At 59.0% G+C, this 57,671-nt stretch carries 51 protein-coding genes (2 of these 51 cut by a window edge); 22 read left to right on the plus strand and 29 right to left on the minus strand.

Annotated elements, in window-relative coordinates:
• A protein-coding gene (locus ICA16_RS09015; RefSeq protein ID WP_210700415.1) for a spermidine synthase crosses the window boundary here: on the plus strand, nt 1-119 show its final stretch. Its footprint begins 637 nt before the window's first position; 119 of the gene's 756 nt are visible here — the last part of the coding sequence; the start codon falls outside the window, past its left edge; it ends in the stop codon at nt 117-119.
• 113 nt (nt 120-232) lie between these two features.
• Here ICA16_RS09015 and ICA16_RS09020 read toward each other — a convergent pair whose 3' ends face one another.
• Nucleotides 233-1,024 (minus strand): crotonase/enoyl-CoA hydratase family protein, encoded by a 792-nt coding sequence (locus tag ICA16_RS09020; protein WP_210700416.1) that lies wholly within the window; start codon nt 1,022-1,024, stop codon nt 233-235.
• Between the two features lie 422 nt (nt 1,025-1,446).
• On the opposite strand from ICA16_RS09020, the gene ICA16_RS09025 reads away from it, so the two are divergent.
• The gene (locus tag ICA16_RS09025; RefSeq protein WP_042560261.1) at nt 1,447-3,120 is read left to right on the plus strand and encodes a DEAD/DEAH box helicase; all 1,674 of its coding nucleotides are present in this window, start codon (nt 1,447-1,449) and stop codon (nt 3,118-3,120) included.
• Nucleotides 3,121-3,273: 153 nt separating this feature from the next.
• Here the strand turns inward: ICA16_RS09025 and ICA16_RS09030 are convergent, their stop codons facing one another.
• Nucleotides 3,274-4,041 (minus strand): DODA-type extradiol aromatic ring-opening family dioxygenase, encoded by a 768-nt coding sequence (locus ICA16_RS09030; RefSeq protein WP_210700417.1) that lies wholly within the window; start codon nt 4,039-4,041, stop codon nt 3,274-3,276.
• Nucleotides 4,042-4,142: 101 nt separating this feature from the next.
• Between ICA16_RS09030 and ICA16_RS09035 the strand changes: the two genes are divergently transcribed.
• Nucleotides 4,143-4,799, plus strand: coding sequence for a thiopurine S-methyltransferase (locus ICA16_RS09035; RefSeq protein ID WP_210700418.1), 657 nt, complete (start codon nt 4,143-4,145; stop codon nt 4,797-4,799).
• A 198-nt stretch (nt 4,800-4,997) separates the two neighbouring features.
• Here the strand turns inward: ICA16_RS09035 and htpX are convergent, their stop codons facing one another.
• Nucleotides 4,998-5,885 (minus strand): protease HtpX, encoded by an 888-nt coding sequence (htpX, locus tag ICA16_RS09040; protein ID WP_042560258.1) that lies wholly within the window; start codon nt 5,883-5,885, stop codon nt 4,998-5,000.
• Between the two features lie 304 nt (nt 5,886-6,189).
• Nucleotides 6,190-7,401, minus strand: coding sequence for a pyridoxal phosphate-dependent aminotransferase (locus ICA16_RS09045; protein WP_042560257.1), 1,212 nt, complete (start codon nt 7,399-7,401; stop codon nt 6,190-6,192).
• 225 nt (nt 7,402-7,626) lie between these two features.
• Here ICA16_RS09045 and msrB point away from each other — a divergent pair, with 225 nt between their 5' ends.
• The 3 genes from msrB to ICA16_RS09060 all read left to right on the plus strand — a co-directional run bounded on the left by msrB (nt 7,627) and on the right by ICA16_RS09060 (nt 9,163).
• A complete protein-coding gene (gene msrB / locus ICA16_RS09050) occupies nt 7,627-8,022 on the plus strand; it encodes a peptide-methionine (R)-S-oxide reductase MsrB (RefSeq protein WP_150615926.1) in 396 nt (131 codons plus the stop codon).
• Between the two features lie 197 nt (nt 8,023-8,219).
• Nucleotides 8,220-8,705, plus strand: a complete 486-nt coding sequence (locus ICA16_RS09055) for a glutathione peroxidase (protein WP_150603361.1) — start codon at nt 8,220-8,222, stop codon at nt 8,703-8,705.
• Nucleotides 8,702-9,163, plus strand: a complete 462-nt coding sequence (locus ICA16_RS09060) for a MarR family winged helix-turn-helix transcriptional regulator (protein WP_150615925.1) — start codon at nt 8,702-8,704, stop codon at nt 9,161-9,163. The genes ICA16_RS09055 and ICA16_RS09060 overlap by 4 nt, the downstream gene beginning before the upstream one ends.
• Here ICA16_RS09060 and ICA16_RS09065 read toward each other — a convergent pair.
• Nucleotides 9,147-11,468 carry a hybrid sensor histidine kinase/response regulator gene (locus ICA16_RS09065; protein WP_210700419.1) on the minus strand — a complete coding sequence of 774 codons (2,322 nt, stop codon included), beginning with the start codon at nt 11,466-11,468 and terminating at the stop codon, nt 9,147-9,149. The two genes, ICA16_RS09060 and ICA16_RS09065, sit on opposite strands and share 17 nt — an antisense overlap.
• 165 nt (nt 11,469-11,633) lie before the next feature.
• On the opposite strand from ICA16_RS09065, the gene ICA16_RS09070 reads away from it, so the two are divergent.
• Together ICA16_RS09070 and ICA16_RS09075 are read left to right on the plus strand one after the other, a co-directional pair.
• Nucleotides 11,634-12,524 carry an ATP-binding protein gene (locus tag ICA16_RS09070; protein ID WP_150593165.1) on the plus strand — a complete coding sequence of 297 codons (891 nt, stop codon included), beginning with the start codon at nt 11,634-11,636 and terminating at the stop codon, nt 12,522-12,524.
• Nucleotides 12,521-13,003 (plus strand): GAF domain-containing protein, encoded by a 483-nt coding sequence (locus ICA16_RS09075; RefSeq protein WP_210700420.1) that lies wholly within the window; start codon nt 12,521-12,523, stop codon nt 13,001-13,003. Before ICA16_RS09070 ends, ICA16_RS09075 begins: the two co-directional genes overlap by 4 nt.
• Here ICA16_RS09075 and ICA16_RS09080 read toward each other — a convergent pair whose 3' ends face one another.
• The 8 genes from ICA16_RS09080 to ICA16_RS09115 form a co-directional block, all read right to left on the minus strand.
• A complete protein-coding gene (locus ICA16_RS09080; RefSeq protein WP_210700421.1) occupies nt 13,004-15,949 on the minus strand; it encodes an HD domain-containing phosphohydrolase in 2,946 nt (981 codons plus the stop codon).
• Between the two features lie 48 nt (nt 15,950-15,997).
• Nucleotides 15,998-19,642 carry a transporter substrate-binding domain-containing protein gene (locus tag ICA16_RS09085; RefSeq protein WP_210700422.1) on the minus strand — a complete coding sequence of 1,215 codons (3,645 nt, stop codon included), beginning with the start codon at nt 19,640-19,642 and terminating at the stop codon, nt 15,998-16,000.
• An 8-nt stretch (nt 19,643-19,650) separates the two neighbouring features.
• Nucleotides 19,651-20,277, minus strand: coding sequence for a response regulator transcription factor (locus ICA16_RS09090; protein WP_103304761.1), 627 nt, complete (start codon nt 20,275-20,277; stop codon nt 19,651-19,653).
• Between the two features lie 375 nt (nt 20,278-20,652).
• The gene (locus ICA16_RS09095) at nt 20,653-21,981 is read right to left on the minus strand and encodes a deoxyguanosinetriphosphate triphosphohydrolase (RefSeq protein WP_042560247.1); all 1,329 of its coding nucleotides are present in this window, start codon (nt 21,979-21,981) and stop codon (nt 20,653-20,655) included.
• Nucleotides 21,982-22,051: 70 nt separating this feature from the next.
• Nucleotides 22,052-23,215: an EAL domain-containing protein gene (locus ICA16_RS09100; protein ID WP_210553944.1), complete on the minus strand. Its 1,164-nt coding sequence runs from the start codon at nt 23,213-23,215 to the stop codon at nt 22,052-22,054.
• A 123-nt stretch (nt 23,216-23,338) separates the two neighbouring features.
• Nucleotides 23,339-23,677: a hypothetical protein gene (locus ICA16_RS09105; protein WP_150603368.1), complete on the minus strand. Its 339-nt coding sequence runs from the start codon at nt 23,675-23,677 to the stop codon at nt 23,339-23,341.
• Nucleotides 23,674-24,060 (minus strand): phage holin family protein, encoded by a 387-nt coding sequence (locus tag ICA16_RS09110; protein WP_150603369.1) that lies wholly within the window; start codon nt 24,058-24,060, stop codon nt 23,674-23,676. The genes ICA16_RS09105 and ICA16_RS09110 overlap by 4 nt, the downstream gene beginning before the upstream one ends.
• A 2-nt stretch (nt 24,061-24,062) precedes the next feature.
• The gene (locus ICA16_RS09115; protein ID WP_042560243.1) at nt 24,063-24,377 is read right to left on the minus strand and encodes an ElaB/YgaM/YqjD family protein; all 315 of its coding nucleotides are present in this window, start codon (nt 24,375-24,377) and stop codon (nt 24,063-24,065) included.
• Between the two features lie 307 nt (nt 24,378-24,684).
• On the opposite strand from ICA16_RS09115, the gene ICA16_RS09120 reads away from it, so the two are divergent.
• On the plus strand, nt 24,685-25,893 hold the full coding sequence (locus tag ICA16_RS09120; protein ID WP_210700423.1) for an ammonium transporter: 1,209 nt from the start codon (nt 24,685-24,687) through the stop codon (nt 25,891-25,893).
• Here ICA16_RS09120 and ICA16_RS09125 read toward each other — a convergent pair.
• Entirely contained in the window at nt 25,890-27,602 is a 1,713-nt protein-coding gene (locus tag ICA16_RS09125; RefSeq protein ID WP_210553942.1) for a cation:proton antiporter, read from the minus strand. The two genes, ICA16_RS09120 and ICA16_RS09125, sit on opposite strands and share 4 nt — an antisense overlap.
• A gap of 207 nt (nt 27,603-27,809) precedes the next feature.
• Between ICA16_RS09125 and ICA16_RS09130 the strand changes: the two genes are divergently transcribed.
• The 3 genes from ICA16_RS09130 (at nt 27,810) to ICA16_RS09140 (ending at nt 29,438) form a co-directional block, all read left to right on the plus strand.
• Nucleotides 27,810-28,046: a glutaredoxin family protein gene (locus ICA16_RS09130; protein WP_150615918.1), complete on the plus strand. Its 237-nt coding sequence runs from the start codon at nt 27,810-27,812 to the stop codon at nt 28,044-28,046.
• 112 nt (nt 28,047-28,158) lie between these two features.
• Nucleotides 28,159-28,476 carry a transcriptional regulator gene (locus tag ICA16_RS09135; protein ID WP_042560239.1) on the plus strand — a complete coding sequence of 106 codons (318 nt, stop codon included), beginning with the start codon at nt 28,159-28,161 and terminating at the stop codon, nt 28,474-28,476.
• Between the two features lie 71 nt (nt 28,477-28,547).
• On the plus strand, nt 28,548-29,438 hold the full coding sequence (locus tag ICA16_RS09140) for a pseudouridine synthase (protein WP_150615917.1): 891 nt from the start codon (nt 28,548-28,550) through the stop codon (nt 29,436-29,438).
• An 80-nt stretch (nt 29,439-29,518) separates the two neighbouring features.
• Here ICA16_RS09140 and ICA16_RS09145 read toward each other — a convergent pair whose 3' ends face one another.
• Nucleotides 29,519-29,740, minus strand: a complete 222-nt coding sequence (locus ICA16_RS09145; RefSeq protein ID WP_016770600.1) for a YgdI/YgdR family lipoprotein — start codon at nt 29,738-29,740, stop codon at nt 29,519-29,521.
• A gap of 78 nt (nt 29,741-29,818) precedes the next feature.
• Nucleotides 29,819-30,421 (minus strand): molybdenum cofactor guanylyltransferase MobA, encoded by a 603-nt coding sequence (gene mobA / locus ICA16_RS09150; RefSeq protein ID WP_150615916.1) that lies wholly within the window; start codon nt 30,419-30,421, stop codon nt 29,819-29,821.
• Between the two features lie 81 nt (nt 30,422-30,502).
• Here mobA and moaB point away from each other — a divergent pair, with 81 nt between their 5' ends.
• Both moaB and ICA16_RS09160 read left to right on the plus strand, forming a co-directional pair.
• Nucleotides 30,503-31,042, plus strand: a complete 540-nt coding sequence (gene moaB, locus ICA16_RS09155; RefSeq protein ID WP_210700424.1) for a molybdenum cofactor biosynthesis protein B — start codon at nt 30,503-30,505, stop codon at nt 31,040-31,042.
• Nucleotides 31,026-32,252, plus strand: a complete 1,227-nt coding sequence (locus ICA16_RS09160; protein WP_210700425.1) for a molybdopterin molybdotransferase MoeA — start codon at nt 31,026-31,028, stop codon at nt 32,250-32,252. The genes moaB and ICA16_RS09160 overlap by 17 nt, the downstream gene beginning before the upstream one ends.
• Before the next feature lie 61 nt (nt 32,253-32,313).
• On the opposite strand, the gene ICA16_RS09165 is transcribed toward ICA16_RS09160, so the two are convergent.
• Nucleotides 32,314-32,613 carry a hypothetical protein gene (locus ICA16_RS09165; RefSeq protein WP_210554163.1) on the minus strand — a complete coding sequence of 100 codons (300 nt, stop codon included), beginning with the start codon at nt 32,611-32,613 and terminating at the stop codon, nt 32,314-32,316.
• Nucleotides 32,614-32,924: 311 nt separating this feature from the next.
• Here ICA16_RS09165 and yegS point away from each other — a divergent pair, with 311 nt between their 5' ends.
• Complete coding sequence (gene yegS / locus ICA16_RS09170; RefSeq protein ID WP_150603377.1) at nt 32,925-33,842, plus strand: lipid kinase YegS; 918 nt, start codon at nt 32,925-32,927, stop codon at nt 33,840-33,842.
• On the opposite strand, the gene ICA16_RS09175 is transcribed toward yegS, so the two are convergent.
• The 3 genes from ICA16_RS09175 to ICA16_RS09185 form a co-directional block, all read right to left on the minus strand.
• Nucleotides 33,826-34,482 (minus strand): response regulator, encoded by a 657-nt coding sequence (locus tag ICA16_RS09175; RefSeq protein ID WP_150603378.1) that lies wholly within the window; start codon nt 34,480-34,482, stop codon nt 33,826-33,828. The genes yegS and ICA16_RS09175 overlap by 17 nt on opposite strands.
• Nucleotides 34,479-35,372, minus strand: coding sequence for a sensor histidine kinase (locus ICA16_RS09180; RefSeq protein ID WP_210554162.1), 894 nt, complete (start codon nt 35,370-35,372; stop codon nt 34,479-34,481). The genes ICA16_RS09175 and ICA16_RS09180 overlap by 4 nt, the downstream gene beginning before the upstream one ends.
• Nucleotides 35,373-35,856: 484 nt before the next feature.
• The gene (locus ICA16_RS09185) at nt 35,857-36,327 is read right to left on the minus strand and encodes a hypothetical protein (protein ID WP_210700426.1); all 471 of its coding nucleotides are present in this window, start codon (nt 36,325-36,327) and stop codon (nt 35,857-35,859) included.
• Between the two features lie 453 nt (nt 36,328-36,780).
• On the opposite strand from ICA16_RS09185, the gene ICA16_RS09190 reads away from it, so the two are divergent.
• The gene (locus ICA16_RS09190) at nt 36,781-37,716 is read left to right on the plus strand and encodes a chemotaxis protein CheV (protein ID WP_150603380.1); all 936 of its coding nucleotides are present in this window, start codon (nt 36,781-36,783) and stop codon (nt 37,714-37,716) included.
• 192 nt (nt 37,717-37,908) lie between these two features.
• Complete coding sequence (locus ICA16_RS09195) at nt 37,909-38,715, plus strand: MOSC domain-containing protein (RefSeq protein WP_210700427.1); 807 nt, start codon at nt 37,909-37,911, stop codon at nt 38,713-38,715.
• A 72-nt stretch (nt 38,716-38,787) separates the two neighbouring features.
• Here the strand turns inward: ICA16_RS09195 and ppnP are convergent, their stop codons facing one another.
• From ppnP to ICA16_RS09235, 8 genes are all read right to left on the minus strand, one after another.
• A complete protein-coding gene (gene ppnP, locus ICA16_RS09200; protein ID WP_003183665.1) occupies nt 38,788-39,072 on the minus strand; it encodes a pyrimidine/purine nucleoside phosphorylase in 285 nt (94 codons plus the stop codon).
• A 103-nt stretch (nt 39,073-39,175) separates the two neighbouring features.
• Entirely contained in the window at nt 39,176-39,718 is a 543-nt protein-coding gene (locus tag ICA16_RS09205) for a 3'-5' exonuclease (RefSeq protein ID WP_210700428.1), read from the minus strand.
• Nucleotides 39,719-39,788: 70 nt separating this feature from the next.
• Nucleotides 39,789-41,750, minus strand: a complete 1,962-nt coding sequence (locus tag ICA16_RS09210; protein WP_210700429.1) for an acetyl/propionyl/methylcrotonyl-CoA carboxylase subunit alpha — start codon at nt 41,748-41,750, stop codon at nt 39,789-39,791.
• Between the two features lie 68 nt (nt 41,751-41,818).
• Entirely contained in the window at nt 41,819-42,616 is a 798-nt protein-coding gene (locus tag ICA16_RS09215) for an enoyl-CoA hydratase/isomerase family protein (RefSeq protein ID WP_210700430.1), read from the minus strand.
• Nucleotides 42,613-43,770, minus strand: a complete 1,158-nt coding sequence (gene atuD, locus ICA16_RS09220; RefSeq protein ID WP_210700431.1) for an acyl-CoA dehydrogenase family protein — start codon at nt 43,768-43,770, stop codon at nt 42,613-42,615. Before atuD ends, ICA16_RS09215 begins: the two co-directional genes overlap by 4 nt.
• Nucleotides 43,771-43,800: 30 nt before the next feature.
• Nucleotides 43,801-45,417 (minus strand): acyl-CoA carboxylase subunit beta, encoded by a 1,617-nt coding sequence (gene atuC / locus ICA16_RS09225; protein ID WP_210700432.1) that lies wholly within the window; start codon nt 45,415-45,417, stop codon nt 43,801-43,803.
• A gap of 3 nt (nt 45,418-45,420) precedes the next feature.
• Nucleotides 45,421-46,290, minus strand: a complete 870-nt coding sequence (locus ICA16_RS09230) for an SDR family oxidoreductase (RefSeq protein WP_210700433.1) — start codon at nt 46,288-46,290, stop codon at nt 45,421-45,423.
• Between the two features lie 12 nt (nt 46,291-46,302).
• Nucleotides 46,303-48,093 (minus strand): acyclic terpene utilization AtuA family protein, encoded by a 1,791-nt coding sequence (locus tag ICA16_RS09235; RefSeq protein WP_210700434.1) that lies wholly within the window; start codon nt 48,091-48,093, stop codon nt 46,303-46,305.
• A 183-nt stretch (nt 48,094-48,276) separates the two neighbouring features.
• Here ICA16_RS09235 and ICA16_RS09240 point away from each other — a divergent pair, with 183 nt between their 5' ends.
• The 4 genes from ICA16_RS09240 (at nt 48,277) to ICA16_RS09255 (ending at nt 52,232) form a co-directional block, all read left to right on the plus strand.
• On the plus strand, nt 48,277-48,900 hold the full coding sequence (locus tag ICA16_RS09240; RefSeq protein ID WP_150603388.1) for a TetR/AcrR family transcriptional regulator: 624 nt from the start codon (nt 48,277-48,279) through the stop codon (nt 48,898-48,900).
• Between the two features lie 92 nt (nt 48,901-48,992).
• Nucleotides 48,993-49,790, plus strand: a complete 798-nt coding sequence (locus ICA16_RS09245; protein ID WP_210700435.1) for a substrate-binding periplasmic protein — start codon at nt 48,993-48,995, stop codon at nt 49,788-49,790.
• Nucleotides 49,791-49,947: 157 nt separating this feature from the next.
• Entirely contained in the window at nt 49,948-51,135 is a 1,188-nt protein-coding gene (locus tag ICA16_RS09250) for a hypothetical protein (RefSeq protein ID WP_210553934.1), read from the plus strand.
• A gap of 83 nt (nt 51,136-51,218) precedes the next feature.
• Nucleotides 51,219-52,232 (plus strand): GNAT family N-acetyltransferase, encoded by a 1,014-nt coding sequence (locus ICA16_RS09255; protein WP_210700436.1) that lies wholly within the window; start codon nt 51,219-51,221, stop codon nt 52,230-52,232.
• Nucleotides 52,233-52,343: 111 nt separating this feature from the next.
• Here ICA16_RS09255 and ICA16_RS09260 read toward each other — a convergent pair whose 3' ends face one another.
• Nucleotides 52,344-52,898 (minus strand): RNA polymerase factor sigma-70, encoded by a 555-nt coding sequence (locus tag ICA16_RS09260; RefSeq protein ID WP_150603391.1) that lies wholly within the window; start codon nt 52,896-52,898, stop codon nt 52,344-52,346.
• A 366-nt stretch (nt 52,899-53,264) separates the two neighbouring features.
• On the opposite strand from ICA16_RS09260, the gene ICA16_RS09265 reads away from it, so the two are divergent.
• Nucleotides 53,265-57,671 carry the 5' portion of a non-ribosomal peptide synthetase gene (locus ICA16_RS09265; RefSeq protein WP_210700437.1) on the plus strand. The gene runs 8,592 nt beyond the window's last position, so 4,407 of the gene's 12,999 nt are visible here — the first part of the coding sequence; its start codon is at nt 53,265-53,267; the stop codon falls past the right edge of the window.

Raw genomic sequence — 57,671 nt, forward strand, 5'->3', positions numbered from 1 at the left:
CGGCGGATCTCGATCAGGAGTTGGATATGGAAGCGCTCGCCGCCCGGGCTGAGGCGTTGGCGCCGAGTTTGGGGTATTCGTTACAGTCGCTGATCAAGGCGATTCGCCCGGCGACATAAATGGCGATTGAGCCCCTGTAGGAGCTGCCGCAGGCTGCGATCTTTTGACTTTGATTTTTCAAGATCAAAAGATCGCAGCCTGCGGCAGCTCCTACAAGGGTTTGGGCAATGGCTCAGAGCCCTTTGAAGCTCCCGGGCCGTCGCTCCACCAGCGACCGCACACCTTCCTTGGCATCCTCACTGGCCAGCAACTTCTTCACCAGCGGCGGCAAGCCCTGTGCCGCCGCTGTCTCGCCTTCATATAGCGCCTGTCGCGCCGACAGCAACGTCGCCTGCACCCCCAACGGCGCTTGCCGCGCAATCCGCTCAGCCAGTTCAATCGCGCGCGGCAGCAGATCTTCGCTGGCCATCACTTCCTGCACCAATCCCAGGCGCAACGCATCGTGCGCATCGAACTCGTCCCCGGTCAGCAACCAGCGCATCGCGTTGCCCCAGCCGGCCACCTGATGAAAACGTAAAGTCGCGCCACCAAAAGGAAAAATCCCACGCTGTACTTCCATTTGCGCGAAGCGGGTATTGCTCGCGCAGAGGTTGATGTCGGCGGCCAGCATCAATTCGATGCCGATGGTCAGGCAGTAACCCTGTGCCGCGACAATCACCGGCTTGCTGACCCTCGGCCCGACAAAAACACCCCATGGATCGCAACCGCCGGTCGGCACCTGCCAGCCTTGGGCGAGGGCGGAGCTTGCATTCACCAGATCCAGACCGGCGGTAAAATGCTCGCCATGGCCGAACACCACCGCCACCCGCGCCTCGCTGTCAGCCTCGAATTCACCATAAGCCAGGCTCAGTTCATTGAGCAGGTCGAGGTCGAAGGCATTGCGCTTGGCCGCTCGATCCAGGCCGATCATATGCAGGTGACCACGGCGCTCCCGGCTGACGCGGCCAGGACAGGACTGATTCATGGGAATTTCCTCGAGCGGGGAGGGAGGGGGCCGCGACCACATGCCGCACATCGGTGAAGCGTTTAAGCAGTATCTTCAGCAGGGCCGGGCCCTTGGAAAATAGACCTTCGCACGATTATCCGCAAAACCCCGTTACACAACGGTGACGGACGGATTCAGGCGATAAAAAAAGCTCCCTTTTTCGGTAATTTCCGGTATAGTGCGCGCCGGCCTTTAGCCAGGCCGCGTCAAGGTAGCGCAATTCCCCGAAGTCAGCTTCGGCTGCATGTCCGCACTGCGGGCTCTTCCTGGACGTTTCTTTTTTTCTTTCATTCGTTTTCGCAAATCCCCGCCGACAAAGCTGCCAGGGCGACTCTTGAGTCTTACACGGCATGCGCAGCTTTGGAGCATGGGTCTTTGCGGATGCACTTAGAGGCAGACCCATGACCCAGGAAACCGGCGGATTCGCCGCTTTTAATCTTAATCCGAACATTCTTGCAGCCGTCATCGCGACTGGCTACGAAGAGCCTTCGGCTATCCAGCAGCAATCGATCCCGATCATCATGGCCGGCCAGGACATGATCGGTCAGGCGCAAACCGGTACGGGTAAAACCGCCGCGTTCGCTCTGCCAATTCTTCATTGCATCGATCCTGCCAAGCGCGAACCGCAAGCCCTGATCCTGGCGCCAACCCGTGAGTTGGCGCTGCAAGTTGCAACCGCTTTCGAAACCTACGCCAAGCAAATGCCGGGCGTTACCGTTGTGGCCGTTTACGGCGGCGCGCCTATGGGCCCACAACTGAAAGCAATCCGTAATGGCGCACAGATCGTTGTCGCCACTCCGGGTCGTCTGTGCGACCACCTGCGTCGTGACGAAAAAGTACTGTCGACCGTGAACCACCTGGTTCTCGACGAAGCAGACGAAATGCTCAAACTGGGTTTCATGGACGACCTCGAAGTTATCTTCAAGGCTCTGCCAGCTACCCGTCAGACCGTTTTGTTCTCGGCGACCCTGCCGCAGTCGATCCGCGCCATTGCCGAACGCCATCTGCGCGATCCGCAACACGTGAAGATCCAGACCAAGACCCAGACCGTTACCGCGATCGAACAGGCTCACCTGTTGGTTCACGCTGACCAGAAGACTTCGGCCGTTCTCAGCTTGCTGGAAGTGGAAGATTTCGACGCTCTGATCATGTTCGTGCGTACCAAGCAAGCGACCCTGGATCTGGCAAGCGCCCTCGACGCAAAAGGCTACAAAGCCGCTGCGCTGAACGGTGACATCGCCCAGAACCAGCGTGAGCGCGTAATCGACTCGCTCAAAGATGGCCGTCTGGACATCGTTGTGGCGACCGACGTTGCTGCTCGCGGTCTCGACGTTCCGCGTATCACTCACGTGTTCAACGTTGACATGCCGTACGATCCAGAGTCCTACGTGCACCGTATCGGCCGTACTGGCCGTGCCGGTCGCGAAGGTCGTGCACTGCTGCTGGTGACTCCACGTGAGCGCCGCATGCTGCAAGTGATCGAGCGTGTAACCGGTCAGAAAGTTGCCGAGGTTCGCCTGCCGGACGCTCAGGCAGTTCTCGATGCGCGCATCAAGAAACTGACCAACAGCCTGGCGCCGCTGGTTGCCGATGCTGAATCGACTCACGGTGAGCTGCTCGATCGTCTGACTGCAGACATCGGTTGCACGCCGCGTGCTCTGGCTGCTGCTCTGCTGCGCAAGGCCACCAATGGTCAAGCGCTGACTCTGGCTGCGATCGAGAAGGAACGTCCACTGGTGCCGAACAACGCACCGCGTGGCGACCGTCCTGAGCGTACCGGTGATCGTCCGGACCGTGGTGATCGCGAGCGTCGCGCGCCGATTCCTTTGGGCGAAGGCCGTGCTCGTTGCCGTACCGCGCTGGGTGCGCGTGACGGTATCGCCGCTAAAAACCTGCTGGGCGCCATCCTCAACGAAGGTGGTCTGGCCCGTGAAGCGATCGGTCGCATCCAGGTGCGTGACAGCTTCAGCCTCGTTGAGCTGCCGGAAGATGGTCTGGACAAGCTCCTGACCAAGCTGAAGGACACTCGCGTTGCTGGTAAGCAGCTGAAGCTGCGTCGCTATCGCGAAGATTGATCCGCCCTTGGGCTGATTGATCGAACATAAAAAATCCCCGACTGGTTCGGGGATTTTTTTTGCCTGCTTTTCAAGGGCAAAGAGCAAAGATCAAAAGATCGCAGCCTTCGGCAGCTCCTACAGTGGGGGAGTGCGATCTTTTGCTCTGGCTGTTTAACCGAACCGGTAAATATCCATACCCAATGCGCCCATGGTGAATCCCTTGTGCGCCACGCTGAACGCTCCTCCGGCACCTCGCGCGAAATACAGCGGCAATAAGTGCTCATCACTCGGATGGCTGCGCACCGCGTTCGGAGCCTGCTGGCGGTAGTCATGCAGCGCTGCCTCATCACCGGCCGCGAGTTTGTCTATCACCCAGTCACGGAAGTCCTGGGCCCACGGCTCAACGCTTTCCGGGCCTGCGTGCCAATCCAGTTCCCCCAGGTTGTGAGTGATGCTGCCTGAGCCGATCAACAGAATCCCTTGCTCGCGCAAGCCTGCCAACGCTCGACCGACGCGGGTTTGCAGCGCCGGACCGCCACGGCTCGGTAGCGAAACCTGCACCACGGGAATATCCGCCTGCGGGTACATCAGCGACAGTGGCACCCACACGCCATGGTCGAACGGTCGTTGCGGATCAAGACGCGCAGGCAGGTCGCTGGATGTAAGTAGGTCAGCGACTTCAGCAGCCAGTTGCGGATCGCCCGGCGCCGGGTACTGCACTTCAAACAACGCGCGGGGGAACCCGCCGAAGTCGTGCCAGGTTTCTGGCTTTGGATGGCTGCTGACCAGTAGCTCGTGACTCTCCCAATGAGCGGAGACAATCACGATGGCTTTGGGCCGGGGAAGTTCGGCGGCCAATCGTGTCAGCGCCGGGCCGCTGGCGCCGGGCTCCAAGGCAAGCATGGGAGAACCATGGGAAATAAACAGGCTGGGAAACATGATGGGTTCCTGAGCGGTAAGATGCCCCATCTTCAGACAGTCATTGATCTAAATCTAATATAAGTTTTAACGCTTTTTGATCGAATTATCGGGAGTCATTCATGCAGCCTGAGTTTTGGCACAAGAAGTGGGCGTCGCACCAGATCGGCTTTCATCTGCCGCAGGTGAACCCGCATTTACAACGGCACTGGCCGGATCTGAACATTCGCGCATCGGCGCGGGTACTGGTTCCGCTGTGTGGGAAAAGTCTGGATTTGCTGTGGCTGGTCGAGCGTGGTCATCAGGTGCTCGGGGTTGAGCTGTCACAGAAGGCTGTCGAAGACTTTTTTACTGAGCATCAACTACAGCCACAGATTAGCGAGAGCGGTGCATTCAAGGTCTATCGCGCTGACGCCATCGAGCTGTGGTGCGGCGATTTCTTTGCCTTGAAGGCAAGCGATGTGGCGGATTGCACCGCGCTGTATGACCGCGCCGCATTGATAGCCTTGCCACTGCCGATGCGTGAGCGCTATGCGACGCAGCTCCAGCAGATTCTGCCGCAAGGCTTGAATGGGCTGCTGATCACCCTGGATTACGATCAGGCGCAGATTCCCGGACCACCGTTTGCGGTGGGGGATGATGAGGTGCAGCGGTTGCTGGGCACTGGTTGGCAGGTGCAGACCCTGCAGGTGCAGGATGTGTTGCAGGAGAGTGGGAAGTTTTTGCAGGCAGGGGTGACGCGGCTGGAGGAGCGCGTTTATCGGGTTTCGACTCGTTAGGTTGTGTTGGCTGTTCCGGCCTCATCGCTGGCAAGCCAGCTCCCACAGTGAATTGCGGTGTATCGAAGATTGGGATAACACCACACAACCCTGTGGGAGCTGGCTTGCCAGCGATAAGGCCTGCATGAACAGCCGAGTACATGGCCCCCACAAAAAAGGCCCGCATCTCTGCGGGCCTTCTTGTTTTTACCGGTTGAATCAACCGAGACGACGCAAGGCGTCGATACGATCTTCCAATGGCGGGTGGCTCATGAACATGCGGGCGAAGCCCTGTTTGATGCCACCGTTGATGCCAAAGGCATTCAGGGTGTCGGGCATGTGCACCGGCAGGCCCTGTTCGGCGCGCAGGCGCTGCAGGGCGCCGATCATTGCGCTGGTGCCGGCCAGACGTGCACCGGCTTCGTCGGCACGGAATTCGCGTTTGCGCGAGAACCACATGACGATCGAGCTGGCGAGAATGCCCAAGACCAGTTCGGCGAAGATGGTCGCCACGTAGTAAGCGATGCCCTGGCCTTCTTCGTTCTTGAAGATCACCTTGTCGACGAAGTTGCCGATGATTCGCGCGAAGAACATCACGAAGGTGTTCACCACGCCCTGGATCAGCGCGAGGGTCACCATGTCACCGTTGGCGACGTGACCGATCTCGTGAGCCAGCACGGCTTTCACTTCATCGGGCGAGAACCGCTCGAGCAGGCCCTGGCTGACCGCGACCAGTGCGTCGTTCTTGTTCCAGCCAGTGGCGAACGCATTCGCTTCGTAGGCCGGAAAAATACCGACTTCGGGCATCTTGATCCCGGCTTCGCGGGACAGTTGCTCGACCGTTTGCAGCAGCCATTGCTCATGCCGGGTACGTGGCTGGCTGATGATCTGGGTGCCAGTGCTCATTTTCGCCATCCACTTGGAGATGAACAGCGAGAACAGCGAGCCGGCGAAACCAAAGACCGCACAGAAAACCAGCAGCTGACTGAGGTCGAGATCAACCCCGTTGGCCGCCATGAACCCGTTGAAGCCGAAAAGGCTCAGGGTGATGCTGGCTATCAGCACGACCGCCAGGTTAGTGGCCAAAAACAGCAGGATGCGCATCATGGTTGTAGAAATCTCCTCAAGCTAAAGATGTAGCGTACTGCGGGGTATATAAGGTGCTGCACCGGGCTATTCAACCGGGTGACTATTTCAAACTGTGTCCTACAGCTGATTCTTCGTCACACAACCCCATTTCCCACAGCAGACACCGACACGGATGACGAACACTCGCGACCCGTCGCCATTGCGTCAGACGCATGTGACCGGTATGAATCGCAAGTGTAGAAGGCGAGCGGAAGCAGGGAATGCAGAAGTGTTGCTGAATCAGACAGTGCGCAACGTTCGGCCGTTGCGCACTGCTGGCCAGTTACTGGCGGTAGGACTTGAGGAAGTTGCCGATGCGGCCGATGGCCATTTCCAGCTCATCGACCCGGGGCAGGGTGACGACGCGGAAGTGATCGGGCCATGGCCAGTTGAACGCCGTGCCTTGCACCACCAGCAGCTTCTCGGAGAGCAGCAGATCGAGGACGAATTTTTCGTCGTTGTGGATCGGGCAGACTTTCGGGTCGATCCGCGGGAAAGCGTACAGCGCGCCCATCGGCTTGACGCAGCTCACGCCCGGAATGTCGTTGAGCAACTCCCAGGTGCGGTTGCGCTGTTCCAGCAGGCGACCCTGCGGCAGCACCAGATCGTTGATGCTCTGATAGCCACCCAACGCCGTCTGGATCGCATGCTGGCTCGGCACGTTGGCGCACAGACGCATGTTGGCCAGCATGTCGATCCCTTCGATGTAGCTCTGGGCATTGTGTTTCGGCCCGGAGATAGCGATCCAGCCAGAGCGGAATCCGGCCACGCGGTAGGATTTCGACAGACCGTTGAAGGTCAGGCACAGCAGGTCCGGGGCCAGCGATGCGGTGCAGATGTGCACGGCGTCGTCGTACAGGATCTTGTCGTAGATTTCGTCGGAGAACACCACCAGATTGTGCTGGCGGGCCAGCTCCAGCATGCCCAGCAACACTTCTTTCGAATACACCGCGCCGGTCGGGTTGTTCGGGTTGATGATCACCATTGCCTTGGTGTTCGGCGTGATCTTGGCCTTGATGTCGGCCAGGTCCGGGAACCAGTCGGCGCCTTCGTCGCACAGGTAATGCACGGCGTTACCGCCGGCGAGGCTGACGGCCGCGGTCCACAGCGGGTAATCCGGCGCCGGTACCAGCACTTCGTCACCGTTGTTGAGCAGCGCCTGCAGCGACATCACGATCAGCTCGGAGACGCCGTTGCCCAGGTAGATGTCTTCGATACCGACACCTTCGACCTGCTTCTGCTGGTAATACTGCATCACGGCCTTGCGCGCGCTGAACAGGCCTTTGGAGTCACTGTAGCCTTGCGCGGTCGGCAGATTGCGGATCACATCCTGGAGGATTTCGTCCGGCGCTTCGAAACCAAACGGCGCCGGGTTGCCGATGTTCAGCTTGAGGATGCGCTGGCCTTCCTCTTCCAGACGTTTGGCGTGCTTGAGCACCGGGCCGCGAATGTCGTAGCAGACGTTGGCGAGCTTGTTCGATTTGCTGAACTGCATGGCGATGTGATCCCGAAAATGAACGATCCAGGCGGCGGATGGACAACCGTACTGGGATTCCTGCGTTTACACACAGACGGACGTCTTGAGCGCGTGGCTCCAAGAATCCGTTTGAATGCGCCCGGTCTGGCTGCCAGACTGGCGCGTAACGAGGCGCAATCATACGTGCCGCCCGATCCGTGGAAAAGGTACAGATCGGGCTTTTTCAGCCGCTGAGGTGTGATGATGGAAAAGTTGGAAAAAACTCTGGAAGAATGGCAAGCCATGCTCGACCCCGAGCAATACAACGTGTGCCGCCTCAGTGCGACCGAGCGACCGTTCTCCGGTAAATACAACGCCACCAAAACCGACGGTGTTTATCACTGTGTCTGCTGCAACGAGCCGCTGTTCGATTCCAAGACCAAATTCGATTCAGGCTGCGGCTGGCCGAGCTTCTATGCGCCGATCGGCGAAAGCGCCATGACCGAGATTCGCGATGTCAGCCACGGCATGATTCGCACCGAAGTGAAGTGCGCCCGCTGTGATGCGCACCTGGGGCACGTGTTCCCTGATGGCCCGCCACCGACCGGTCTGCGTTATTGCATCAACTCGGTGTGCCTGGATCTGGTGCCTCGCGAATAAGTTGCACAGTCGAGCGGTTTGATTGACGTTTCTGTAGGAGCTGCCGAAGGCTGCGATCTTTTGATCTTGTCTGTAAAAACAAAATCAAAAGATCGCAGCCTTCGGCAGCTCCTACAGGGGGTAATCCTATTAATTAAATTGCACACAATTTAATTGCTCGCTATGTTTGCCCTTCGACTATCTGCGGAGACCGTCCCATGAGCGACAACCTGCTGAACATCCCGTGCACCACCATCAAAGGTGAGCAGAAAACCCTGGCTGATTACGCCGGCAAAGCCGTGCTTGTGGTCAACACTGCCAGCAAGTGCGGTTTCACCCCGCAATACAAAGGCCTTGAAGAGCTGTGGCAGACCTACAAGGATCAAGGTCTGGTGGTGTTGGGCTTTCCTTGCAATCAGTTCGGCAAACAAGAGCCGGGCAATGAGGGCGCGATCAGCGAGTTCTGCGAACTGAATTTCGGTGTGAGTTTCCCCCTGTTCAAAAAGATCGAAGTCAACGGCGCTGACGCCCATCCGCTGTTTGTGCAATTGAAGAAACGTGCCCCGGGCGTACTCGGTTCCCAAGGCATCAAGTGGAACTTCACCAAGTTTCTGATCGGCAAGGATGGCCAGTTGGTCAAGCGCTTCGCCCCGGCGACCAAGCCGCAGGACCTGAGCCGCGAGATCGAAGCCCTGCTCAAATGAACAGCCTGTCCGTTGATTCGCTGAAGCTCGACAGTCAGTTGTGCTTCAAGTTGTACGCCGCGTCCCGGGCAGTGATTCGTGGTTACAAGCCGATGCTCGATCAGCTCGGCCTCACGTATCCGCAATATCTGGCGATGCTGGTGTTGTGGGAATGGCAGCAAGCCGCGCCGGAGCAACCGACGGTCAAGGCCTTGGGCGAGCGTCTGGCGCTGGATTCCGGCACGCTGACGCCGCTGCTCAAGCGTCTGGAGCAGTTACAACTGGTGCAGCGCCAGCGCTCGGCGCGCGATGAGCGCGAAGTGCATCTGAGCCTGACGCCGCAAGGGCAAGCGCTGCGTGACCAGGTCGGGCCGCTCAAGGCCCGATTGCTTTGCGACAGCGGGGTGGACCTGGACCGGCTCAACGAACTGCGTAACGGTCTTGATCAACTGCTCGTGCAGATCAAGGCGCTGTCCTAGTCGGGATCCACTGATCCAGCAGCGCCGCCAATTCTTCACGGCGAAACGGTTTGGCCAGATAGTCGCTCATGCCGGCAGCCCGGCAGCGCTCGCGTTCCTCGGACATGGCGTTGGCGGTCAGCGCAACGATCGGCAGGTTTGGCCAGCGTCCGCTCTGACGTATCTGTCGGCTGGCTTCGTAGCCGTCCATTACTGGCATGTTGCAGTCCATCAGCACCAGGTCGAACTCGTGGTACTCCAATTGATCCAGTGCTTCGGCGCCATGTGCGGCGACGATGACATCGCAGCCGAGTTTGCCGAGCATGCCTTTTGCCACCAGTTGATTGACCGGGTTGTCCTCGACCAGCAACACCTTCGCGCGTTCGACCAGTGTAGACGTTTCGAGCTGTGCAGCGTTGAGGGTGGCGACTTCAGGTTGCAGGGTGCGCCGCAGATTCTGGTAGAGCGCATTGCGCGCCAGAGGCCGTGCTTGTTGTTGCAGCGGGGCGAGGGCTGCCGCCTCTTCACTGGGCAGGAAACTGCCGTAGGCAGTCACCAGCAGGATTGGCGCGACAAGTGTCGGACGCAGCCCGAACAGGCACTCCGGGCAATCGGTGATCACCACATCGGGCGTAACACCCAGCAGCGAGTCGTCGATGGTGCGTTGTTCGTACGTCAGGCCCCACACCGGCAACAGATTCTTCAGCAACTCCGCCAGACCACTGCTGGCCGCGGTAATGGCGAGAATTTTGCCATGCAAGGGCGGCGGGGCCAGCGCGCGGGTATGGCACGGCAGGGGCAACTCGGCGCAAAACTGGCTGCCGAAGCCGATCTCTGAACTGATGGTCAAGCGTCCCTGCATCGCTTCGCAGAGGTTGTAAGTGAGCGCCAGTCCCAGCCCCGTGCCGCCGTATTGGCGGGTGATACCGGCGCCTGCCTGGGTGAACGGCTGGAAGATTCGCATCTGGGCTTCCTGCGCGATGCCGATACCGGTGTCGCAAACCTCTATACGCACACCCTCCTTGTAAGCCGACAAACGCACATCGACCCGACCGAAACGGGTGAATTTCAGCGCGTTGGACAGCAGGTTGCTGACGATCTGCCGAACCCTTGTCGGATCGCCCAGCACCAGCGCCGGAAAGTGCGGATCAATCAGGCAAGTCAGCTCGACGCTGGGCGCCGCGTTTTGCGACAGCAGGTTGGCGGTGTCCTCGATCAGTGAGCCGAGATCGAACGGAATGTGTTCAAGCTCGAGTTGCCCGGCATCGAACTTCGACAAATCGAGAATATCGTTGAGCAATTCCACCAGCACCTTGCCGGAGTCGTGGGCGATCGACAGCTGTTGCTGCTGTTCGGCATTCAACGGTCCGTCGAGTGACAGGGCGATCATCCCCAGCAGGCCATTGAGCGGCGTACGGATCTCATGGCTCATGTTGGCAAGGAACGCCGAGCGGGCTTCGGCCATTTCCAGTGCAGTGCTGCGGGCGACTTCGAGTTCTTCGTTGGACTGACTGAGCCGGGCATTGATCGTCTTGAGCTCGACGGTGCGTGCCGAGACGATGTTTTCCAGTTGACCGAGATAATCGGTCAGACGGTTTTCGGCATTGCGTCGCTGCTGGATCTCGGTGGCGATGTTCTCGAATTGCTGATTGGCGACTTTGACCAGCACGCCGATTTCATCGTTGGCGTGCCCGGTCGGACATTCCAGGGTTGTGGGCTCGGCACTGCGCGGATCACGCCCGCTGAGTTCACGGATCACCCGCACCAGTGGTTTGGTCAGCATCACATAGAACAGCGCCAGGAGGATGCCGGTCAGGAGCAGGCTGCGGGCGAAGCCATTGAGCAGAGTCACCTCCGCCCGGCGCAGGAAGCGGCTGCCGAATGCATAGGTGTCGACTTCAAGCTTCAGGGTGCCCAGCGATTCGTTGGGCAGATGATCCAGATACAGGCGATCTTCGAACTGGCGCTTGGCGCCGAACAGATAATCACTGATGACCCGATAGCCGCTTTGCAGCTCCGGGCGTTTGACGCTGGCGAGCACCGTATTGTTGTTGTCGGTCAGCTGCGCAGAAATGATTGCCGGTGAGCGCAACAGCCCCAACGTGAGTTCCTGGGCCAGTTCGGCATCGATGTTGTAAGCGATGCGTGATGCCGGGTTGTGGCTGATTTCCAGCAAAGACAGGATTTCACGATTGATGGAGGCGTCTTCGCTGGCATAATCGATACCGATTTGCAGCAGGCTGAGCAGCGTGCCCAGAATGAACCCGACCAGCACGGTAAGCCTGGCTTGCTTGTACGACAGCCGGTGGGTGAATTTGATATCCATGGGGTGTTGAACCACTTTCGTTTCCCTTCGCTGCTCAAGCATAGTCGATCATGCATCGATACCGAGGTTCCCGAATCGCCTTGTAACAAGGCACGGAGCGGGAATTTTATCTGCGTGTCGTCGCTGGATCGCCATCATCACTGTGAACGTGCCCGAGGAAAAGACGTGGATTCCCGATTAAATGCTTTTCTTGAACGCGCCGAGTCGGTTCTGGCGCGGATCGAACCCTTGTTGCCGGCAACGCGCCCGGTGATTGACTGGGGCACCTGCCTGGCCGCGCGCTGGCAGCGTGACGGACGCAGCGGGTACCTGCTGCCGCTGGAAGTCAGCCTCGACATGCGCCTGTCCGATCTGATCGGCGTCGACCGTCAACTGGAGCAGCTGGGGCGCAACACCCGGCAATTTCTCGATGGCATGCCGGCCAACCATGCCTTGCTCTGGGGCTCGCGTGGCACCGGCAAATCCTCGCTGGTGCGCGCATTGCTTGCGGAACACGCCGAGGCGGGCCTGCGCCTGATCGAGATCGAGCGCGACCATCTGGCCGACTTGCCACGGGTGGTCGAGCAGATCGGCAAACTGCCACAACGTTTCGTGCTGTTCTGCGATGACCTGTCGTTCGAATCCGGCGAAGGCGACTACCGCGTCCTCAAGAGCGTGCTCGACGGTTCGTTGGAGCAGGCACCGGACAACGTCTTGCTTTATGCCACCTCCAATCGTCGCCATCTGGTGCCGGAGAAGGAAAGCGACAACGAGAACTGGAAGCGCGTCGACGGCGAGCTGCATCCCAGCGAAGCGGTGGAGGACAAGATCGCGCTGTCGGACCGGTTTGGTCTGTGGCTGTCGTTTTACCCGTTTACGCAAGAACACTTCCTGAACGTCGTCGAGCACTGGATCGGCCAGTTGGCTGCCAAGGCCGGTTTGAGCTGGCAACGCGACGAAGAGCTGGAGATTCTCGCCGTGCGCTGGGCCACCGGCCGCGGCAATCGCAACGGACGTTGCGCGTACCAATTCGCCCGATACTGGGTGGGACTGAAATTGTTGGAGCACAAGGCATGATTGATTTGCAACAGAGCGGCCAGGGCCTCGAAGGCTATGGCATGTTGGCCGCACAACTGGAATCGCTGCTGGCGGGCGAACGCGACTTTATCGCCAACGCCGCACAGTTTTCGGCGTTCCTGTTCAACCAGCTCGATGATCTGAACTGGGCCGGCTTCTACCTTAATCGCAACGAAGAGCTGGTGCTGGGGCCGTTTCAGGGGCAGATCGCTTGCGTGCGCATTCCGTTTGGTCGCGGTGTGTGCGGCGCTGCTGCGGCCACTCTGCAGACGCAGCGGGTTGAAGACGTTCATGCGTTTCCCGGCCATATCGCCTGCGACAGTGCATCGGAAAGTGAACTGGTGGTGCCGCTGGTCAAGGATGGTCGCCTGATCGGCGTGCTCGATCTCGACAGCCCCAAGCTCGCCCGTTTTGGTGTGCACGATCAGGCCGGCATCGAGCAACTGGCGGCGATTTTCCTGCGCCTGACCGACTGCTGATCATGCGTCGAGGCCAGCCTTGTGCAACAAGCTGGCCGGGTCCACGGCATCAATCTGCTGTGGGTCGAGAAAACGCTCGGCGTACTGCAGGTAAACGCCTTCGTTGATGAACAGACCAAACAGCTGCGCATCAATGTGTGCCTCGCGGCTCATGGTCGCCATGATTCCCAGCGCTTCGCTTAACGACTTGGCCTTTTTGTACGGGCGATCGGCTGCGGTCAGCGCCTCGAAGATATCGGCAATTGCCATCATCCGTGCCGGCAGGCTCATTTCTTCGCGTTTCAGACGTTTCGGGTAGCCACTGCCGTCCATTTTTTCGTGATGGCCGCCGGCGATTTCGGCAACGCTGTCCAGGTGGCTGGGGAAGGGCAGGTGGCTGAGCATCATGATCGTCTGCACCATGTGGTGATTGATGATGTAGCGCTCTTCGCGGGTCAGCGTGCCCCGGGCAATGCTCAGGTTGTACAGCTCGCCGCGATTGTATTTGTAACGCGGCACCTCCAGTTTGAATCCCCACGGGTTGTCTTCGGGAATCAGCTCGTTTTCGTCGCGTTCAAGCAAATGCTCGGGTTTGTCCGCCAGCAGTTTTTCGCTGACCGGCAAAGTCGGTGCAGGCGTGCGTGCCTGACGCTTGTTTTCTTCCCATGAAACGCCCAGACGGTCATCCAGTGTGCGCATCCAGGTGAGACGGGAAAGCTTGTCGAGGCGTTGCAGATCGGCCTCGGCCATCGCCTCACTGCCCAGATTGCAGCGAGCGATAAAGGCGAAGTCTTCGTCCAGTGCCGACAGGTTGGTATCGCGCAGTTCAGCCAGTGATGGTTCGTCGCCGCCCAGGGCCCGCGCCTGCCAGTAACTGATCCAGGCATCACGCTTGAGCACTTCAAAACGGGTGCGAATCTCGTGGATCCGGTCGTTGATGGTTTCCAGTTTGGTGGCCTTGTCGACCACGTATTCCGGCGTCGTGACCTTGCCGCAATCGTGCAACCACGCGGCAATGTGCAGGGCTTCCCATTCATCCTCGGTGGGCTGATAGGCACTGAAGGGGGGCGCTGTGCTCGCCGCTGCAGCCTGGGCGAGCATCAGGGTCAACTCTGGCACCCGCTGGCAATGCCCGCCGGTATAGGGGCTCTTGGCGTCGATGGCGCCGGCGAGCAGATGAATGAACGCATCAAGCAATTGCTTCTGTCTGTCCTGCAGACGCTGGCTCTCGATACTCACTGCAGCGGCGCCGGACACCGCTTGCAAGAAGGCGATGCGGTCGGGCCGCAGTTTTTCCAGGTCGGCCGGCGTGCCGCTGTCGTTGACCAGCAGGATCAGCAAGCCAATGGTTTCGTTGTGGCGGTTGTGCAGGCGGATGCCGATCAGATGAACGCGGGGCGAGGCCATTGCCAGCAGGATTCGCTGCAGGTCACCAGCCTGATCGACACCGAAATTGCTCACCACATTATTGGCGCTGACCAATTCTTCGAACCACGCCGGGCCGCTGTTTTTCTGCAAGTCGTGACCCTGAATATCGAACGTCTCCAACAACTGCGGTGCGCCATCGATGATCAGTCCGTAAGGCTCCATGCGACTGCTGTCGTTTTCACGCAGATAAATCAGCCCGGCCTGAGCCTGGGCGATTTGCACCGTTTCAAACAGCACACGTTGCAGCAGCGGGGCAAAGCGCGTTTCGGCGCCCAGGGTATCGGTGATGCGGAAGAAGCTCGCCAGAGTGTCTTTCATTCGCGCCATCGACACGCTCAGTTGGTCGACTTCCAGCACCGGTGAGCGTCGAGTCAGGGGGAAATTGAAATCGAAACTGCGGATCGCATCGGCTTCCTTGACCAGCGCATGCAGCGGTTTGACCAGAATTCGTGAGATCAGCCAACCCAGTGGCAGGCACATCAGCAGCGTAGCCAGGGTGATCAACGCGCCTTGCCAGCGCATGCGATAGGCATCGACCAGCAATTCGTCTTCCGGCACCAGCAGAGCCAGTTGCAAACCTTGCGGCCCGCCTTCCTGAATACTGCTGCGGGCGACAATCCATTGCCGGCCATCGGCCTCAAGGCGGTTGGCGGTGGGGGCATCGGACAGCAGTGCGTGCAAAGTCGGGCTCAGGTCGGCTGCTTTTACCAGGTGCGCGGTACTGTCATCGACGATCAGACGGCTGCTGTCGGGGTAGGCCACGGCGTTGCCCTTGGCATCGAACAAGGCAATTTCGGTAGACGGCGTCACCACATGTTTGGTCAGGGTGGCAGACAGCGCGGCCAATGTCAGGTCGGCCCCGATTACCGCGTTTTCACCGCTGCGTCGGGCCAGCGTGGTGCCGACATTGCGGGTTGAAAAAAATACGTAGGGCTCGGTGGTGATCTGTTCGGTTTGCTGGCGGGCATTGACGAACCACGCTCGGCTGCGCGGGTCGTATGAGTCTTCGGGATTGTCCTTGCGGCTGAGCTGAGTCAGCGTTTGATCAAAGAACAGCGATTGCGAGCGCGCTTTACCCTGCAAGTCATGCTCAATGCTCCAGACCTGGTACGCCGCGGCGTCGGGAGCGTTGAACAGCGATTTCAGGGCCGCGGTGCGTAGCGGACGCACCATGAAGAAATCGCCATTGGCATAACCCATATAGAGCGAAGCCAGACTCGGGTTGTCCGTGAGCGACTGGCTGAACGGCTTGAGCAGCGGCAAGCGTTGTTCAAGGTTCAACGCTTGAGTGGCAGGGTAGTCCGCCAGCAGGCTCAGCAGGTGCCGGATCGGCTGATAGGTGGCGGATATGTCCAGGCGCACGTCCTGTTCGATCCGGTTGAACAGCTTCTCGCTGCTCGACAGAATGATGTGCGTGGTCTGGCGATAATTGAACAACCCCAGTACCACGCCGGTGAGCAGCAGGAGAAACGTGAACATGACGCTGATGTGCACGTGCAGCGGGAAACGGCGTTGTTCCGGGCGCAGTGGGCTGGGCATTTCCGGTTCTCCATGACGTTTGACTCACTGCTCAGCGCCTAAGCATAGTTAAGGCAAGCTCATTGCGCCTTGATCGGACAAAACCAGTTGTTGCTGCAGAGCTTGCTCCAGTTCGAGCATTGCCTGATTGCTCGCCTCGCAACGACGGCCAATCTCCTCTTTTGCCAATGCCTGCGCGCAGGCTTGTTCGAGGGCATCGCAGCATTCGATCACGCGCGATGCCTGGGCAATACGCGCGGCGCCTTTGATTTTGTGGGCGACCACCGCCAGCGCGTCGCGATCATGTTCCAGCGCCAGCGTGAGTAACTCCTGACGATCGAGACGGCTGCTTTTGAGCAGTTCCACCAGCAGACGCCGAGCCTGTACGGGGCTGCCACCGGTCAACATGTTCAGACTTTGCAAATTGAATGCCGGTGTCGGTGATAACGGGGTGATGCCGTCGACCCACTGGCCGAGCTGACTCAGGCTCAAGGGTTTGAACAGGCAGTCATCCATGCCGGCCTGTTTGCAGCGTTGTACTTCCTCGGGTTGCGCGTTGGCGGTGAAGCCCAGCACCGTGCAGGGCGGGCAGCGGTTCTGCAGCTCGTGCTGGCGAATGGCGCGGGTCATGTCATAGCCGTTCATCAAGGGCATGTTGCAGTCGACGATCACCAGATCGAAGCCGCCATCCTTCCACAGTTCCAGACCGCTGCGGCCGTTCTCGGCGATGCTGAAGTGATGACCGAGGAACTCCAGCTGCTGACACATCAACAAGCGATTTGCCGGGTGGTCATCCACCACCAACACGCGCAAGGGTGTCTGTGAGGTCTTGATCGAGGGTTCGCTCCTGGCGGTGCTCACCTGCGCCGGAAAAGTTTCCAGCGGCAGGGAAACGCAAACCTGAGTGCCGATGCCGGGCTGGCTGCTCAGTTGCAGTTGGCCGCCCATCATTTCGCAGAGGTTGCGGCTGATAACCAGCCCCAGGCCTGCACCGCTGCGGGCCAGTTGATGGCTGTTCTGCGCCTGTGCGAAGGGTTCGAACAATCGCTGCTGATCCTCCGCACTGATACCGACGCCGCTGTCCTGTACCGTCAGTTGCATCAACGCAGGCGCAGGCACGTCCGTGCTCATGAGGTCCAGGGTGATCCTGATGTGTCCGTGCTCAGTGAACTTGATGGCATTGCTGACCAGATTCGACAGCACCTGCTTGAAGCGCAGGGGGTCCAGATGCACATCGACTGCCAGATCCGGCGGGTTGAAGATGACTTGCAGTGCGAGGTTCTTTTGTCGGGCGAGGCCGTCGAAGATTCTTGCGACAGACGTCACCGTATCGACCAGGTTGACCCGTTCCGGGCACAGGCTCAGACGCCCGGATTCAATCCGGGCGATGTCGAGAATGTCGCCGATCAGCCCCAGCAGATCCTTGGCCGAATGGTAGGCGGTGTCTATCGAGGAGCGATCCGGATGCTGTTGGTCCATGCGCCTGAGGGTCAGTTCGAGCATGCCGATCACGGCATTCATTGGCGTACGGATCTCATGGCTCATGGTGGCGAGGAATGTGCTTTTGGCGCGGTTGGCCTCATCCGCCTGCTCTTTGGCTGCCCGCAGGTCTTCGAACAGCTGACGGCGTTCGCTGATGTCGATCCAGCCGCCAATGATGCCTTTCACATCACCACTGGAGTCGCGATAGGGAATTATCCAGTGATAGATCGTCAGACGTCGGTTGCCGATGTGCAGCGGCCGGTCGAGTAACAGCGGAATGCCTTCTGCGACGACTCGCTGGTAATCGGCGTGGAAGGCTTGAGCCTCAAAAGCGTTGCTCACGGTACCCTGCATGACGCTTTTGCCAATGACGTCCTCGCGCTTGGCATTGAACGTTTCGAGGTAACTGTCGTTGCAGCTTTGCAGCAACCCCTGGCGGTCGCGAACGTAGATCGGATGTGGTGTGCCGTTGACCAGCGAGCGCATGAATTCGAACTGGTCGCTCAGGGCCCGCTCCGCCGCCTGGCGTTGTTTGATCTGGTGGCGCATGTAGGCGTTCCACGCCAGCAACAGCAGCAGGAGCAGGCAGGCGCCGATGATTACTTGATAGAACAGGCGCTGGTAGTTGCGCCAGATATTTTGCGAAGCCGTGGAGTAACCACGCCAGCGGCCATTGATCACGCCCAGTTCTTCTGGGGAAATGCTCAGTAATGCTTTGTTGATGATCGAATTCAGTTCCGGGTTGTCACGCGCGGTTACCAGAGAAAACGCAGCCTGCCCGGTGCCGATGGTGGTGGTGATTTGCAACGCTCGTTCGAAGATTTGCGAGGAGATGAAGTAGTTGGCGATCACCAGTGAATTGACCGCGCCGTCGACGTGACCTTCGGCCAGCAGGGAGACAGCGCTGAAGGTATCCGCCGTCTCAACCAGTTGAATTCGCGGATACTCGCTTCGCAAGTACTCGACCATCGGATTGCCTTTGGCGATCGCCAGTTGCTTGCCCTTGAGCTGGCCCAGATTGGTCGGACTGTCGGCGCTCTTGCGCGTCAGCAGGACATAGGAGTTTTCCAGATAGGGTCGACTGAAGTTCAGGGTTTTTTCCCGTTCGGCAGTCGGAAGGAGGGCGGCAATAAGGTCGGCCTGATGGCTGACTATCTGCTGGATCATCTCCGCGTCGCTACGACTGCGCCTTATCTCGAAGCGCAGGCCGGTGCGCAGGCGGATCAGTTCGAGAAGGTCGGCGCTGATCCCGCGAAAATTGCCGTCGCCGTCGAAGAAGGTCAGCGGCGCATAGGCCTCATTCACGACCACACTGACGACAGGATGCCGGTTGCGCCATGCTTCTTCGCGTTGGGTCAGTTGCAGCTTCTTGTCGGTGAGCAGCAGATCGCTGCCGGCGCTCCAGCGTTTGGCGATATTTTCACGCTCGCTGCGCGGCACCGCTTTGAGCACGGTGTCGATGATACTCAACAACTGCGGATTGTTGCGGCGTACGGCGAAGCTGAAACCGTGGGCTTCCTGCTTGCCGAAATTGGCCATGCGTACGTTGTTGAGGTAGCCCTTGTTGATCATGTAGTGCGTGGAAATGGTATCGCCGAGAAATACATCGGCCTGATCGAACGCGACGGCGTTGATTGCATTCTGGTAGGAGGGGTAGCAGGTAATAAGGGCTTTGGGGTACAGCGCCTTGACCTCATGCAACGGCAGATAGTGATACACCATGCTCAGGCGCAATCCTGCCAGGCCTTCGGTCAATGTGCGGCTTTCGTCCTCGCGGGTGACGAGCACCGGCTGATCATTGGCATACGGTTCGGACAGCGCAAGGTTGGCGTTGCCGGCTTCATAGCCGTTGGCCGTACCGAGCAGGTCGATTTGACCATCGACCAGCGCGCGAATCGCGGCCTCCCGGGAGGGAAAGCGTTTGATCCGGATCGGCATCCCGGTGGCCTCGCCAATAATCCCGGCATAGTCGGCGGTCAGACCTTCGTAGTCCTGGCCACTGACAGTCATGTCGAAAGGCGGATAGTTCGGCGCGGAAGTACCCAGTAGCAGCTCGCTGCGGGTGTGCAGCCACTGTCGTTGAGACTGCTCAAACGCTACCGGCATCGACTCGTTTGCCGACCGGCTGAGCAAGGTGTAGTCCGCTGAGCCGCCCTGCATGGCGAACACGTTGGCGCTCAGGAAAAGCCCTGCACTCAACGCAATTAGATAGTCCTTTAAACGGCTGTGCATGCGGGGTCTCACACGAGTGCGTTGCGTTTGGCCATCTCGATAAGTTCTACAAGGGATTTGGCTTTGAGTTTTTGCATCAAACGTTTTTTGTAAGTGCTGACGGTTTTATTACTGAGAAACATCCCCTTGGCTATTTCCTTGTTGGTGCGACCTTGGGCAAACAATTGCAAAACCATCAATTCGCGATCATTGACGGACTTGAAGAGTTCCAGTTCCGTATAACGAATATCGTCACTGCGAACCGGATTCAACGCCTGGCTGGGGAAATAGTTATAGCCGGAAAGTACGGCTTTTATTGCGCTGACCAGTTCGCTCAAATCCTCCTGTTTGCATACATACCCGGAGGCGCCGGATTGCATGCAGCGAATGCCGAACAAGGTCGGACATTGAGCGGTCAGCACCAGGGTTTTCAAAGGTGAACTCATGGCGTTGAATCGGGCCAGCACCTCCAGTCCGTCGAGCTTTGGAATGCTGATGTCGAGAATGATCAGGTCAGGCATGCACTCGCGCACCATCTGCATGGCATCAACCCCGTTATCGGTCTCACCGACGACCTTATAACCTTCATGTTCCAGCAGCATGCGTACGGCAAGACGAATGACCGGGTGATCATCGACAATAAAAACGGAGTTCATAATCAAATCCCATACAAGCACGAATAAAGCGCGCACCTTAGCTCAGATGAATGAGCGCTCGCATGAGCTGACATGACTTCAGTTGTGTTATCGGATAATTCCTACATTTAATAAGGAAAAAGACTACAGCTGAACTAGGTCGAGCGTAAGGAAGTGCAAGAAACGTATTGGCTTATAGTTCGCCTTTTTTGTTTTGCAAGTGCCGGCTGTAATTGGCTTTCAATAGTGTTTAAGTCTGGTGAGATCTGGCGGGTTGGCCGGTTGTTTTTAGTGGTTACATTGCGTCATAAATCGACAAGAATTTGCCGTTGATAATGCAAGTGCGCGCCTTGCATTCAGCCGGCCCGGGTTGCTGGCCGGCTGAACGGGGCGAGGTCAGTGACTGGAGCGACCGGTCATTTCCAGTGCCATGTCGCTGGCGTAGCCGTCGGTCATGCCGGCGATGAAATCAATCATGCGCAAAAATGACGTGTGCAACGAACCTTGCGGATCAGGCGCGTTGTTGCCCAGCAGATCGAGGATGCGCCGGCTCTTGAACGACGGGGTGCGTCCATTGTGTTGTTCCAGTGCGGCGCCGCAAAACGAGTTGAGCAGGATCTCCAGCGTCGTGTAGGCGCCGATTTCGTGCAGCGTCTTGCGTTTGTCCTGAAAGATCTTCTTGCGGGCAATGTCCTTGGCGTTCAACACGCAGCGTTTGGCCGGACCATGCATGTGCTCGACCAGATCGCCATGCAGCGTGCCGGCCAGTAACGCGTCCTGTTGCTCGACGAAGGCCCGCGCCGCGGCATTGGTCAGATGTTCGATGGCCTTGCCGCGCAGGATCGCCAGTTTGCGCCGCCGCGAATCCTGCGGACCAAGCTGACGATAGGTTTCCGGCAGGTCATCGCCCACCAGTCCGAGCAGCAGCGATTCGACTTCGGCGTACTCCAGCAGCTCCATCTCAAGGCCATCTTCGAGATCGATCAGCGCATAGCAGATGTCATCGGCGGCTTCCATCAGGTACACCAACGGATGGCGCGCCCAGCGTTGATCTTCGAGTTGTGGCAGGCCAAGCTTGTGAGCAATCTGCTCCAGCAGCGGCAGTTCGCTCTGATAGCAACCGAACTTGTGTTTCTTGTAGCCGAGGGAGTCCGCGTGTCGGGCCGTCCACGGGTATTTCAGATAAGTGCCGAGGGTGGCGTAAGTCAGGCGCGTGCCGCCGTCAAACTGATGGTACTCAAGCTGAGTGAGCACGCGGAAACCCTGGGCATTGCCTTCGAAATTGAGGAAGTCACCGCGCTCGGCTTCGCTCATGCCATCCAGCCAGCCGCGCCCGGCCGCCTGTTGAAACCAATGGCGAATCGCGTCTTCACCGGAATGGCCGAACGGCGGGTTGCCGATGTCATGAGCCAGGCAGGCCGATTGCACGACCATGCCCAGATCACTCGGATCGCACCATTGCGGCAGCGCACTGCGCAGTGTTTCGCCGACGCGCATACCCAGCGAGCGGCCCACACAACTGACTTCCAGCGAGTGGGTCAGGCGAGTGTGAATGTGATCGTTACTGGTAACCGGGTGCACCTGGGTTTTACGGCCCAGGCGGCGGAAGGCGCCAGAAAAAATGATGCGGTCATGATCTTTGTGAAAAGGGCTGCGGCCAAGTTCTTGCGGACTGTGCAGCGGCTTTCCGAGACGTTCGCGGTTGAGCAGGGTTTGCCAATCCAAGGCTGATTCTCTCCGTCTGATGGATGAATTGCCCTAGCTTCCGGGTTCAGGTCTGCGCCTGCAAGTGCAACTACAGTCCCGCCGCATCAATGTCGATCAACAGCAACCGCTCACCATTGTCGAAAAATTGCCCGGCCGTCAGGCAATACTGGTTGCTGGTGGCATCGCGGTAGGTGTTGGACAGGGTCAGGCGCCGCTCCTCCCAGCCTTCGGCGAGCAAATGGTAGAAGTACGGGCGCCACGACCAGTTGTGCCCCAGATAGCGGTCGTCGGAGACCCAGCCGTTATGGCGCCATTCCAGATTGGGGGTCAGTTGCGTGCCGTGACGATCACATTGGTAGAACCGCAGCAGCCATGGGAAAGCGTCCAGTTGCGGTAATGCGCTGAGTGGCGCACGAGCGTGTGCCCAGTTCTGCAGGATCGCCATCAATTCGCTGAGTTGGTGGCGCATCTGCATCAATCGTCCTCGCTCGGCGAGCTTCTGCTGAACGTAACGCTGGCGCAGTTCGGCAAAACGTTGCACAAACGCGTCGGTGGCAAAGAACGCCTCTTGCGCCCGCGCGAACAGAAAACCCTGCACGTAACGCGATCCGCATTCCAGGGCGAAATTCAGCTGAGCCTCGGTCTCGACGCCCTCGGCAATGATCCAGCAACCTGTCTTCTCGGCCATCTGCGCCAGAGCCTTGACCACATCGCTGCTTGGCCCGCCTAAAGCGGCTGCCTGAAACAGGCGCATGTCGAGTTTGAGAATGTCCGGTTGCAGGGCCAGCACCCGGTCGAGCTGCGAGTGACCGGCGCCAAAATCGTCGATGGCGATTCGCGCCCCCGCCTTGCGATAACGGCCAACCACTTCGGCCAGACGTTGGCTGTTGCCGCCAAGTTCGGTGATCTCGAACACGATGCGTTGCGGATCGACATTGTGTCGCGCCATTTGTTTGAGGCTGGGCAGCGCTTGGTCGGGGCGTAGACGGCTGATCCAGTGGGGCGACATGTTCAGGCTGAGAAACCAGTCTGCCGGTGCTTCGTGCAGACGGCTCAAAGCGTTGTCGCGGATCTGTCGGTCGAGGCGACGCAGGGCAATGGCCGGCGTACGCGGATCGGCGAACAACGGCCCGACCGATGTCAGTTGTCCATCAGCCTGGCGCAGGCGGCCAAGTGCTTCGACGCCTGCAATACGTCCGGTGGCGGTATCGATGAAGGGTTGAAAGCAGGCGAGCGGTTGCCCGTCGATCACGAGGCCTCCTTAGTCGTTGTTGTTCTGAGTGAACCCGCCGACCGGGTAGGCACGCGGGATTGAACCTCCAGGTAAAGAGGTTAATCCCGCCGACATTGCAAGAATGTAGCCAGATACGTCAGTTCAGCGCTTGCCAGAACTCTGCATGACCAGCCTGATCAGCGGCCCAAGGCTGGTACCGAGGCGAATCAGTCGGGTAAGGCCACCGACACCGCCGCTTTTCGCGCCTTTGCCGGTGATGAAACCCAACAGCGTGACCGCGGCAACACCCCATAACGGCGCGTGTTTGATCCCGAATCCGCCTTGCAGGTTTTGCGACATGCCACGCATGCGCTGCAAAGGTTGCAGTACTTGCCCGGCCTCATGGCGAATTTCCTGCCGATGCATTTCCATGCGCAGGCGAATCAGTGCCTTGCGCATTTCCCGGCGGGAGCTGTTATGTGGAAGTTCAGGCAGGCTCATGGCAGCAGGCGCTCCCGGTCGTTGGCCAGCTCTTCGAGCGTGCCATGGAAGGGTGAGGATTCATCGAACACCGCAGCCTTGAGGCGCAACCCGCAAAAGGCTGCCGCAAGGGTATAGAAAACGCACAGGCCGATGATCGCAGGCAGGCGGTACGTGTCCCAGAACAAGATCAGCACCAGCGTCGACAAGCCGACCAGCAACAACAAGGCAAACACCAATGCCAAACCTGCGAACAGCAAAAGGCTGACCGTGCGTGCTTTCTGTTCCTGCAGTTCGATGCCGAACAACTCGACATGACTGTGCAACAAGCCAAGGACAGCGGCGCCCAGACGCCGCGTAGAGGATGAGGTGCCCGCAGCCGGGCCGGATTCACCGATCGACATAATCAGCGCCGAGTAGCTAGCAGGCCGATCAAAAAGCCCACACCGGCAGCGATGCCAACGGACTGCCATGGATTGGCCGACACGTAATCTTCGGTGGCGGTAACCGCTGCCTGGCCGCGTTCGCGCAGGGTGTCTTCGGTCAGCTTCAGGGTTTCGCGTGCACGCAGCAGGCTGTCGTGGATCTGTGCACGCAGCTCATCGGCCTGATCACCGGCCAGAGTGGCGGTGTGCTCGAGCAACCGCTCGGTGTCGGCGACCAGTGTCTGGAAGTCGTTCATCAGGATGTCTTGAGCAGTCTTTGCCTTGATGCTGGCCATGGGTGGATCTCCGTATAAGTGGCTTCTGAAACGTTCGAGTATGAGCCTTGCGCGAAGGTTCAGTACAAATGACTGGTACAACTTTTGCTGTGTCGTGGTGCGTCGTTCGTCAGTCGTGCGCTGTTGCCGGGCGTACAGGCCGCAAAAGCCTGACGCGAATAATAGCGGTTCGTGCCAGCACATCGATCTTGTGCGCCAAATCGGTTCATCGGTCCTTCGGGTTCATGACTGCGTGGGCGCAACTTGGTGCAAGAAATGTGTGCATGAACTGCTTTGGTGCCTTTTTATCTTTCAGGTCTGCCTCTTTATGGAAAATCTGCAAAGCGCTGTGGAAACATTGGTTCACAGCTCCAATACGTTGTTCATCCTGATCGGTGCGGTGATGGTGCTGGCGATGCATGCTGGCTTCGCCTTTCTGGAAGTCGGTACGGTGCGCCAGAAAAACCAGGTCAACGCGCTGTCGAAAATCCTCAGCGATTTCGCTGTCTCGACCCTGGCCTATTTCTTTATAGGTTACTGGATCTCTTACGGCGTGACCTTCATGCAGCCGGCAGCAGTGCTCAGTGCTGATCATGGTTATGGATTGGTGAAGTTTTTCTTCCTGCTGACCTTCGCTGCGGCGATCCCGGCGATCATCTCCGGGGGCATTGCCGAACGCGCGCGCTTCGTTCCGCAGTTGTGCGCCACGGCGCTGATCGTCGCGTTCATCTATCCGTTTTTCGAAGGAATGATCTGGAACGGCAACTATGGCCTGCAAGCCTGGCTGACCACTCAGTTCGGCGCGGCGTTTCATGATTTTGCCGGTTCCGTGGTGGTGCACGCCATGGGCGGTTGGCTGGCGCTGGCGGCGGTACTGTTGCTGGGCCCGCGCAATGGGCGTTATCGAGACGGACGACTGGTGGCCTTCGCGCCATCGAGCATTCCGTTTCTGGCATTGGGCTCGTGGATTCTGATTGTCGGCTGGTTCGGCTTCAACGTGATGAGCGCGCAGACTTTGCAAGGCGTCAGCGGCCTGGTGGCGGTCAACTCGTTGATGGCGATGGTCGGCGGCACCATGGCGGCATTGCTCGTCGGCCGCAATGACCCAGGCTTTTTGCATAACGGCCCTCTGGCCGGATTGGTGGCGATCTGCGCGGGATCCGATCTGATGCATCCGGTCGGTGCTCTGGTGACCGGAGCCATCGCCGGCGCGCTGTTTGTCTGGTGCTTTACGGCCGCGCAGGTCAAGTGGCGCATTGACGATGTGCTGGGCGTGTGGCCGTTGCACGGTTTGTGCGGCGTGTGGGGCGGGATTGCCTGCGGGGTTTTCGGCCAGACCGCGCTCGGCGGGCTTGGCGGCGTCAGCCTGATCAGCCAGCTGATCGGCACCGCGCTCGGCGTGGCGGTGGCGTTGATCGGTGGTTTTGCCGTGTACGGCGTGATCAAGGCGCTGCATGGGCTGCGCCTGAGTCAGGAACAAGAGTATTACGGTGCCGATCTGTCCGTGCACAAGATCGGCGCGGTGAGCCAGGATTAGGTTTCTTCATCATTGGCTCCGGAATAAAAGCCGTGCAGCAGGCGATAGCGGTCTCTTCGCACTTGATCGGCTTTCTCTTGTACCTGGCGCGCCGACAAGCCGAGCATGATCAAGGCGTGAGAGCCGAGCATCAGGCTTGATTCCAACAGCTCCGGCACTACTTCAGTAGCGCCGGCGGCTTTGAGTTCGGCCAATTGGCTGTCGTCGCGGGTGCGTACCAGGATCGGTATCTGATCATTGAGGCGGCGTGCCTCCCTGAGAATGTGCAGGGCAACGTCGGTTTGATCCACAGCAATCACCAGCAGTTTTGCGCGCAGCAGGCCGACGGCGATGAGCAAATCACCGCGTGATGAGTCGCCGTAATGCACGTCACTTTCTTCGGTGGCAGCTTCCTGTACCCGCACCGGGTCATTGTCCAAAGCGATGTAAGGCTGCTTTGCGTTACGCATGAAGCGACCGATGGATTGACCAACCCGTCCGTACCCGCAAATCACCACATGCTGGTCGAGGCCGGCGTTGAGCGCGCTGATGTGCTCTATCTGTGCTTCCTCATTGGGTTTGCGGTGCAGGGCCGTGGCGATGCGTGGGGCTGCGCGTAACAGGATGGGGGTCAGCAGCATCGAGCAGAACGTCGCTGCAAGCAGCAAGGCGCCAAGCTTTTCGGGCAGCATGCTGTTCTGTTGCATCTGCGCCATCAGCGCGAAGCAGAATTCGCCCCCCTGAGCCAGGGCCAGACCACTGCGCCATGCGGTTTCACTGTCACTGCCGCGCCACTTCACCAGCAACGCCACAACGATGCCTTTGATAATCATCAAGCCGACAGTCAGGCCGAGGATCAGCAGGCCATCGCTGACGAACAATTGCAGGTCGATCAGCATGCCGATGCTGACAAAAAACACCCCGAGCAGTATGTCGCGGAAGGGCCGGATATCGGCCTCGATCTGATGCCGGTAATGGCTTTCACCCAGTAACATGCCGGCCAGAAAAGCACCCAGCGCGGGCGACAGACCGAGCAAGTGAGTCAGCCATGCGGTGAGCAGCACAATCACCAGCGCCAACAGCACAAATAATTCTGCCGAGCGTGAGGCCGCGACTTCATGGAACAGTCGGGGCAGCAACCAACGACTGGCCAGTAGCAGACCGACAAACAACACCACGGTTTTCGCCAGCGTCAGCGGTAATGCCCAGTACCAGGCCTGCTCGCTGCTGCCGGCGAACACCGGCACCAGGGTCAGCAGCAATACCGCAACCACATCCTGAAACAGCAGGACGCCGACCGCATTCTGACCGTGGCTGCTGAACACCTCACCGAGGCTGCCCAATTCCTTGGTGACGATCGCCGTAGAGGACAACGCAAGCCCGGCACCGAGCAGCAATGCTGGCGTTATCGGCATGCCCAACAGCATCAATAACAGGCCCAGCACGGCCGTGCTGATCAACACTTGCTGACTGCCAAGGCGAAACACCACTTGGCGCAGCGCGATCATCTTTGACAGGGAAAACTCGAGGCCGAGGGAAAACAGCAGGAACACCACGCCCAGTTCCGCCACGTCGGGCAGATGTTCACTTTCATTGACCCAATCGAATGCATTGGGTCCGACCAGCAATCCAACGCACAGATATCCCAAGACCGGTGGCAGCCGCAGGTGGCGAAAAAGTGCAATCACCACGAGGGACGAGGCGAGGATGATCAACAGGTTGGCAAACACTAGACACTCCGAGGTCAGGCTCTGGCTTCTCAAGCGTAGAAGCAAAAAGACCGGGAGCATCGCCTGATTGGCTTTTTTGCGAGCTGATTTGCATCAGGGTTTTGCGCATGTGCCTTTGCGGCTGCGCTCAAGCCTTTGGGCGGCGGTGGCTCGACGGGTTTTCGGTGGCGGCCTAGAATAGGCGGATTAATCTGTGGTTGAGCGCACATGCTTCCTGAATGTCAGCTGTTCGGCACCCTGGGGTGTCATCTGTGTGAAGTCGCTGAATCCATGCTGATGGAGTTTGTCGAACGCGGTCTGCTGGTGGAACTGGTAGACATCACTGAAGACGAATCCTGGTATGAGGCTTACAGCCTGCGGATTCCGGTGCTGCGGCGAGTCGACACCGGGGCGGAGCTTGGCTGGCCGTTCAGCGCCGACGAGGTGGTGGCGTTCCTGCGTTAAGCTGTTTTCCCGCAGCGCCCCGCTGGTCGCCGGCACAAATCCATCCCTTGGCACTTCCCGGCTTATTCGGTTACTGTATGCTCATACAGTAATTGGGTCAGAGGGACGAACCGTGGTCAATGTCGAACAGTTGAAGAACAGCGTGAACCGGATGTCGGTTGACGTGGTGCGCGAGGCGGTTCTCGAATTGCGCCTGGACGGGCTGGTCACGGAAGGCAAGACGCCATTCAACAAGCTGCATTTCAATACCTGCTTTGCAGAGATCGAAGCCTTGTTTCAGCGCGCCGGTTATCACAAGCAACTGGACGTGGTCGGGTATCAGGGCCTGATGTACGCCTTGTATGACCCGGGCCGCTGGGAAGCTGTCGACGTGTTGCGCTGGCTCAAGGAGTTTACCGACGCGGCGGCGCTCAAATCGATTCCGGCTTGAGGATTCTGCGCTAGGTTCGTTTCCCTCAGTGCTGGATAATGCCGGCCTGCCTTGAGGGTTCGAATTTTCATATGTCCACGTCAACGTTTTCCGCTGCACAGAATCAGGCCAGCACGCTTTATCTGCCGCCCGGCGCCTGGCTGACTGTACTCGATTGCTTGTGCGAGCATTTCAGCGCCATTGGACGCGAGCAGTGGCTGGACCGGATCGCTCGGGGGCGGGTGCTGGATGCTCACGGTCAGCCGATTGCGCTGGATTTGCCCTACAAGGAAGGCTTGCGCATTCACTACTTTCGCGAAGTGCCGGACGAAAAACCGATCCCGGTGGTCGAGTCGATTCTCTATGCCGATGAGCATCTGGTGGTGGCTGACAAGCCGCATTTTCTGCCAGTGACGCCGGCCGGCGAGTACGTAGAGCAAACCTTGCTGCGCAGGCTGATCCGGCGTCTGGACAATCCCCATCTGGTGCCCCTGCACCGGATCGACCGGCATACGGCGGGGCTGGTGATTTTCTCGGCCAACCCGCAAACCCGTTCCGCCTATCAGTCGCTGTTCCCAACGCGACAGATCGACAAGCGTTACGAAGCCATTGCCCCGGCATTGCCTGGACTCGATTTTCCCTTGGTGCACAAAAGCCGTCTGGTCGATGGCGAACCGTTTTTCCGAATGCAGGAAGGGCCCGGTGTCAGTAACACCGAAACGGCGGTAGAGGTTCGGGAAAAGAACGGCGACCTTTGGCGTTATGGCCTGTACCCGGTGACCGGCAAAAAACATCAGCTTCGGGTACACATGACCGCGCTGGGAGCGAGTATCTGCAATGACCCGTTTTACCCGGACGTACTGAAGGATGTTGAGGATGACTATGCTCATCCGCTGAAGCTTCTGGCGCAAGGGTTGCGTTTTATCGATCCGGTGACCGGCGAGGAACGTGAGTTCGAAAGTCGCATCACTTTACAGTGGTGAGGTTGCTGCAACTTTTCGAGCGCCCATGAAAAAGCCCGCAATCAATGCGGGCTTTTCTGTATCCGGGATCGACGTCGAGCTTACAGCTCTTTAACGGTACGAACCTGATCCTTGTTGATGCGTGTTTCTTTGCCGTCCAGTTGCTGGAACTCGTAGAAGCCCGAATCGTCATCGTATTTCGGGGTGTCGACGGCCTGGATTTCGCGACCGTCATTCAAGGTGATCACTGTAGGCGAGGAGCAACCGGCGAGGGTAGCAAGGCCCAGTGCGAGCATGAAAGTGGCGAGGGTCCGTTGAGTCATGAGTGTGTCTCCGAATGGGAATACTTTTGGTTACTGAGCTTGAGACGTATACAAGGCGTTAGAGTTCCTTGAATAGTGTCAGTCTGACACAGTGTTGTGAGCATTTAACAGTTCGGGGGTGTTGAGGTTGGCCAGTCGCGGGTCGTTGTCGGGACATTTCAGCGCCATGGCACCGAGCCCGCGCATGACGCGGCCGGGGCTGCGTTCACCAGCGTTCCAGGCGTTTTCGAATGCCGGTGAAAGGGCTACCGGAATTACACACAACAGGGGTTCCCAATGTTCGTCATGCCACAACATTAAAGGTTTTTCAGGATTCTGATTGGCGGACTCGCGCATGCTTTGCAGCAACGCATCGTCGATAAGCGGGACATCGCAAGGCAGTACCAACAAGTGCGAACGTCGCGCGGCTTTCAAGCCTGCGCGAATACCGGCCAACGGTCCTGGAAAGTCGCCTTCGTCATCCTCCACCAATTGATCGGCCAGCGGCGCGTAACGCTCGCGATTGCGGTTGCAGGAAATGATCAGGTCATCGGTCAGCGGACGAGTCTTGCGATGCAAATGCGCAATCAACGGTTCGCCCTGCCATTGCACCAGACCTTTGTCCTGACCGCCCATGCGTTGGCCGCGCCCGCCCGCCAGTAGCAGAATGGAGCAGGGCGGCAGTTGCGTCTCAAAGGTCATGGCAGCTCTCCACAGGGGCGGCGTAAAAACAGGGCGCTGTGATATAACACCGCACCGTTTCTCCTACAACTGGACGAGCCTATGAAAGCCAAGGCTGATGTACCTTTCGTGCCGCTCAATATCGCGGTGCTGACTGTCAGTGATACCCGTACTCTGGAAACCGACACCTCAGGCCAGGTCTTTGTCGACCGCCTGGCAGCGGCCGGCCACAATCTGGCGGCGCGGGTCCTGCTTAAAGATGACCTCTACAAAATTCGCGCGCAAGTCGCCAACTGGATCGCTGACGATATTGTGCAGGTGGTGCTGATTACCGGTGGTACCGGATTCACCGGCCGCGACAGCACCCCGGAAGCCGTGGCGTGTCTGCTCGACAAGCAAGTGGATGGGTTTGGCGAGTTGTTCCGACAGATATCGGTGGCCGATATCGGCACCTCTACCGTGCAGTCCCGTGCGCTGGCCGGTCTGGCCAACGGTACGCTGGTCTGCTGTCTGCCGGGCTCGACCAACGCCGTGCGCACGGGTTGGGACGGCATTCTCGGTGAGCAACTGGACGCGCGCCACCGTCCATGCAATTTCGTCCCTCATCTGAAGCAGGCCGCGCCTTGTGAATCCCGTGGATAAGCCGGGCAAGACGGGCTCGTTGATGCCCGTCGAGGTTGCGCTGGCGCGTCTGCTGGAAATGGCCGAGGCGTCGCCGATTGCCGAGCAAGAATATTTGCCGCTGGCGCAGGTCGAGGGTCGAGTGCTGGCCGAGGACCTCATTTCGACCCTGGATTTACCGCCCTGGCCCAACAGTGCCATGGATGGCTATGCCCTGAACCTGGCCGACTGGACGGGTGAAGCCATGACGGTCAGTCAAAAGGTGTTCGCCGGACAATCTCCGCAAACCCTGAAACCCGGCACGTGTGCGCGGATTTTCACGGGGGCACCGGTACCGCCGGGTGCCGATTGCGTGGAAATGCAGGAAAACGCCGAGGTCCAGGCCGATGGAAGCGTGCGCTTCATCCAGCCGATGAAGATTGGACAGAATATTCGCCCGCAAGGCCAGGAAACCACGGTCGGCGAGTTGATTTTGCCGGCCGGAACCCGGCTTGGCCCGATAGAGCAGGGCTTGGTTGCATCGCTGGGCTGTGCCGGCGTCAAGGTTGTGCGCAAGGTTCGCGTGGCGGTGATTTCCACCGGTGACGAGTTGGTCGAACCGGGGCAGCCACTGGGGCCGGGTCAGATCTACAACAGCAATCGAGTGTTGCTGTGCAGCTGGTTGCAGCGCCTGGGTTGCGAAGTGATCGACGCCGGTATTCTTCCGGATGATCTTTCCACCACCCGTGCCCGTTTGGGTGAGTTGCAGGATGTTGATCTGATTCTTTCCACCGGTGGCGTCTCGGTGGGTGAAGCTGATTTTCTCGGTATCGCCTTGCGAGAAGAAGGGGAACTGGCCCTTTGGAAACTGGCGATCAAGCCCGGTAAACCGCTGACATTCGGCCATTTCCGCAATGTGCCGGTTATCGGGTTGCCCGGCAATCCGGCTTCGACGTTGGTCACGTTTGCGTTACTGGCTCGGCCTTACCTGTTGCGACGTCAGGGTGTGCAGGACGTCGAGCCTTTGAAGTTCACGGTGCCAGCAGGCTTTGTCTGGCCTGTTGCCGGTAATCGGCGCGAATACCTGCGGGGCCGCCTTGAGCAGGGGCGGGCGACTATCTACCGCAACCAGAGCTCGGGAGTGCTGCGCAGCGCCGCGTGGGCAGACGGATTGGTGGAAGTGCTTGAGGGTCGCACTCTGCTTGAAGGAGACGCCGTCGTCTTCATCCCGCTAAGTGAGCTCTTGGGCTGAATCCTGTCTCGCAAATGCAGGCATGGGCTGATCCAGCCGGTGCCTGCAAGGTTTCATTCGGTCAATGGCTCAACAGTGTAACCAGCTGGTCGAATCGGCTATTGGCCACCCAACCCAGCAGACCCATTATTACGGCGGTTGCACCTGCTGAGTAGGCCAGGCGATGCTTGATGGTTCTGACGTCACTGCGGACTTCATCCATGTCCCGTCGAATATATTTGAGGTGGGTTTCCAGCTCGGTCACACGTGGTTCCATATCAACTGCTCCAGTGGTCTTCTTGAAATCGGACTTGTGATTCGTGCGACATTCGGCGAGGGGGGCGATCGGATTCACTGGTTTTCTGGCTTCACGGCTTGGCATGGAAATATCCATCTGCTGCTTCAAACCTGTTCCTGCAATATTTGCCCTCTCTCCAACTGTTACAAACCCTTGAGTAACCTCTCATTACATGCACGTCCTTGTGTAGTCGAATTGATGATTGATACCGCTGGCACACGGTGAACCAACTGTCACACCCGGTCAATTAAGCCGATTCCTCATGTTTTGTAAGAAAAAATACCGCTGTGTAGGACGCCGCAACCAGACGAAGGAATTTTTTGTCATTCTTTGGGCTTTTTTGCGCGCCACGGTGGTCAAGATGTTTCAACCGATTCAATTCAGGGAGTGACGCTATGAGTGAACGCCGGGCACTGTTGATCCTGCATGGCAAGCAGGCACTCAACGAGGCGGTTCGCACCGCGGTCGAGGACAAACGCGAGCAAGGCTGGGAGTTGGCGGTGCGCCTGACCTGGGAGGCGGGGGATGCCCAACGCTGGGTCGAGCAAGCATTGGCGGACGGGTACACGAAAATTATTGCCGGCGGCGGAGACGGTACGTTGCGCGACATCGCCGAAGCCCTTGCGGCCCACCCCGGGAAAGCCAGCCTTGTCCTTTTGCCTTTGGGTACCGCTAACGATTTTTCCCGCGCGGCGGGGATTCCGCTGGAGCCGGCCGAGGCGCTTGAACTCCTCGATGTACCGCCACGTGACATTGATCTGGGTGAAGTGGGCGGGCAGATTTTCCTCAACATGGCCACCGGCGGTTTCGGCAGTCAGGTCACGGCCAATACTTCAGAGGATCTGAAAAAGGTACTGGGCGGGGCGGCCTATCTGTTCACTGGTTTGTCGCGGTTCAGCGAACTGCACGCCGCTTATGGCGAGCTGCAGGGGCCGGACTTTCACTGGAGTGGTGAGCTGCTGGCATTGGGGATAGGCAATGGTCGCCAGGCTGGCGGCGGGCATGTTTTATGCCCGCAGGCGCTGGCTGACGACGGGTTGCTGGATATCAGCATCCTGCCTGCGCCACAGGAGCTGGTGGGCACACTGAAAAGCCTGCTCAGCGATGGATTCGGCATCGACAACATGTTTGTCCGAACCCGCTTGCCTTGGGTCGAGATCAAGGTGGCCGAGGGGCTCTACATCAATCTTGACGGGGAGCCACTGGAAGGCGACAGCATGCGCTTCGAGGCGCGCCCGGCGGCGTTGCAGATACATCTGCCGAAGGACTCGCCGCTGTTGAGCGAAAATCTGGCGCTCAATCGTCCAGACTGATGATCTGTTCGCGTACAGCAAACAGCACCAGGCCCGCTACATCGTAGATTTGCAGACGCTTCATGATCTGCGAGCGGTGGGTCTCGACAGTTTTGATGCTCAAGCCCAGGCCATTGGCAATTTCCCGGGTGGATTTTCCACGCACGATCAGGCGCAGGATTTCCAGTTGTCGGGCCGTGAGGTTGTGCGAATCGGCGATTTCCGGCTGCTTCTGATTGCGAGTCAGTGCCTGGTTGATCACGGTATGAGCGATGGCCGGACTCAGGTAACGCTCGTTATTGCGCAAGGCTTCCAGCGCGTGTTCGAGTTCGGTGGCCGTGGTGTCTTTGAGAAGGTAGCCGTGAGCGCCGGACTCCAGTGCCTGCATGATCAACGCAGGATCGGTGTGCATCGACAAAATCAGCACTTTGCTCTGTGGCCGCACCTGCTTGAGTCGTTGCAGGGCTTCCAGGCCACCGGTGTGCTTCATGGAAATATCCAGCAGCACAATATCGGGGCTGAGCTGCTCGAACATTTCGAGCAGTTGCGAGCCATCATTGGCTTCGCCAACAACCGCGTAACCGGGAATATCCAGCACCAGAGCGCGAACGCCGGCCCTGATCAGCGAGTGGTCATCCACCAGAAGTAAGTTACAAGTCAACGCATAACCTTATTCGTACTGGCCCGCTCGAGTGCCCGCGGCGCCCAGGGGAAAAGTGCTTCGATTTGAGTGCCTTTGCCCGGCTCGCTGGTAACGCTCAGGGTGCCACCCAATTGCTCGATCCGTTCGGCCATCCCGGCCATGCCCCGCTGTCCTTCACGACCCGGATTGGCAGCCGGGGCAAATCCCAGGCCGTCATCGCTGATCAGCAATGTCAGGCCTTTCGGCAGACGCTGCACTCGTATCAGCAGGTTTTTCGCCTGTGCATGACGCAAAATATTGGTGACGGCTTCCTGGGTGATGCGGAAAGCGGCGACCGCCATTTCTTCCGGGATGCCGTTGAGGCGTTGCTGACAATCGAGACTCCAGTGCACGCTGGTGTTGGTCATTGTCTTGAGCAGATGCGCTCGCAGGCTGGCCTCAAGGCCGAGGCTGGTCAACTGGCGGGGATTGAGGATGGCCGATACATCGCGCACTTTGTTCAGCGTCTCTTCGAGGGTTTCGCAAAGTGTGCTGCAGTGTTCCTGTAAATCTTCCGGCATTCGTCGTTTGAGCCAGTCGCCTTGCAGCTTGGCGGCGGTCAGCAATTGGCCGATATCATCGTGCAATTCGCGGCTGAGGCGGTGACGCTCGTTTTCCTGGACTTCCAGCAAGCGGTCAGCAAGTTCCTGTGGCTGGAATTTTATCGATTTGCGTGACAGCCGATATTGCACCCAGACACAGGCGGTGGCGGCAATGTTCAGCAACAGTACTCCCAGGTGAAGTTGCGCGGAAAACCCGTAGGTCAGCAGGCTGCCAAGTGCTGCCGCGACGCACAATATGAGTGTGAACCGACGCGCGTTTTCCCGGGAGGGAGGCCATGTAGTGATTGACTTGAGGCTGGCGTACATAACGGATGGAGCCAATGGATGTTCGCTGCGGGTAGACCGGCCGGTGGCTGGCGGGTCTCTGTCTGTAAAGGGTGTCAATAATGTTTAGGATTTCAACGTGACTCAGTGAATGTACAGGATCACCAACTTCGGGTGGATGCCTGTCTCTGGAGTCACTGTGCCATTAACTTGGCAGCATTTAATGGGCGGCATAATACCACTTAAGATACCGTTGGTCGCGTTTGCTATATATGTCCAATGCGTCAGGAAATACGTCATGTTGGACGCGAGTTCCATAATGGAAATATCGATTTATTGAGTTCGATGATATCTGCATCGCCAGAAGTTGAACTCTTCAGACACAGGCAAACCCTTAGCCCGGCAGGAAATACACGCTGTTGTCCGGTATGAATATTTATTCGATTTGTCGCTGGCAGCTACGAGCTATTCAATTGCGACATTGACGTTGCGGTGTGGCAGCCTCGCCGAGCCCTGTCACGCCGAATCAGGCTTGGCGGTTCGAATAGTTCAGCAATGGCAAACGTTTGGTTTTCAGCGCTGGTTGAAACTGAGTTTGTCCGACCTGAGAGGCAAACGCTTCGAGCAGTGAGGTCTGTTCGGTTTTATCGAGGCTCAGTTGCCCGGTTTTATGATCGACCAGTTCAAGCTGCCAGGCCATCAGTGTGAAGCATTCCTTCAACGCCTCCAGGGCCTGCTCGTGCAGATCTACGTGATCCTGTGCCAGATTGAGCAGACCGTAGATATGCAGGGAAAACTCGGAAATCGCCTCAAGCGCCAGAGCTTCAGCCCTGCTTGCGAGTTTGAGGAGGGTACTGAGCATGCAGTCGATAGCGTCCTTGTCGTTGCTGATCATCTGCAGATGGCTGAGGCATTCTTCGGACTTGGCCAGGAGCGTTTCAGCCTCGACAAGAAATTCGGGGAAGCGTTGCGCCCACTCTTTACGGTCGATCGGCATGCTTATCTCCACAACATCATGGCTACTGAGGGGATGCCGTGTGTGACGACGATCGTGGATCGTCGGGAGATCGCGCCCAGACGTGCAGGTGCACAGACTGAGAGGTTCCAGAGGGTTTGTTTCCGCTGAACTGCGATCGCACACAATAGCCTGACTCCGTTCATGCAATGAGAATGGCGTCACATTAATGGCTATTGGATACTGCGAATATCAGGTTGGGCCTGATTGATACTAGGGGAATCCCTTAGGCGCGGGAACCTAACGTGCGAACCGTGGTCGCGCCGCAAAGACTTTAGCAGATGAAAAATGCAGCGCCAGTAAAGCATGATGTTAATGTGACATCAATGCCCCGATATGGCATTTTCAGAGCGATTGCTGCGGGGATCAAGATTCGGCATTCGCAGCCGATAACCCCTCTTAGTGAATTCATCAGAACAAGCCCAGGAGTCATTGATGGCCGGCATTCTCGACACGGTAGACCAACGCACGCAACTGGTGGGTGAGAATCGCCTGGAAATACTCATGTTTCGACTGGCCGGGCGCCAGTTGTTTGCGATCAACGTGTTCAAGGTTCAGGAAGTGCTGCAACTGCCGAAGCTGACCCTGATGCCTCAGCGTCACCCGTTTGTCTGCGGTGTGGTCAACCTGCGCGGGCAGACGTTGCCGGTGATCGATCTTTCGCAGGCAATCGGTATGCGTCCATTGGTGCCGAGCCCGACGAGCACCATCATCGTTACCGAATACAACCGCTCGGTGCAGGCCTTCCTCGTCGGTGGTGTAGATCGCATCGTCAACATGAACTGGGAAGCCATTCTGCCGCCACCGGCCAGCGCCGGCCGTCAGCACTACCTGACGGCGATCAGCAAGGTCGACGATCAACTGGTGGAAATCATCGACGTCGAGAAAGTGCTCGCCGAGATCGTTCCGTACAACGCCAAGGTCTCGCGCGAAAAGCTCGATGATCCGGTGCTGGAGCGCGCTCGTGGCCGCGAAGTGCTGCTGGTGGACGACTCCAACGTGGCGCTCTCGCAGTTGCGTGACACCCTCGGTCAGCTCGGCGTGAAAATGCACATTGCCAGCGACGGTTTGAAGGCGCTGAACATGCTCAAAGCCTGGGCCGACACTGGCGTGAACATGACCGACAAACTGCTGATGATCTTCACCGACGCAGAAATGCCGGAAATGGATGGCTATCGCCTGACTACCGAAATACGCAATGACCCACGCCTGCGCGGGCTGTATGTGGTGTTGCACACATCCCTGTCCGGCAGTTTCAACGACTCGATGGTGAAGAAGGTCGGCTGCGACAACTTCCTCTCCAAGTTTCAGCCGGACAAACTGGTCGACGTGGTGCGTCAGCGCCTGATGCTTGATGAAGTACCGGCCTGATCGCAACACCACCGCTTCTGTAGGAGCTGTCGAGTGAAACGAGGCTGCGATCTTTTGATCTTTAAATCAAAATCAAAAGATCGCAGCGTGCCGCAGCTCCTGCATTGATTGCGTGCAGTATCCAAACTCTGTCTTTGATTCGCCGCTGAAGCTCGTATAGGGTGGCGTTTTTTGCCCACCAGGGAGCTGGCCATGCTGCGTCTGAGCGCGCTTTATCGTTATCCGTTGAAATCCGGCAAGGGCGAGGTTCTGCAAGGGATCAACCTGGACAAGCTGGGGCTTGAGGGCGATCGACGCTGGATGCTGGTGGACGAAGCCAGCGGGCGGTTCCTGACCCAGCGCGCCGAAGCGAAGATGAGCCAGCTGTCGGCGCTGTGGAATGCCCAAGGCGGCTTGACCCTGACTGCGCCCGAGCGTGCTTCGATCGAAATCGACTTGCCCGGCAACGACGCCGAACTTCGCGGCGTGACCATTTGGCGCGACACCTTGCGGATGCCGGATGCGGGTGATCAGGCGGCGCAATGGGTCAGTGAGTTCATTGGTAAACCGACCCGTCTGGTGCAAATGCCGCTGGATCGCGCGCGGATGACTCAGGAAGGTTTTGGCAAGGATGACGATCAGGTCGCGTTAGCCGACGGTTTCCCGTTGTTGCTGATCGGTGAGGCGTCGCGGCAGCATTTGTCGCAGGCGGTTGGGCGGCCGCTGGAAATGCTGCGTTTTCGGCCGAATCTGGTGATAGAAGGCAGTGAGGCGTATGCCGAGGATGGCTGGAAGCGGATTCGCATTGGCGACGTTGAGTTCCGCGTGGTCAAGCCGTGCTCACGCTGCATCCTCACCACCATCGACCCGCAAACCGGCGAGCGCAGTGCTGACCGCGAACCGCTGGCGACGTTGCAAAAGACCCGCGCGCAGGCTGACGGCGCGATGTTCGGGCAGAACCTGGTGAATGACAGCAACGGTCGTCTTGAGGTCGGGATGCCGGTGGAGATTCTCGAGTAACCCCTCACTGAAACAAAAAATGCCCGTGTCCTTGGACACGGGCATTTTCATTGGTGCTTCGAAACCAGCGGTTTAGCCGCGGTATTCGCACAGGTAAGCAGTGTCGACGGCGACTTTCAGCTGGAACTTGCTGTTGGCCGGTACGTTGAACTGGCTGCCGGCGGCGAAGGTTTCCCAGTCGGTGCTGTCTGGCAGTTTGACCGTAAGTGCGCCGGACACCACGTGCATGATTTCACGCTGGGCAGTGCCGAATTCGTATTCGCCCGGGGCCATGACGCCGATGGTCGCCGGACCTTCAGCGGTGCCAAAGGCGATCGACTTGACGGTGCCGTCGAAGTACTCGTTGACTTTAAACATGGGCGATTCCTCGAAAAGGGCTAAAAAGTGGGGCGGCCAGTATGCACAAGGCTTTCCACGCCGTCACCTGCCCGGCGCGTGTCCGGCAAGTCGAGAATTGACCCTAGAGTGGCAATACCAAAGGCAACAACCGCGCCGTGTTGCGCGCGTCCTCCAGCGCCCGATGTTGCTGGCCGCTGAACTGCATGCCGGCGAGCGCCAGCGCACCGTTGAGCCCCAGCGGCCGTTCCAGGCGCCGGGCCTTGGCAAAGCGTTGCTTGAGATTCATGTGCGGCACTTTGCTCAATCCACTGTCGATTGCCAGTCGCTGCCATTCCTGCAGCAATTGCTTGCGGTCGTAATCGCCCCAACTGGCCCAGCCTTCCAGACGTGGCTGATGCTGGGCGAGCCAGCGTTCGAACGCCGGCCAGACATCGGTCAAGGTCTGTGCCGCGTCGATATTGGCCTGGGTGATGTGCGTGAGCTGGCGACAGAAGGGCGTCAGCAAGGGCCGCCGTGTCGGTTTGACGAAGCGCTGAAAGTGATCCTGCTCGCGTCCGGCACGATCGACCAGCGTGGCGCCGATCTCGATGATTTCCATTTCCGTGACCGGCCAGCCACCCTCGTCGGTGGTAGCTTCCAGATCAATGACCAGCCAGTGTGGCATCGCAGGGTTCCTGATTTCCGCGTTCTGATAATTCAGAGCGTAGTCAAACCCCGCGGATGCGCTCGGGCGACTACTCGACCTGCAACAGAACCTGACGATTTTTTACCTGATCGCCGACCTTGACCTGCACCCGCTTGAGCACGCCGTCGATGCCGGCCGTGAGCGGATGCTCCATTTTCATTGCCTCCAGCACCACCAGCAATTGACCCTTGCTGACCGCACTGCCTTCGCTGACGAGGACGTCGACAATGGCCCCGTCCATCGGCGCCTTCAAGGTGCCGGAGCTGACGCTGGTCTGACTGCCGATTACCACGTGAGTTCGATCCTCCAGGTGCAGACTGCCGGGATGGGTGAACAGCCAGAGTTGCCCGGTATCGAGGCGGTAGGCGTGGCGTTGGCGCAGGCCATCGATTTCAAGTGTCACTGAACATGTGCTGTGATCGATGAGTTTCAGCTCGAGGGCGCGTTCAGCGATTTGCACCTCAATCACATCCCCCGCGCACCTGAGCAGTTGCGCGGTCCAGTTCTGTTCATCAAGACCCAGCCGATAATGCAGCGGCACGCTGGCGTTGTTGCGCCAGCCGCTCAATGGCGCGCGGTGTTGTTGCGCCGATGCCAGATAAAACAGCACGGCAGCGATAGCCAGTTCTTCGGCACTCGGCGTGTAGGCATGCAAGCTTTGGTGATCGCTGAAATGCTGGGGAATGAATCCGGTGCTGAATTCACCGCTGATGAATTGTGCATGTTGCAGCAGACTTTCGAGCAAGCGCTGATTGCTTTGCACGCCCAGCAACACCGTGTCCTGCACCGCGCGCAGCAGCTTGCGGCGGGCCTCTTCACGCGTGGCACCGTGAGCGATCAGTTTGCCGAGCATCGGGTCATAGAACGGGCTGACCGTTTGCCCTTCATGCAAACCATGGTCAATCCGCGCGCCGTGTTGCAACGCGGGTTCCCACGCCTGAATGCACCCGGTTTGCGGCAGAAAATCCTGCGCGGGATCTTCGGCATAAAGCCGCACTTCCATGGCATGGCCATTGAGCTGGACTTGCGCCTGAGTCAACGGCAGAGGCCGCCCCTCGGCCACCGACAATTGCCAGGCGACCAGATCGAGGCCGGTGATCAGTTCAGTCACCGGGTGCTCGACCTGCAGACGGGTGTTCATCTCAAGGAAATAGAACTGCCCGCGCGCGTCGAGCAGAAACTCCACGGTGCCGGCGCCGACATAATTCACTGCGCGGCCGGCCTTCAGTGCAGCTTCGCCCATGGCTTGGCGCAACTCGGCGGTCATCACCGGGCAGGGCGCTTCTTCGATGACTTTTTGGTGCCGACGCTGGATCGAACAGTCGCGTTCGCCGAGATAGATCAGATTGCCGTGGTGATCGCCAAACAGTTGCACTTCAACGTGTCGCGGGTCGATCAGCGCCTGTTCGAGAATCAATTCGTCGCTGCCAAATGCATTCAGGGCTTCAGAGCGCGCGGTGCGCAGTTGCGCTGGCAGTTGCGCAGCGTTGTGCACCAGCCGCATACCGCGACCGCCACCACCGGCACTGGCCTTGATCATCAACGGGTAGCCGATGCGTTCGGCTTCGCTCAGCAAGGTGGCGTCGTCCTGCGCTGCACCTTGATAGCCAGCGATGCACGGGACGCCGGCGTCGAGCATGGCGAGTTTCGACAGGCGTTTGCTGCCCATCAGTTCGATCGCCTCGGCGCTCGGGCCGATGAAAATCAGGCCGGCCTGTTCGCAGGCGCGGGCGAACCCGGCGTTTTCCGAGAGAAAACCATAGCCGGGGTGGATCGCATGGGCGCCGCTGCGGCGGGCGGCGTCGAGGATGGCCGGAATGTTCAGGTAAGACTGCTGCACCGGCGACGGGCCAACCCGCATGGCTTGATCGGCGATTTTTACGTGCAGCGCATCGGCGTCGGCGTCGCTGAAGATGGCGACGGTGCGGTAACCAAGGGCCTGTGCGGTGCGCTGGATACGGCAGGCGATTTCACCGCGATTGGCGATCAGGATTTTGTGGATGGCGGGCATGGGCTTTTTCCCTTTGGTTTTGTGCTAGATGATCTGGCCTCTTCGCGGGCAAGCCCGCTCCCACAGGGTCAGGTGGCCCAGCCCGGTTTGCGTTTTTGCATGAACGCCATGGTGCCCTCGATGCCTTCGGCGCCAGTCACCGCTTCGCTGAACCACTGCGCCGCTTCATCGAGCAACTCAGTCGATGGTTGCCCGGCACTGGCCAGCAGAAGTTGTTTGGTGACGGCATTCGCCTGCGGCGCGCAACACAAGACATGCTGCAACACCTCATCCAGTCGCTCGGCCAATGCCTGCGCATCCTGCTCGACAAAATGCACAACCCCCAAGCGCCGCGCCTGATGACCATCGAAACGCGCAGCGGTCAACGCCAGTCTGCGTGTCTCGGTCAAGCCAATGCGTTGCACCACAAACGGCGCGATCTGCGCCGGTAGCAGGCCGAGGCTGGTTTCCGGCAGACCGAATTGCGCTTTGTGATCAGCCATCGCCACGTCGCTGACACAGGCCAGGCCAAACCCGCCGCCCATCACCGCGCCTTGCAGCACGCAGATCAATACTTGCGGTGCGTGCTGGGCTTCCACCAGCAGCGCGCCGAACGCCCGATTCAAATCACGGTAAGCCTCGGCACCCTCGGCGCGGGCATTGGCCATGTCCTTGATGTCGCCGCCGGCACAGAAATGTCCGCCGCTACCGCTGAGCACCAAGGCCCGAACAGCACGGTCATCGCGAACGGCCGCCAACACCGCGCGCAGTTCGCTGACCATTTGCAGACTCATCGCATTGCGGCTGTCCGGGCGATTGAGGGTGATGTGCAGCACACCGCCATGCAATTCCAGAATCAGCGTCTGGCACTCGGGCAGGCCACTCATTTCTTTTTCCCCGGCAGGATGCCCATCAGTTTGCAGATGATCCCCAGCATGATTTCGTCGGCGCCGCCGCCAATCGATACCAGCCGCACATCGCGATAGGCGCGTGCCACCGGGTTGTCCCACATGAAGCCCATGCCGCCCCAGTATTGCAGGCAACTGTCGCTGACTTCGCGGCCGAGCCGGCCGGCCTTGAGCTTGGCCATCGACGCCAGTCGGGTAACGTCCTGGCCCCGAACGTATTGCTCGGTGGCCTGATAAACCAATGCGCGCAGGCATTCGATTTCAGTCTGCAATTCGGCGAGGCGGAAATGGATGACCTGATTGTCGATCAGTGCATTGCCGAAGGTCTTGCGTTCCTTGCAGTACTCGATGGTGCTGTCGACGCAATACTCCAGACCCTTGATCATGTTCGCCGCGCCGAACAGGCGTTCTTCCTGAAACTGCAACATCTGCATCATGAAGCCTGCGCCTTCATGACCGATGCGGTTGCGCTGCGGCACGCGGACATCGTCGAAAAACACCTGCGCGGTTTCCGAACTGCGCATGCCGAGCTTGTCCAGATGCGAGCTGAGGCTGATACCGGGCGTGGTCATCGGCACCATGATCAGCGACTTGTTGATGTGCGGCTTGTCGTCCGAAGTGTTGGCCAGCAGGCAGATGAAGTCGGCGCTCGGCGAGTTGGTGATCCACATTTTGCTGCCATTGATCACGTAGTCGTCACCGTCCTTGCGCGCAGTGGTTTTCAACCCCGCGACGTCCGAGCCGGCACCGACTTCGGAAACACCGATGCAGCCAACCTGCTCGCCGGTGATTGCCGGGCGAAGGAACTCTTCGCGCAGTTCATCCGAGCCGAACCGCGCCAGCGCCGGGGTGCACATGTCGGTCTGTACACCAATCGACATCGGGATGCCGCCGCAATGAATGGTGCCGAACTCTTCAGCCGCGACAATCGAGTAGCTGTAATCGAGGTCCATGCCGCCGAATTTTTCTGGCTTGGAAATGCCCAGCAGGCCGAGGTCGCCGGCCTTGCGGAAGATCTCGTGGATCGGAAAGCGTCCGGCCTTTTCCCATTCATCGACGTGCGGGTTGATCTCGTGTTCGACAAACTGGCGGACGGTGCGGCGCAGTGCTTCGTGTTCCGGGGTGAAGATCATTTTTATTGTTCTCCGTAAGATCCGTGGCCGTCAGAAGCGGCTGACGCCGAAGCTGTTGGGTTGCAGTGCGCGAATGTCGGCTTCGTGGCAAATATCCAGCAAGTAACCGAGCAGGGTGCGAGTGTCACGCGGGTCGATCAATCCGTCGTCCCACAGGTTGGCGCTGCCGTAGAGCGCGGTGGACTGGCTGTCGAGTTTCTGCGCGGTGACCTGTTCGAGCATGTCGAGCACTTTCGGGTCTGGTACCAGGCCGTCCTTGAGCTGTTTGGCTTCGGTGACGATGCGCAGCACTTTGCCAGCCTGCGCGCCGCCCATCACCGCCGTGCGGCTGTTGGGCCAGGCGAAAATGAACCGTGGATCAAGGCCGCGCCCACACATCGCATAGTTGCCGGCGCCGTAGGAGCCGCCGACGACCATCGTCAGTTTAGGCACTCGCGCGTTGGCCACCGCTTGAATCAGTTTCGAACCGTGTTTGATCACCCCTTGCTGCTCGGACTCGGTGCCGACCATGAACCCCGTGGTGTTATGGAAAAACAGCAGCGGCGTCTGGCTCTGATCGCACAGCTGAATGAACTGCGCAGCTTTGCTCGCACCGTTCGGCGTGATCGGGCCGTTGTTGCCGATGAAGCCGCAGGCGCGGCCCTGGATTTTCAGTTGGCCGCAAATGGTCTGCTGATCGAACTCACCCTTGAACTCAAGGAAGTTTGACTCGTCAGCGATGCGCACAATGATTTCGCGCACGTCGTAGGGTTTTTTCGGATCGTCCGGGATCAAGCCGAGCAATTCATCGATCGGGTAGAGCGGCTCTTTGTATTGCGGCTCCGGCAGCCACGGCAGTTGCTCGTTCCACGGCAGCATCCGCAGAATCTCGCGCACTTGTCGCACGCCATCGGCATCGTTCTCGGCCAGATACTCGGCCGTGCCGGCGACCTGCGCGTGCATCTCGGCGCCGCCCAGTTCTTCATCGGTCGCCACTTCGCCGGTTGCGGCCTTGAGCAGCGGGGGGCCGGCGAGAAACAGCTTGGCCTTGCCGCGCACCACCACTACGTAATCCGACAAGCCCGGTTGATAAGCTCCGCCCGCCGTAGCCGAGCCATGCACCACGGTGATCTGCGGCAAACCCATCGCCGACATCCGTGCCTGATTGGCAAAGCTGCGCGCACCTTCGACGAAAATCTCCGCTGCGTAGTTGAGGTTGGCACCGCCGCTTTCGGCGAGGGTGATCACCGGCAGTTTGTTTTCCTGAGCGATCTGTTGCAGGCGCAGGGATTTTTTCAGGCCACTGGGCGAGATCGTGCCGCCCTTGATTGCGCTGTTATTGGCGACGACCATCGCGCGGATGCCTGACACGTAGCCAATACCGGCGATCAATCCACCACCGGCCGCGCTGCCGTCCTTGTCGTCATGCAGTTTGTAACCGGCGAGGCTGGCCAGCTCGAGAAAAGGTGCGCCGGGGTCGAGCAGCAGGTTCAAGCGTTCGCGGGGCAGCAGTTGCCCGCGCTTGTCGAATTTCGGCTTGGCTTCGGCGGCCTTGTTCAGCAGGTTCTGTTCGAGTTGTTGCACTTGCTCGATGGCGGTAAGCATCGCCGCACGGTTGCGGGCGAATGCCTCGCTGTGGGGGTCGAGTCGGGACTGGATCTGCGCCATGGCTTACTCCTTGTCCTTGAGCACATCGGGAAGGTAGGCCCGGTGAAAACCATTGAACGATTCACTGTGGGTCGCTTTGTGCAACGGCCACGCACGACTGCCGAGGCTGGCTGCGCCATCGATACGCAACGTGCTGCCACTGATGAACGCCGCCGCCGGACTGAGCAGAAACACGATCGCCGCGCTGACTTCCGATTCGGTGCCGATGCGCTTGAGTGGCACATGCTCGCGCAGGGTCGGGATCACCGCTTTGAATGCGCCTTCGTAGGTGTCCATGCCGCTGGAGGCAATCCAGCCCGGCGCCACCGCGTTGACCCGCACCCCGGCGTAACCCCACTCGAAGGCGGCGGTCTTGGTGAAGTTGTCCATGCCCGCACGCGCCGCGCCGGAGTGGCCCATGCCGGGCATGCCGCCCCACATGTCGGCGAGCATGTTGACGATGTTGCCACCGTGTTTGCTCATCGACTGGTTAAACACTTCCCGTGCCATCAGAAAACCGCCGACCAGGTTGGTGCGCAGTACGGTTTCGAAACCTTTCTGATTGATCGAAGCCAGCGGCGCCGGGTATTGGCCGCCGGCATTGTTGACCAGGCCATGGATCGGCCCGTGTTCAGCGATCAATTCGCTGACCAGTTGTCTGACCGCTTCCTCATCGCGGATATCGCAAGCCTGCCAATGCGCGCAACCACCGTCCTCGGTGATTTCGGCGGCGACTTTTTGCAGCTTTTCAGGTTTGCGCCCGACCAGCAGCACATGGGCGCCGAGCGCTGCCAGCTCGTGGGCGGTGCAGCGGCCAATGCCGCTGCCGCCGCCAGTGACGATGATGGTCTGGCCGCTGAACAGCTCGGCATTGAAAATCGACGCGTAAGCCATGCAAACCATCCTCTAGTCGAACTGTTCGGCGATGCTCTGTGGCACCGGGATCTGGATTTCCAAGAGTTGCTGGGCGAAAGCTTTGCCTTGCGGGTCGATGCGCAGACTGGCCACGCCACCACCGCCGAGGGCGTTTTCCAATAGAAAGTTGAGGCTATGGGTGCCGGGCAGATACCAGCGTTCGACGCGGCCGTGGATCGGATCGAGAACGTGGCTCATCCAGTCGACGATCACCTCAGGCGTCAATGCTTCGGCGATCCACGGCAGATATTCAGGCTTGCGCGGCATGACGCCGATGTTGCTGTGGTTGCCCTTGTCACCTGAGCGCGCCACGGCCAGTTTCACCAACGGCACGCTGGCGTCGGCGCGACCCTGGGGTTTGGGTGGTTGCTCGGCGATGGGCAAGTCCTGGCTGTCGAGTGCGGTCAGCGCGGGCAGGGCACATGGGTGATTTTCACCGGTCAGGTTGATGTGCAGGGTGCAGACGCTTTTGTCGATCAGGAACGAGAACAGGCGGATAACCGGATAGACCTTCGGCCGTCCGCCAACGATGCCGGTCAGCCCCGGCGCCATGCCGGTTGCAGCCTGGGCGATTTCCCGGGAGAACAGGATCAGCGCCTGCTTGTTCGGATGGCGCACTGCAAGTTTGATTATCACTTCGCGAGTGTCATGGCGCTGCCCATGAGGGCCGTACGTGGCTTCGCTGCCGAGCAATTCAATGTGGGTTTCGCTGTAAGGCACCCAGCCGCGCTGGCTGAACATTTCCGACGTCTTGTCGATGATCGCCTGGCTGACGCGTCGGGCCTTCTCCACTGCATCGATGCCGGCTATCAGGCAACTGGCGGTACAACGGAAGCCGTCCGGATACGTCGCGCTGACCTTGTATCTGTCGCTGGGCGGCAGGCCTTTGGCACCGTGCACATGCACCGCGTTCTTGCCTTGTTGCTGGAGTTTGACCTGAGTGAAGTCGCAGACCACATCGGGCAGCAGATAGGCCTGCGGATCGCCGATTTCGTAAAGCATCTGCTCGCCGACGGTCAGCGGCGTGATCAGGCCGCCGGAGCCCTCGGGCTTGCTGACGATGAAGTGGCTGTCGGCACTGACTTCAACGATTGGAAAGCCGATGTGCTCGTAATCCGGAACGTCGCGCCAGTCGGTGAAGTTGCCGCCGGTACACTGCGCGCCGCATTCGATGATGTGCCCGGCCAGTGCGGCCTGGGCGAGTTTGTCGTAGTCGTGCCACGACCAGCCGAATTCATGCACCAACGCCGCACTGACGACGGCGCTGTCGACCACGCGCCCGGTAATGACGATGTCGGCGCCCAGACGTAGCGCCTCGACGATGCCTGGCGCGCCGAGGTAGGCGTTGGTCGAGACGCACATCGGTGGCAATGGCGCGCCGGTGAACATTTCGCTGAGGCCCTGAGCGGCGAGCTGCTTGAATTGCGGTTGCAGGTCATCGCCCAGCAGGACGGCAATTTTCCGCTTGATGCCGGCAGCGTCGCAGGCAGCTTGCAGGGCGGCGGCGCAGGCCTGGGGATTGACGCCGCCAGCGTTGCTGATGACGCGGATATTCTGCTCGGCCAGTTGCGGCAGCAGCGGGGTGAGGACGTCGATGAAGTCGCTGGCGAACCCGCCCTGCGGATCCTTCATGCGCGCGCCGGCCATGATCGACATAGTGATTTCGGCCAGGTAATCGAACACCAGATAATCCAGGCGCCCACCCTCTACCAGTTGCGCGGCGGCGGTAGAGGTGTCACCCCAGAAAGCACTGGCGCATCCGATGCGGACGGTGGTTGGCATTTTTATCTCCGGCTCAGGGACCTGCGACAGAAGTGTTTGGAGGCTACCAAGCAAGCGCTTGGTTTGTAAACAGCTGAAATATCTTCTGCCCAAGCGCTTGCTTGGTTGTCGTTGGCGGCTTAAATTGCGCGCAACCCTGCGGTTTCAGGGGGCAACAGACTGATCGACTGTAGGAGAGAACGGGTGGACGAGCAAAAAGCCCTGAGGGTCATGCGCGAATTGGTCGACCAAGGCCAGTTGACCGACCCGGACAGCGCCCGCGGCAAACTGCTGCAAGTGGCGGCTCACCTGTTCCGCAACAAAGGTTATGAGCGTACTACGGTGCGCGATCTGGCCGGCGCGGTGGGTATTCAGTCGGGGAGCATTTTTCATCACTTCAAAAGCAAGGACGAAATTCTCCGTGCGGTGATGGAAGAAACCATCCGCTATAACACCGCATTGATGCGCGCGGCGCTCGCCGATGCGACCAATGTGCGCGAGCGCGTATTGGCGCTGATTCGCTGTGAATTGCAATCGATCATGGGCGGCAGCGGCGAAGCCATGGCGGTGCTGGTCTATGAATGGCGCTCGTTGTCCGAAGAAGGCCAGGCCAAGGTTCTCGCCTTGCGCGATGTCTATGAAGAAATCTGGCTACAGGTGCTCGGTGAAGCCAAGGAGGCCGGGTTCATTCGTGGGGACGTATTTGTCACGCGGCGTTTCCTCACCGGTGCCCTGTCCTGGACCACCACCTGGTTCCGTGCCGGCGGCAGTCTGAGTCTTGATCAGTTGGCTGATGAGGCGCTGATTCTGGTGCTTGAAGAGCGTTGAAGCGCTTTCTATCGGGCCGGGAAACTGGCTAACTGGGCGAAACCGCCTAGCTTGAATGCATTGATCGGTATTTTTTCGGGGAGTGGGGTGTTTTGAAGTCTTTGCCAAGTCGGACCGCCGCGAGGTTATTGCTCGCAGCGCTGGCTGCATTATGGGTATTGCCCGCTCAGGCAGCGCAATTGGTTCGGGTTGGTGCAGCGCACTTTCCGCCTTATACCGTTCGCCCCGAAAACGGTGCCGACACCGGTCTGTTGCCTCAGATGGTCGAGGCCTTGAACCGGCTGCAAAGCGACTATCAGTTCGTCCTCGTGCCAACTTCGATTCCGCGCCGTTTCGGTGATTTCAAGCAGGGCCGGATCGACATGGCGATCTTCGAGAACCCTGAGTGGGGCTGGAAGGAAATCCCTCACAACGACGTCGACATGGGGCTTGAGGATGCCGAGATTTTTGTCGCGCAACGCGAAGACGGCCGGCAGCAGAACTATTTTGCCGACCTGAGCGGCAAGCGTCTGGCGCTGTTCAGTGGCTATCACTACGAGTTCGCCAACTTCAATGCCGACCCGAAATTCCTCGCGCAAAACTTCAAGGCCACGCTGACCTATTCCCACGACAGCAACCTGTTGATGGTGCTACGCGGACGCGCGGATATTGCGCTGGTGACCCGTTCGTACTTGAGTGACTACCTGCTGCGCAACGAGAAGGTGCGCGATGAATTGCTGGTGTCCCAGCGCATCGATCAGGTCTATCACCATTACGCCATCCTGCGTCCGGCCGCGCCGATAACCGGCGAAGCGTTCAGCAAGTTGCTGCAAGGCCTGCGCGACAATGGCGAAATGCTGAAAATCTTCGATCCTTATCGGATTGCCGTGGTGCCGGTGCATGATCACTGACAGAGATGCTGTTGGTACTCTGAACATGCCAGCCTACCACCCAGCGAAGGCTTTTTAACCTGTCAGACCTGACAGTGGTTGGGGCAGATTATTCCTGTTTGAATCGTGATCGTACCTGACTCTCGGTGTACGACCTTATCTTGCAGGAGTTTGAGTAATGACACATTTCATGGAAATGGATTTACCAGTCCCGGAAGTAAAAGAAGCGCTTACTAATAATACGCTCTATCCAATGGACGCTTTTGACGGGGCAACAGCGACCGTCAAATATAAGATGGAGAAGACCGATACCATTATTTTTCATTGCGAGGGGCCGGCAGGTATAGGGGTTCCCACTTTCGAGGAAAAACAAGGTAATGAAAGTGGAAGCGTTGATTTCGGGATTCTTGCCTGCACGATCGGTGCCTGCATCGGTAAAACCCTTTTTGTCTGGTATGAGGTTTCTCGAGGCAATACCTCATGGGAATCACAGAAGCTTGAACTCCAGGTGCAATATCTGGATATGTCTGATCTCCCTGCCCCGGCACTTCCAGATGTGACTCTAATCGAAGGGGATAAAGTGCTGGACCTGCGCAGTCTTTCGCATGATGCGATAGTCACATTAGCCCCCCCACCTTTTTTCGCCGTGGGTCAGAAGATGTGGGTTCGTGTTGCGGGCCTGCATGCTGACCCGTCCGAGACAGTGCTTACGCTCCTGGAGGCGGAAGAGATTGAGGAGCGTCATCTTGTCGAGGGTGTCAAGTTGACTATTCCTCGCGGATGGTTGTTTGGCCTGGATGATTATTCAGCATTGACAGTTGAATGCTTTCTCGCCTATGGCGGTCAATCAGATATTGAGACTGCTCAGGAACTTCCGCGTACGACTCACAAGATTCGTCAGCGCGAGCATCAGTTACTCGACGACTTCACAGATTTCGACCTGACGGGGTGGAACAGTTGGAAGAAAGGACCTGCCGCGGCGGATCCGTTAGATCTCATTGTGAAGAGTGACAAGACTGGACACTATCTATGGAATTGGGGATATACAAGTCCCAACAACGGTATTCACCTGTTCAAGGATTATAAGTATCTGCAGCCGGGCCGTAGTTATGAATTTACTCTGCAACTTCGCAGGAATAGTCCGGCTAATCCGGCGCCAAAACTGTCGTTGGAAAGCGATCAGTCGATCATTGTAGAACCGACACCTCTTCTATCGCCGGAATGGATCACAGTGGGTAGTACCTTCATTGCCAACTCCAGCACTGTGCAACTGCGACTGGTCAGTCATGTTAATTCTGTCGCCGGGAATGATTACGACGTAACCCGTATTCGCTTGAAGGAAATGTTGTCAGGGAACGAAGTTTAAGTCTTTTTGCAAATGAGCTTAATTTTTTGCCCTCGGCTCACGTCACATCGTTTAACTGTCGACGATTATCGTGAGCCCGACCCATGTCCAATCTGAATGACCTGACTGCCCTGGCCCTGCCTTCGGGCAGCCAGTTGGTAGCCGATGCAACCGAAAGCCGTTTGAGCCTGAGCCTGGACGGGCAGCCGCTGATTCGCCTGCGCCTTGATCGCGAGGCCAAGGGCCCGATCCATATCGATGAACGCTTCGCCTTGCCGCCGGGGCAAGCCCTGTGGGCAGCCTGTTATTGGCTGTTCGCGCGCGATCCGGCGTGCCAGCAATTGACCTGGCAACTCGACCAGCCGCCGACCGAAGCCTTGCTCAGCGGTCTGTTGGTGAACACTGAAGTGACCGGCGAATACCGCTGCGAGCGCACGCTGTTCTGGCAGTTACCGCAACCGTGGCTCGGCACGTCTCTGACCGGCTGCTATCCGCAACAAATGAAGATTAGCGCTGGCAAGCGCCATCCTTTAAGACCGGTGAAGCCGCGCGGTGAAGTCTATCGACGTTTCGATGCGCGCCTCGGCGCCTGGATTTCTCTGCGCACGGTCCAGATCGAAGACGACCTGCCGCGCTTCAATCGCTGGCAGAACAACCCGCGAGTCGCCAGTTTCTGGGACGAACAGGGCAGTCTCGAAAAGCATCGCGAATACCTCAGCAAACTCGACGCCGATCCGCACACGCTGACCTTGATCGGCTGTTTCGATGATCAGCCATTTGCCTATTTCGAAGCCTATTGGGCCAAGGAAGATCGCATCGCGCCGTTCTACGATGCCGACAATTACGACCGTGGCATTCATATGTTGGTAGGTGAGGAGGATCACCGCGGCCCGCACAAAGTGGCGAGTTGGTTATCGGCGCTGGTGCATTACCTGTTTCTGGATGATCCGCGCACTCAGCGAGTGGTCGCCGAACCGCGCGCCGACAACGCGAAGATGATCGGCTACATGCAGAACCAGTGCTTCCATTGCGAAAAAGAGTTCGACTTCCCGCACAAACGTGCAGCGCTGATGATGTTGGGGCGTGAGCGGTTTTTTGATCGGTGCAAGCTGGCTTGATATTGCCTTAAAGCAAAAGATCGCAGCCTTCGGCAGCTCCTACAGGGTTAACGCGAAACCCGTGTAGGAGCTGCCGAAGGCTGCGATCTTTTTTGTGCGGACAACTGGGTCTTAACGCCGACCCACAGCCACCGGATCCCGACGGCTGCTCGACACCTTGCGGCAGTGCACCAGCGCATCACGGATCATGAAATTGACCAGGGTCGGCGACACGCCAAGCTCCTTGGCGATGTCCTTCTGCGGCACACCATGCAGGCGATACATCTCGAATGCATAGCGCGTGCGACTCGGTAGCTCGGTCAGCGCATCGGCGATGTTTTCCAGCGTCGAGAAATTGATGTGCGAGGTTTCCGGCGAAGCACCCTGAATGACCACGTTCAACCCTTCCTCCTCAGGGCCGGAGTACTTCTGTTCCAGCGCCTGTTTGCGGTAGTGATCGATCGCAAGGTTGCGCACGATCTGGAACAGATAACTCAATTGCGCCTTGATCGACGAGGTGATCGGCGGTGCCGACTGCAGTCGGAAAAACGCATCTTGCACCACATCTTCGGCGCGTGACCGGCAGCCGGTAATGCGTGCTGCAATCTTGACCAGAATCAGTCGGTTGTCGACGAATGCCTGAAGTAGCGGTGAATCGCACCTGCTTGTGGATACTTGTTCCGTCATGGAAATCACCTTACTGCCAATAGGTTAGTGGGGCGCCTGGGGGCGGGCTGCCCTACACATCGAGCGACAAATTATGTTGAATGATAATGATTGTCAAATGAGAAAGAGAAACAATCCATTGAATGGGTGCGATCTGAGAACTGCGACACGCCGCCGCACCCCAGCCCCATTAGCGATCCAGCCTGCCGACTAATTATTTCAAGACGTCATCCGTTCTCATTGGTGAATGGTTCCGGATAAAGGCTCCCGGCCAGACAGCATTCCCATGCCTTGCGCGGTCGGCGTAGACCGCGCCCTGCATGCCCTGCGAGGGCGTGTCGCAGCAACCCGATTCCACTAGCAAGCCGAATTCAGGCAGGAAACCTCATGACCGACGCGTTCGAACTCCCCAGCACCCTGGTCCACGCCCTCCAGCGCCGCGCGGCCCTGACGCCGGATCGACTGGCCTTGCGTTTTCTTGCCGAAAACGAAGAGCAGGCTGTGGTCCTCAGCTATCGCGAACTGGACCAACGCGCGCGCACCATTGCCGCTGCGTTGCAGGCCGAGGCCGAATTTGCTGATCGCGCGGTGCTGCTGTTCCCAAGTGGCCCGGATTACGTTGCGGCGTTTTTTGGTTGCCTGTATGCCGGGGTGATCGCGGTGCCGGCCTATCCACCGGAATCGGCCCGCCGTCATCATCAAGAGCGCCTGCTGTCGATCATTGCCGACGCCGAACCGCGCCTGCTACTGACCAGCGCCGACTTGCGCGATGCCTTGCAACAGATCGAAGGCGCACCGCCGCTGTTGTGCGTCGATACCCTCGACAGCGCTTTGGCTGAGCGCTGGGTTGAGCCGACTCTGCCGGCCGATCACATTGCATTCCTGCAATACACCTCAGGCTCCACCGCGCTGCCCAAAGGCGTGCAGGTCAGCCACGGCAATCTGGTCGCCAACGAGCTGCTGATTCGCCACGGTTTTGGCATCGACGTGAACCCCGATGACGTCATCGTCAGCTGGCTGCCGCTGTACCACGACATGGGTTTGATCGGCGGTCTGTTGCAGCCGATTTTCAGCGGTGTGCCGTGCATCCTGATGTCGCCGGCGTACTTCCTCGGCCGGCCACTGCGCTGGCTCGAAGCGATCAGCCAATACGGCGGCACCATCAGCGGCGGGCCGGATTTCGCCTATCGCTTGTGCAGCGAGCGGGTCAGTGAATCGGCGCTTGAACGTCTCGACCTGAGTCGCTGGCGCGTGGCCTATTCCGGCTCCGAACCGATCCGTCTCGACACCAACGAACGCTTCGCCGAAAAATTCGCGGCGTGTGGTTTCAGTGCCGACAGTTTCATGGCTTCGTACGGTCTGGCCGAGGCCACGCTGTTCGTCGCCGGCACGCCGCGCGGCAAGGGCATTCCTGCGCTGCGCGTGGACGATCAGGCGCTGGCGCAAAACCGTGCAGAGCCGGGCGACGGCAGCGCGATCATGAGTTGCGGCATCAGCCAGCCAGAACACGCGGTGCTGATCGTTGAGCCAACCCGTCTGGAAGAACTCGCCGACAATGCCGTCGGCGAAGTCTGGGCGGCTGGCCCGAGCATCGCTCACGGTTACTGGCGCAACCCCGAGGCCAGCGCCAAGACTTTCGTCCAGCACGCCGGCCGCACCTGGCTGCGCACCGGTGACCTGGGTTTCATGCGTAACGGCGAACTGTTTATCACCGGTCGCCTGAAAGACATGTTGATCGTGCGCGGCCATAACCTCTATCCGCAGGACATCGAGAAGACGGTCGAGAGCGAAGTGGAAGTGGTACGCAAGGGCCGGGTCGCGGCATTTGCGGTGACTCAGGACGGCGAAGAAGGCATCGGTATCGCGGCGGAGATCAGCCGCAGTGTGCAGAAAATTCTGCCGCCAGAAGCGCTGATCAAAGCTATCCGCCAAGCGGTGGCCGAGGGTTATCAGCAAGCACCGAGCGTGGTGGTGTTGCTCAATCCGGGCGCATTGCCGAAAACCTCCAGCGGCAAATTGCAGCGTTCGGCCTGCCGTAATCGCCTGGCCGATGGCAGCCTCGACAGCTATGCGGTGTTCCCTTCAGATGAAGTGCAAGGTGTCGAATCGACCCTGCAAGGTTCCGAGCTCGAAGCCTTGATCGGCAAAATCTGGGCCGAACAACTGAACGTCAAACAGGTCAATGCTGACGATCACTTCTTCCTGCTCGGTGGCAACTCGATTGCCGCCACCCAAGTGATCGCCCGGGTGCGCGAAGAGCTCGGTCTGGCGCTGAGCCTGCGCCTGCTTTTCGAAGCGCCGACGCTGTCCGCCTTCGCCGCTGCCGTGGCCCTGGAGCAGCAGAATGGCGCAAGTGTTCAAGGCACAATCAACGCGCTGTCGCGTACGGAGCCAATGCCACAATCGCTGGCGCAAAATCGCTTGTGGATCACCTGGCAACTGGATCCGCAAAGCAGCGCCTACAACATTCCGGGGGCGCTGCGTCTGCGCGGCGAGCTCGACGAAGATGCTTTGCGCGCAAGCTTCCAGCAACTGATCGAACGCCACGAATCCCTGCGCACGCGCTTCTTTGAACGCGACGGCGTGGCACTGCAACAAGTCGATGCTGCGGCTGAATTCAACCTGCAACTGGTCGACATCAGCGACCTGCCAACCCATGAACGTGAAGCTCGCGCTGAGCAAATCCGTGAGGACGAAGCGCGCACCCGGTTCGATCTGGAAAAAGGCCCGCTACTCAGGGTGAGGCTGATTCGCCTTGATGACGAAGACCATCAACTGCTGGTGACGATGCACCACATCATCGCCGACGGCTGGTCGCTGAACGTGTTGATCGATGAATTCTCGCGCCTGTACGCCGCCGCTTCCCAGGGCCAGAGCACCGAGCTCGCGGCATTGCCAACCCAGTACGCCGACTACGGCAGTTGGCAGCGCCAATGGCTGGCGCAAGGCGAGGGCGAGCGGCAACTGACCTACTGGAAAACGCAGTTGGGCGATGAGCATCCGACGCTGGAGCTGGCCACCGATCATCCGCGAGCTGCCCAGCAACTTCTAAGCGCCTCGCGCCACAGCGTACGTCTGAGCATCAGCCTCAGCGAAACCATTCGCCAGACTGCCCAAGCGCACGATGCCACACCGTTCATGCTGTTGCTCGCGGCGTTCCAGAGCCTGTTGCACCGTTATAGCGGTCAACGCGATATTCGCATTGGCGTGCCCAATGCCAACCGTCCACGGCTGGAAACCCAAGGCCTGATCGGCTTCTTCATCAACACTCAGGTGCTGCGCGCGGACGTCGATTCACGCCTGTCGTTCACCGAGTTGCTGGCGCAAACCCGCGAGGCTGCACTCGGCGCACAAGCCCATCAGGACCTGCCGTTCGAACAACTGCTCGAAGCCTTCCCGCAGGCCCGCGAACAGGGTTTGTTCCAGGTCATGTTCAACCATCAGCAACGCGACCTCAGCGCACTCAAACGCCTGCCCGGTCTACTCGCCGAAGAGTTGCCGTGGCACAGCCGCGAGGCCAAGTTCGATCTGCAATTGCACAGCGAAGAAGACCGCAACGGGCGCCTGACCTTGTCCTTCGACTATGCCGACGAGCTGTTCGACGCCGCGACCATCGGGCGGCTGGCGGAGCATTTCAGCAATCTTCTGCGAGATGCCTGCGAGCGTCCGCACCATGCCATCGGCGATCTGCAACTGTTGACTGCCAGCGAAAGCGAACTGCAATCAGACTGGAGCCGCGCCCCTTGTGCCAAGGCTGAGCAATGGCTGCCGGAACTGCTCAACGAACAACTGCGCCTGACCCCGCAACGTACCGCGCTGGTGTGGGAGGGCGGCAGTCTCGATTTCGCCGAACTACATGCTCAATCCAATCGACTGGCGCATTACTTGCGCGACAAGGGTGTCGGCCCGGATGTCTGCGTGGCCATCGCGGCCGAGCGTTCGCCGCAACTGCTGATCGGCCTGCTGGCGGTCATCAAGGCAGGCGGCGCTTATGTGCCGCTCGATCCGGATTACCCGGCCGAGCGTCTGGCCTACATGCTCAGCGACAGCGGCGTCGAATTGCTGCTGACGCAAACCGCATTGCTCGACCGCTTGCCGGCCAGCGATGGCGTCAGCGGCATCGCCATGGATGCCCTGCATCTGGAGAACTGGCCAAGCCATGCGCCGGGTCTGCACCTGCACGGCGACAACCTCGCCTACGTGATTTATACCTCCGGTTCCACCGGTCAACCGAAAGGCGTCGGCAACACCCACGCGGCATTGGCTGAACGTCTGCAATGGATGCAGAACACTTATCGCCTGAACGACAGCGACGTGCTGATGCAAAAAGCGCCGATCAGTTTTGACGTGTCGGTGTGGGAATGCTTCTGGCCGTTGATCACGGGTGCGCGCCTGCTGATTACCGCACCGGGCGAACACCGTGATCCGCATCGCATCGCGCAACTGGTTCAGCAATATGGCGTGACCACATTGCACTTCGTGCCGCCGCTGCTCTCGCTGTTCATCGACGAGCCGCTCAGCAGCGAATGCACCAGCCTGCGCCGGGTGTTCTCCGGCGGCGAAGCCTTGCCAGCCGAGTTGCGCAACCGCGTGCTGGCGCAACTGCCGGCAGTGCAACTGCACAACCGCTATGGCCCGACTGAAACCGCGATCAACGTCACCCACTGGCATTGCACTGCCGCTGATGGCGAGCGCTCGCCCATTGGCCGACCGCTGGGCAATGTGGTGTGTCGCGTGCTCGACGCAGACCTCAATCCTGTACCTGCGGGCGTACCCGGCGAGCTGTGCATCAGC

This window comes from Pseudomonas anatoliensis (assembly GCF_017976235.1).
Taxonomy (GTDB): Bacteria; Pseudomonadota; Gammaproteobacteria; order Pseudomonadales; family Pseudomonadaceae; genus Aquipseudomonas; species Aquipseudomonas anatoliensis.

Bases quoted from the DNA above. Each gene is read 5' to 3' on its own strand.
- ICA16_RS09020 (WP_210700416.1), bottom strand. From the start codon at position 1,024: ATGAATCAGTCCTGTCCTGGCCGCGTCAGCCGGGAGCGCCGTGGTCAC.
- ICA16_RS09025 (WP_042560261.1), top strand. From the start codon at position 1,447: ATGACCCAGGAAACCGGCGGATTCGCCGCTTTTAATCTTAATCCGAAC.
- ICA16_RS09030 (WP_210700417.1), bottom strand. From the start codon at position 4,041: ATGTTTCCCAGCCTGTTTATTTCCCATGGTTCTCCCATGCTTGCCTTG.
- ICA16_RS09035 (WP_210700418.1), top strand. From the start codon at position 4,143: ATGCAGCCTGAGTTTTGGCACAAGAAGTGGGCGTCGCACCAGATCGGC.
- htpX (WP_042560258.1), bottom strand. From the start codon at position 5,885: ATGATGCGCATCCTGCTGTTTTTGGCCACTAACCTGGCGGTCGTGCTG.
- ICA16_RS09045 (WP_042560257.1), bottom strand. From the start codon at position 7,401: ATGCAGTTCAGCAAATCGAACAAGCTCGCCAACGTCTGCTACGACATT.
- msrB (WP_150615926.1), top strand. From the start codon at position 7,627: ATGGAAAAGTTGGAAAAAACTCTGGAAGAATGGCAAGCCATGCTCGAC.
- ICA16_RS09055 (WP_150603361.1), top strand. From the start codon at position 8,220: ATGAGCGACAACCTGCTGAACATCCCGTGCACCACCATCAAAGGTGAG.
- ICA16_RS09060 (WP_150615925.1), top strand. From the start codon at position 8,702: ATGAACAGCCTGTCCGTTGATTCGCTGAAGCTCGACAGTCAGTTGTGC.
- ICA16_RS09065 (WP_210700419.1), bottom strand. From the start codon at position 11,468: ATGGATATCAAATTCACCCACCGGCTGTCGTACAAGCAAGCCAGGCTT.
- ICA16_RS09075 (WP_210700420.1), top strand. From the start codon at position 12,521: ATGATTGATTTGCAACAGAGCGGCCAGGGCCTCGAAGGCTATGGCATG.
- ICA16_RS09080 (WP_210700421.1), bottom strand. From the start codon at position 15,949: ATGCCCAGCCCACTGCGCCCGGAACAACGCCGTTTCCCGCTGCACGTG.
- ICA16_RS09085 (WP_210700422.1), bottom strand. From the start codon at position 19,642: ATGCACAGCCGTTTAAAGGACTATCTAATTGCGTTGAGTGCAGGGCTT.
- ICA16_RS09090 (WP_103304761.1), bottom strand. From the start codon at position 20,277: ATGAACTCCGTTTTTATTGTCGATGATCACCCGGTCATTCGTCTTGCC.
- ICA16_RS09105 (WP_150603368.1), bottom strand. From the start codon at position 23,677: ATGAGCCTGCCTGAACTTCCACATAACAGCTCCCGCCGGGAAATGCGC.
- ICA16_RS09110 (WP_150603369.1), bottom strand. From the start codon at position 24,060: ATGTCGATCGGTGAATCCGGCCCGGCTGCGGGCACCTCATCCTCTACG.
- ICA16_RS09115 (WP_042560243.1), bottom strand. From the start codon at position 24,377: ATGGCCAGCATCAAGGCAAAGACTGCTCAAGACATCCTGATGAACGAC.
- ICA16_RS09120 (WP_210700423.1), top strand. From the start codon at position 24,685: ATGGAAAATCTGCAAAGCGCTGTGGAAACATTGGTTCACAGCTCCAAT.
- ICA16_RS09130 (WP_150615918.1), top strand. From the start codon at position 27,810: ATGCTTCCTGAATGTCAGCTGTTCGGCACCCTGGGGTGTCATCTGTGT.
- ICA16_RS09140 (WP_150615917.1), top strand. From the start codon at position 28,548: ATGTCCACGTCAACGTTTTCCGCTGCACAGAATCAGGCCAGCACGCTT.
- ICA16_RS09145 (WP_016770600.1), bottom strand. From the start codon at position 29,740: ATGACTCAACGGACCCTCGCCACTTTCATGCTCGCACTGGGCCTTGCT.
- mobA (WP_150615916.1), bottom strand. From the start codon at position 30,421: ATGACCTTTGAGACGCAACTGCCGCCCTGCTCCATTCTGCTACTGGCG.
- moaB (WP_210700424.1), top strand. From the start codon at position 30,503: ATGAAAGCCAAGGCTGATGTACCTTTCGTGCCGCTCAATATCGCGGTG.
- ICA16_RS09165 (WP_210554163.1), bottom strand. From the start codon at position 32,613: ATGCCAAGCCGTGAAGCCAGAAAACCAGTGAATCCGATCGCCCCCCTC.
- yegS (WP_150603377.1), top strand. From the start codon at position 32,925: ATGAGTGAACGCCGGGCACTGTTGATCCTGCATGGCAAGCAGGCACTC.
- ICA16_RS09180 (WP_210554162.1), bottom strand. From the start codon at position 35,372: ATGTACGCCAGCCTCAAGTCAATCACTACATGGCCTCCCTCCCGGGAA.
- ICA16_RS09185 (WP_210700426.1), bottom strand. From the start codon at position 36,327: ATGCCGATCGACCGTAAAGAGTGGGCGCAACGCTTCCCCGAATTTCTT.
- ICA16_RS09190 (WP_150603380.1), top strand. From the start codon at position 36,781: ATGGCCGGCATTCTCGACACGGTAGACCAACGCACGCAACTGGTGGGT.
- ICA16_RS09195 (WP_210700427.1), top strand. From the start codon at position 37,909: ATGCTGCGTCTGAGCGCGCTTTATCGTTATCCGTTGAAATCCGGCAAG.
- ppnP (WP_003183665.1), bottom strand. From the start codon at position 39,072: ATGTTTAAAGTCAACGAGTACTTCGACGGCACCGTCAAGTCGATCGCC.
- ICA16_RS09205 (WP_210700428.1), bottom strand. From the start codon at position 39,718: ATGCCACACTGGCTGGTCATTGATCTGGAAGCTACCACCGACGAGGGT.
- ICA16_RS09210 (WP_210700429.1), bottom strand. From the start codon at position 41,750: ATGCCCGCCATCCACAAAATCCTGATCGCCAATCGCGGTGAAATCGCC.
- ICA16_RS09215 (WP_210700430.1), bottom strand. From the start codon at position 42,616: ATGAGTGGCCTGCCCGAGTGCCAGACGCTGATTCTGGAATTGCATGGC.
- atuD (WP_210700431.1), bottom strand. From the start codon at position 43,770: ATGATCTTCACCCCGGAACACGAAGCACTGCGCCGCACCGTCCGCCAG.
- atuC (WP_210700432.1), bottom strand. From the start codon at position 45,417: ATGGCGCAGATCCAGTCCCGACTCGACCCCCACAGCGAGGCATTCGCC.
- ICA16_RS09230 (WP_210700433.1), bottom strand. From the start codon at position 46,290: ATGGCTTACGCGTCGATTTTCAATGCCGAGCTGTTCAGCGGCCAGACC.
- ICA16_RS09235 (WP_210700434.1), bottom strand. From the start codon at position 48,093: ATGCCAACCACCGTCCGCATCGGATGCGCCAGTGCTTTCTGGGGTGAC.
- ICA16_RS09250 (WP_210553934.1), top strand. From the start codon at position 49,948: ATGACACATTTCATGGAAATGGATTTACCAGTCCCGGAAGTAAAAGAA.
- ICA16_RS09255 (WP_210700436.1), top strand. From the start codon at position 51,219: ATGTCCAATCTGAATGACCTGACTGCCCTGGCCCTGCCTTCGGGCAGC.
- ICA16_RS09260 (WP_150603391.1), bottom strand. From the start codon at position 52,898: ATGACGGAACAAGTATCCACAAGCAGGTGCGATTCACCGCTACTTCAG.